This is a genomic window from Geminicoccus roseus DSM 18922 (assembly GCF_000427665.1).
Lineage (GTDB): Bacteria > Pseudomonadota > Alphaproteobacteria > Geminicoccales > Geminicoccaceae > Geminicoccus > Geminicoccus roseus.
Genome location: NZ_KE386572.1, coordinates 558,417 through 614,396 on the forward strand (window position 1 = coordinate 558,417; position 55,980 = coordinate 614,396).

At 66.1% G+C, this 55,980-nt stretch carries 56 protein-coding genes (2 of these 56 running past the window's edge); 36 read left to right on the plus strand and 20 right to left on the minus strand.

Annotated elements, in window-relative coordinates:
• The 3 genes in view from GEMRO_RS0104005 to GEMRO_RS0104015 are tightly spaced (at most 15 nt apart) and all read right to left on the minus strand, a layout consistent with a single transcriptional unit that may run on beyond the window.
• A protein-coding gene (locus GEMRO_RS0104005) for an ABC transporter permease (RefSeq protein ID WP_051328668.1) crosses the window boundary here: on the minus strand, positions 1–173 show its start. Its footprint begins 811 nt before the window's first position; the window shows 173 of its 984 coding nt (coding positions 1–173); the start codon lies at positions 171–173; the stop codon falls past the left edge of the window.
• A 15-nt stretch (positions 174–188) separates the two neighbouring features.
• Positions 189–1,178: an ABC transporter permease gene (locus tag GEMRO_RS0104010; protein ID WP_051329544.1), complete on the minus strand. Its 990-nt coding sequence runs from the start codon at positions 1,176–1,178 to the stop codon at positions 189–191.
• Between the two features lies 1 nt (position 1,179).
• On the minus strand, positions 1,180–2,697 hold the full coding sequence (locus GEMRO_RS0104015) for a sugar ABC transporter ATP-binding protein (RefSeq protein ID WP_027132988.1): 1,518 nt from the start codon (positions 2,695–2,697) through the stop codon (positions 1,180–1,182).
• Positions 2,698–2,951: 254 nt separating this feature from the next.
• Here GEMRO_RS0104015 and GEMRO_RS0104020 point away from each other — a divergent pair, with 254 nt between their 5' ends.
• Complete coding sequence (locus tag GEMRO_RS0104020) at positions 2,952–4,028, plus strand: AI-2E family transporter (RefSeq protein ID WP_051328669.1); 1,077 nt, start codon at positions 2,952–2,954, stop codon at positions 4,026–4,028.
• Between the two features lie 356 nt (positions 4,029–4,384).
• Entirely contained in the window at positions 4,385–5,833 is a 1,449-nt protein-coding gene (locus GEMRO_RS27435) for an MltF family protein (protein ID WP_051328670.1), read from the plus strand.
• A 57-nt stretch (positions 5,834–5,890) separates the two neighbouring features.
• Here GEMRO_RS27435 and GEMRO_RS0104030 read toward each other — a convergent pair whose 3' ends face one another.
• Positions 5,891–8,101 carry an esterase-like activity of phytase family protein gene (locus GEMRO_RS0104030; protein WP_027132990.1) on the minus strand — a complete coding sequence of 737 codons (2,211 nt, stop codon included), beginning with the start codon at positions 8,099–8,101 and terminating at the stop codon, positions 5,891–5,893.
• Between the two features lie 185 nt (positions 8,102–8,286).
• On the opposite strand from GEMRO_RS0104030, the gene GEMRO_RS0104035 reads away from it, so the two are divergent.
• From GEMRO_RS0104035 to GEMRO_RS0104065, 7 genes are all read left to right on the plus strand, one after another.
• Positions 8,287–9,534, plus strand: a complete 1,248-nt coding sequence (locus GEMRO_RS0104035) for a Zn-dependent hydrolase (RefSeq protein ID WP_027132991.1) — start codon at positions 8,287–8,289, stop codon at positions 9,532–9,534.
• Positions 9,535–9,769: 235 nt separating this feature from the next.
• Positions 9,770–10,855 (plus strand): 3-deoxy-7-phosphoheptulonate synthase, encoded by a 1,086-nt coding sequence (locus GEMRO_RS0104040; RefSeq protein WP_027132992.1) that lies wholly within the window; start codon positions 9,770–9,772, stop codon positions 10,853–10,855.
• A 137-nt stretch (positions 10,856–10,992) separates the two neighbouring features.
• Complete coding sequence (locus GEMRO_RS0104045) at positions 10,993–11,763, plus strand: ABC transporter ATP-binding protein (protein WP_027132993.1); 771 nt, start codon at positions 10,993–10,995, stop codon at positions 11,761–11,763.
• A gap of 109 nt (positions 11,764–11,872) precedes the next feature.
• Entirely contained in the window at positions 11,873–12,001 is a 129-nt protein-coding gene (locus tag GEMRO_RS33240; RefSeq protein WP_084506507.1) for a hypothetical protein, read from the plus strand.
• 53 nt (positions 12,002–12,054) lie between these two features.
• Entirely contained in the window at positions 12,055–12,213 is a 159-nt protein-coding gene (locus GEMRO_RS35900; protein ID WP_407645418.1) for a DinB family protein, read from the plus strand.
• A gap of 4 nt (positions 12,214–12,217) precedes the next feature.
• Positions 12,218–12,652 carry a DUF805 domain-containing protein gene (locus tag GEMRO_RS0104060; RefSeq protein ID WP_027132995.1) on the plus strand — a complete coding sequence of 145 codons (435 nt, stop codon included), beginning with the start codon at positions 12,218–12,220 and terminating at the stop codon, positions 12,650–12,652.
• Between the two features lie 27 nt (positions 12,653–12,679).
• The gene (locus tag GEMRO_RS0104065; RefSeq protein ID WP_027132996.1) at positions 12,680–13,450 is read left to right on the plus strand and encodes an enoyl-CoA hydratase/isomerase family protein; all 771 of its coding nucleotides are present in this window, start codon (positions 12,680–12,682) and stop codon (positions 13,448–13,450) included.
• On the opposite strand, the gene GEMRO_RS0104070 is transcribed toward GEMRO_RS0104065, so the two are convergent.
• Both GEMRO_RS0104070 and GEMRO_RS35120 read right to left on the minus strand, forming a co-directional pair.
• Positions 13,447–14,385, minus strand: a complete 939-nt coding sequence (locus tag GEMRO_RS0104070) for a sugar kinase (protein WP_027132997.1) — start codon at positions 14,383–14,385, stop codon at positions 13,447–13,449. The two genes, GEMRO_RS0104065 and GEMRO_RS0104070, sit on opposite strands and share 4 nt — an antisense overlap.
• A 117-nt stretch (positions 14,386–14,502) precedes the next feature.
• Positions 14,503–14,841, minus strand: a complete 339-nt coding sequence (locus tag GEMRO_RS35120) for a DUF1127 domain-containing protein (RefSeq protein ID WP_035484715.1) — start codon at positions 14,839–14,841, stop codon at positions 14,503–14,505.
• A 122-nt stretch (positions 14,842–14,963) separates the two neighbouring features.
• Between GEMRO_RS35120 and GEMRO_RS27450 the strand changes: the two genes are divergently transcribed.
• Together GEMRO_RS27450 and GEMRO_RS0104085 are read left to right on the plus strand one after the other, a co-directional pair.
• Positions 14,964–15,842 (plus strand): LysR substrate-binding domain-containing protein, encoded by an 879-nt coding sequence (locus GEMRO_RS27450; protein ID WP_051328671.1) that lies wholly within the window; start codon positions 14,964–14,966, stop codon positions 15,840–15,842.
• Between the two features lie 166 nt (positions 15,843–16,008).
• A complete protein-coding gene (locus tag GEMRO_RS0104085; RefSeq protein WP_157505449.1) occupies positions 16,009–16,608 on the plus strand; it encodes a hypothetical protein in 600 nt (199 codons plus the stop codon).
• Between the two features lie 45 nt (positions 16,609–16,653).
• Here GEMRO_RS0104085 and GEMRO_RS0104090 read toward each other — a convergent pair whose 3' ends face one another.
• From GEMRO_RS0104090 to GEMRO_RS0104145, 12 genes are all read right to left on the minus strand, one after another.
• Complete coding sequence (locus GEMRO_RS0104090; protein WP_027132999.1) at positions 16,654–17,040, minus strand: carboxymuconolactone decarboxylase family protein; 387 nt, start codon at positions 17,038–17,040, stop codon at positions 16,654–16,656.
• Positions 16,985–17,404 carry a MerR family transcriptional regulator gene (locus tag GEMRO_RS0104095; RefSeq protein WP_027133000.1) on the minus strand — a complete coding sequence of 140 codons (420 nt, stop codon included), beginning with the start codon at positions 17,402–17,404 and terminating at the stop codon, positions 16,985–16,987. Before GEMRO_RS0104095 ends, GEMRO_RS0104090 begins: the two co-directional genes overlap by 56 nt.
• A 103-nt stretch (positions 17,405–17,507) precedes the next feature.
• Positions 17,508–18,137 (minus strand): dihydroxyacetone kinase subunit DhaL, encoded by a 630-nt coding sequence (gene dhaL / locus GEMRO_RS0104100; protein ID WP_027133001.1) that lies wholly within the window; start codon positions 18,135–18,137, stop codon positions 17,508–17,510.
• A gap of 8 nt (positions 18,138–18,145) precedes the next feature.
• Positions 18,146–19,141, minus strand: a complete 996-nt coding sequence (locus tag GEMRO_RS0104105) for a dihydroxyacetone kinase subunit DhaK (RefSeq protein WP_027133002.1) — start codon at positions 19,139–19,141, stop codon at positions 18,146–18,148.
• A gap of 7 nt (positions 19,142–19,148) precedes the next feature.
• Positions 19,149–19,334, minus strand: a complete 186-nt coding sequence (locus GEMRO_RS27455; protein ID WP_035484720.1) for a hypothetical protein — start codon at positions 19,332–19,334, stop codon at positions 19,149–19,151.
• Positions 19,331–20,419, minus strand: a complete 1,089-nt coding sequence (locus tag GEMRO_RS27460; RefSeq protein WP_051328672.1) for an ABC transporter ATP-binding protein — start codon at positions 20,417–20,419, stop codon at positions 19,331–19,333. The genes GEMRO_RS27455 and GEMRO_RS27460 overlap by 4 nt, the downstream gene beginning before the upstream one ends.
• 3 nt (positions 20,420–20,422) lie before the next feature.
• The gene (locus GEMRO_RS0104120; protein WP_027133003.1) at positions 20,423–21,502 is read right to left on the minus strand and encodes an ABC transporter ATP-binding protein; all 1,080 of its coding nucleotides are present in this window, start codon (positions 21,500–21,502) and stop codon (positions 20,423–20,425) included.
• A 1-nt stretch (position 21,503) separates the two neighbouring features.
• Positions 21,504–22,430: a carbohydrate ABC transporter permease gene (locus GEMRO_RS0104125; RefSeq protein WP_084506509.1), complete on the minus strand. Its 927-nt coding sequence runs from the start codon at positions 22,428–22,430 to the stop codon at positions 21,504–21,506.
• Positions 22,427–23,287, minus strand: a complete 861-nt coding sequence (locus GEMRO_RS0104130) for a carbohydrate ABC transporter permease (protein WP_027133005.1) — start codon at positions 23,285–23,287, stop codon at positions 22,427–22,429. The genes GEMRO_RS0104125 and GEMRO_RS0104130 overlap by 4 nt, the downstream gene beginning before the upstream one ends.
• 68 nt (positions 23,288–23,355) lie before the next feature.
• Positions 23,356–24,786: an ABC transporter substrate-binding protein gene (locus GEMRO_RS0104135; RefSeq protein ID WP_169728308.1), complete on the minus strand. Its 1,431-nt coding sequence runs from the start codon at positions 24,784–24,786 to the stop codon at positions 23,356–23,358.
• A 31-nt stretch (positions 24,787–24,817) separates the two neighbouring features.
• Entirely contained in the window at positions 24,818–25,594 is a 777-nt protein-coding gene (locus GEMRO_RS0104140; protein ID WP_027133007.1) for a DeoR/GlpR family DNA-binding transcription regulator, read from the minus strand.
• Positions 25,595–25,685: 91 nt separating this feature from the next.
• Entirely contained in the window at positions 25,686–26,546 is an 861-nt protein-coding gene (locus GEMRO_RS0104145; RefSeq protein WP_240476592.1) for a DeoR/GlpR family DNA-binding transcription regulator, read from the minus strand.
• Between the two features lie 160 nt (positions 26,547–26,706).
• Here GEMRO_RS0104145 and GEMRO_RS32315 point away from each other — a divergent pair, with 160 nt between their 5' ends.
• The 16 genes from GEMRO_RS32315 (at position 26,707) to GEMRO_RS0104225 (ending at position 44,048) form a co-directional block, all read left to right on the plus strand.
• Complete coding sequence (locus tag GEMRO_RS32315) at positions 26,707–27,810, plus strand: substrate-binding domain-containing protein (RefSeq protein WP_027133009.1); 1,104 nt, start codon at positions 26,707–26,709, stop codon at positions 27,808–27,810.
• Positions 27,801–29,312 carry a sugar ABC transporter ATP-binding protein gene (locus tag GEMRO_RS27470; RefSeq protein WP_205624893.1) on the plus strand — a complete coding sequence of 504 codons (1,512 nt, stop codon included), beginning with the start codon at positions 27,801–27,803 and terminating at the stop codon, positions 29,310–29,312. The genes GEMRO_RS32315 and GEMRO_RS27470 overlap by 10 nt, the downstream gene beginning before the upstream one ends.
• Before the next feature lie 28 nt (positions 29,313–29,340).
• A complete protein-coding gene (locus GEMRO_RS0104160; protein ID WP_027133010.1) occupies positions 29,341–30,264 on the plus strand; it encodes an ABC transporter permease in 924 nt (307 codons plus the stop codon).
• 12 nt (positions 30,265–30,276) lie between these two features.
• A complete protein-coding gene (locus GEMRO_RS0104165; RefSeq protein WP_027133011.1) occupies positions 30,277–31,464 on the plus strand; it encodes a hypothetical protein in 1,188 nt (395 codons plus the stop codon).
• Positions 31,461–32,384: a carbohydrate kinase family protein gene (locus GEMRO_RS0104170; protein ID WP_027133012.1), complete on the plus strand. Its 924-nt coding sequence runs from the start codon at positions 31,461–31,463 to the stop codon at positions 32,382–32,384. Before GEMRO_RS0104165 ends, GEMRO_RS0104170 begins: the two co-directional genes overlap by 4 nt.
• Positions 32,385–32,406: 22 nt before the next feature.
• The gene (locus GEMRO_RS0104175; protein WP_027133013.1) at positions 32,407–33,246 is read left to right on the plus strand and encodes a BtpA/SgcQ family protein; all 840 of its coding nucleotides are present in this window, start codon (positions 32,407–32,409) and stop codon (positions 33,244–33,246) included.
• Between the two features lie 89 nt (positions 33,247–33,335).
• Positions 33,336–33,944 (plus strand): HdeD family acid-resistance protein, encoded by a 609-nt coding sequence (locus GEMRO_RS0104180; protein WP_027133014.1) that lies wholly within the window; start codon positions 33,336–33,338, stop codon positions 33,942–33,944.
• A 44-nt stretch (positions 33,945–33,988) separates the two neighbouring features.
• Entirely contained in the window at positions 33,989–34,897 is a 909-nt protein-coding gene (locus GEMRO_RS0104185) for a LysR family transcriptional regulator (RefSeq protein ID WP_027133015.1), read from the plus strand.
• Positions 34,898–35,009: 112 nt separating this feature from the next.
• A complete protein-coding gene (locus tag GEMRO_RS27475; RefSeq protein WP_084506513.1) occupies positions 35,010–36,368 on the plus strand; it encodes an extracellular solute-binding protein in 1,359 nt (452 codons plus the stop codon).
• A 6-nt stretch (positions 36,369–36,374) separates the two neighbouring features.
• Positions 36,375–37,313, plus strand: coding sequence for a carbohydrate ABC transporter permease (locus GEMRO_RS27480; protein ID WP_084506515.1), 939 nt, complete (start codon positions 36,375–36,377; stop codon positions 37,311–37,313).
• A complete protein-coding gene (locus GEMRO_RS0104200) occupies positions 37,310–38,149 on the plus strand; it encodes a carbohydrate ABC transporter permease (RefSeq protein ID WP_205624894.1) in 840 nt (279 codons plus the stop codon). The genes GEMRO_RS27480 and GEMRO_RS0104200 overlap by 4 nt, the downstream gene beginning before the upstream one ends.
• Positions 38,150–38,174: 25 nt before the next feature.
• Positions 38,175–39,707, plus strand: coding sequence for a sulfatase (locus tag GEMRO_RS0104205; protein WP_027133017.1), 1,533 nt, complete (start codon positions 38,175–38,177; stop codon positions 39,705–39,707).
• Between the two features lie 4 nt (positions 39,708–39,711).
• Positions 39,712–40,692, plus strand: a complete 981-nt coding sequence (locus GEMRO_RS32320) for a DUF4432 family protein (protein ID WP_169728309.1) — start codon at positions 39,712–39,714, stop codon at positions 40,690–40,692.
• Positions 40,686–42,236, plus strand: a complete 1,551-nt coding sequence (locus tag GEMRO_RS0104215; RefSeq protein WP_027133018.1) for a hypothetical protein — start codon at positions 40,686–40,688, stop codon at positions 42,234–42,236. The genes GEMRO_RS32320 and GEMRO_RS0104215 overlap by 7 nt, the downstream gene beginning before the upstream one ends.
• A 120-nt stretch (positions 42,237–42,356) precedes the next feature.
• On the plus strand, positions 42,357–43,280 hold the full coding sequence (locus GEMRO_RS0104220; RefSeq protein WP_035484727.1) for a formylglycine-generating enzyme family protein: 924 nt from the start codon (positions 42,357–42,359) through the stop codon (positions 43,278–43,280).
• 39 nt (positions 43,281–43,319) lie between these two features.
• Complete coding sequence (locus tag GEMRO_RS0104225) at positions 43,320–44,048, plus strand: class I SAM-dependent methyltransferase (protein WP_027133020.1); 729 nt, start codon at positions 43,320–43,322, stop codon at positions 44,046–44,048.
• A 36-nt stretch (positions 44,049–44,084) separates the two neighbouring features.
• On the opposite strand, the gene GEMRO_RS0104230 is transcribed toward GEMRO_RS0104225, so the two are convergent.
• Positions 44,085–45,071, minus strand: coding sequence for a LacI family DNA-binding transcriptional regulator (locus GEMRO_RS0104230; protein WP_169728310.1), 987 nt, complete (start codon positions 45,069–45,071; stop codon positions 44,085–44,087).
• A gap of 160 nt (positions 45,072–45,231) precedes the next feature.
• Between GEMRO_RS0104230 and GEMRO_RS0104235 the strand changes: the two genes are divergently transcribed.
• From GEMRO_RS0104235 to GEMRO_RS0104250, 4 genes are read left to right on the plus strand one after another with little or no spacing between them, the layout of a single operon-like run.
• Positions 45,232–46,524, plus strand: a complete 1,293-nt coding sequence (locus GEMRO_RS0104235; protein WP_169728311.1) for an ABC transporter substrate-binding protein — start codon at positions 45,232–45,234, stop codon at positions 46,522–46,524.
• Positions 46,525–46,556: 32 nt separating this feature from the next.
• Positions 46,557–47,459 (plus strand): carbohydrate ABC transporter permease, encoded by a 903-nt coding sequence (locus GEMRO_RS27490; RefSeq protein WP_051328675.1) that lies wholly within the window; start codon positions 46,557–46,559, stop codon positions 47,457–47,459.
• Positions 47,456–48,346 (plus strand): carbohydrate ABC transporter permease, encoded by an 891-nt coding sequence (locus GEMRO_RS0104245; protein WP_051328676.1) that lies wholly within the window; start codon positions 47,456–47,458, stop codon positions 48,344–48,346. The genes GEMRO_RS27490 and GEMRO_RS0104245 overlap by 4 nt, the downstream gene beginning before the upstream one ends.
• A 49-nt stretch (positions 48,347–48,395) precedes the next feature.
• Positions 48,396–49,796, plus strand: coding sequence for a sulfatase-like hydrolase/transferase (locus tag GEMRO_RS0104250; protein WP_027133024.1), 1,401 nt, complete (start codon positions 48,396–48,398; stop codon positions 49,794–49,796).
• Between the two features lie 3 nt (positions 49,797–49,799).
• On the opposite strand, the gene GEMRO_RS27495 is transcribed toward GEMRO_RS0104250, so the two are convergent.
• The gene (locus GEMRO_RS27495; RefSeq protein WP_051328677.1) at positions 49,800–51,296 is read right to left on the minus strand and encodes a sulfatase-like hydrolase/transferase; all 1,497 of its coding nucleotides are present in this window, start codon (positions 51,294–51,296) and stop codon (positions 49,800–49,802) included.
• Between the two features lie 168 nt (positions 51,297–51,464).
• On the opposite strand from GEMRO_RS27495, the gene GEMRO_RS0104260 reads away from it, so the two are divergent.
• The 5 genes from GEMRO_RS0104260 to GEMRO_RS0104280 all read left to right on the plus strand — a co-directional run.
• Positions 51,465–52,241 (plus strand): IclR family transcriptional regulator, encoded by a 777-nt coding sequence (locus GEMRO_RS0104260; protein ID WP_027133025.1) that lies wholly within the window; start codon positions 51,465–51,467, stop codon positions 52,239–52,241.
• Between the two features lie 106 nt (positions 52,242–52,347).
• On the plus strand, positions 52,348–53,757 hold the full coding sequence (locus tag GEMRO_RS0104265; RefSeq protein ID WP_027133026.1) for a hypothetical protein: 1,410 nt from the start codon (positions 52,348–52,350) through the stop codon (positions 53,755–53,757).
• A complete protein-coding gene (locus tag GEMRO_RS0104270; RefSeq protein WP_027133027.1) occupies positions 53,754–54,851 on the plus strand; it encodes a mandelate racemase/muconate lactonizing enzyme family protein in 1,098 nt (365 codons plus the stop codon). The genes GEMRO_RS0104265 and GEMRO_RS0104270 overlap by 4 nt, the downstream gene beginning before the upstream one ends.
• Positions 54,852–54,968: 117 nt before the next feature.
• Complete coding sequence (locus tag GEMRO_RS0104275; RefSeq protein WP_157505450.1) at positions 54,969–55,931, plus strand: Bug family tripartite tricarboxylate transporter substrate binding protein; 963 nt, start codon at positions 54,969–54,971, stop codon at positions 55,929–55,931.
• Positions 55,928–55,980, plus strand: the start of a protein-coding gene (locus GEMRO_RS0104280; protein WP_027133029.1) for a tripartite tricarboxylate transporter TctB family protein. 421 nt of this gene lie beyond the right edge of the window; 53 of the gene's 474 nt are visible here — the first part of the coding sequence; it begins with the start codon at positions 55,928–55,930; its stop codon lies off the right edge, out of view. Before GEMRO_RS0104275 ends, GEMRO_RS0104280 begins: the two co-directional genes overlap by 4 nt.

The window sequence follows — 55,980 nt, forward strand, 5'->3', positions numbered from 1 at the left end:
ACCTCGACCAGCAGACGGCCCTGGTTCAGGAGATTGCCGGTGGTCAGGAACTGCTCGGAGCGGAAGGCCAGGACGGCAACCGCCGCGATCAGGACGAACAGCAGGATCGTCTCGTGGCGCTTCAGTCCGGCATAGCGCTCGTGATTGCCGGTGGCCGCGACGGCGGATGCCATGGGCGTCACCTTTCTCTAGCGATGCCGCGCGCGCTTCTTGCGGCGCGCGAGGTCAGCCAGCACGGTCAGGAGGATCAGCAGACCCTGCACAGCGCGCAGCCAGTAGGGGGAAACATTGATGAACACGAGCGAGGAGCCGATCGCGGCGATCAGGATCGCGGCAAAGGTCGACCCGATGACCGTGCCAGTCCCGCCCAGGATGCTGACCCCGCCCACCACCGAGGCGGTGATGACGGTGAGTTCCAGGTTCGGCGGCACCGTGGACTGGATCACCGAAAGCTGCGTGGCGAACAGGATCGCCGCGATCCCGGCGAAGAAGCCGTGAATGATGAACACGATGAACACCGTGCGCTTGCGGTCGATCCCGGCAAGGCGCGCAGCCTCCGCGTTTCCGCCGACCGCGTAGATCGACCGGCCGAACCCGGAATAGCGCATCCAGAAGGCCGCAAGCGCGGTCAGCACGATCATGAACCAGACCGCCATCGGCACGCCCAGCGGGCGGAGCTGTGCCAGCTGGTAGCCGTCCGGCAGATTGTTGATCCAGGCGCCGGCGGTGACGCTGATCAGGCCGCCTTTCAGGATCGAGAGCATGCCCAGCGTCACGACGATCGACGGCACCCTCATATAGGCGACCAGCCAGCCGTTGACCGCCGAGACAGCCATTCCCACCAGGATCGGCAGGGTCCAGGCCAGCCAGAGCGGCCAGCCGTTGACCGCCAGGGTTCCGGAGATGACCGCGAGGACGCCGATCAGGGAACCCACCGAGACGTCGATGTTGCCGGAGACGATCACCATCGACATCCCGATGGCGGCCACCGCGATGTAGGCGTTGCCCAGGAAGATCGAGGACAAATTGTTCGCCGACAGAAAGCGCTGGTTGTAGGCGCCCACCGTCAGGAACAGGACCACGATCGCGATCAGCAGGATGCCTTCCTGGCTGAACACGAACCGCCGCAGCTTGGTGCTCAAGGTGGGTGATGACGCGAGGGCGACGCTGGCTGCCATCTCAGGCCGCCCGATCGGCATCGTTGATGCGCATCATGGCCCCGGCGATCCTCTCCTGGGTCGCCTCGGCGCGGTCGAAGCCGGCGACGATGCGCCCTTCGCGCATCACCAGCACTCGATCGCTCATCCCAAGCACCTCCGGCAGTTCGCTCGAAATCATCAGGACGGCCAAGCCTTCGGCGGCCAGCTCGCTCATGATCCGGTGGATCTCCGCCTTGGCACCGACGTCGATGCCGCGGGTCGGCTCGTCCAGGATCAGGATGCGTGGATTGGTGGCCAGCCACTTGGACAGCACCACCTTCTGCTGGTTGCCGCCGGACAGCTTGCCGACCACCTGCTCCATGCTGCTTGCCCGGATCTTGAGACGGTCGATGTCCCGGCTGGCCAGCTCCTGCTCGCCCTTGCGGTTCACGAAGAAGAAACGGGCGATGTCGTTCAGGATGGCCAGCGACACGTTCTCGCGGATCCGCATCGGCCGGATCAGCCCCTGGATGCCGCGATCCTCCGGGACATAGGCGATGCCGTGGCGCTTGGCGTCGGCCGGGCTGCGGATGGTCACCGGCTTGCCATCGATCAGGATCTGCCCGGAGGCCGCCGGGGTGACGCCGAACAGGATCTGGGCGAGCTCGCTTCGGCCCGAGCCGACCAGGCCGGCAAGGCCGACGATCTCGCCGGCACGCAGGGTCAGGCTGGCTTCCTCGACCGTTCCGGGGAAGGCGACACTGCGGGCTTCCAACAGAGTGGCGCCGGGGGTCGCCTGCCGATGCGGGTAGAGCTGGTCGATGGTGCGGCCGACCATCAGCGAGATCAGCTGCGGTTCGGTGACATCCTGGACGTCATGGGTGCCGACATACTCGCCGTCGCGAAGCACCGTCACCCGGTCAGCCAGATCGAAGATCTCCACCAGCCGGTGGCTGATATAGATGATCCCCACCCCGCGTTCGCGCAGTCGCCGCACGATTCCGAACAGCCGCTCGACATCGGCCTCGGTCAGGGCGGCCGTCGGCTCGTCCATGATCAGCACGCGGGCGTTCATCGACAATGCCTTGGCGATCTCGACGCGCTGGCGGTTTCCCACCGACAGCGCACCCACCGGGGCATCAGGATCCAGATCGTGGATGTCGAGGGACGTCAGTATCTCGGCGGTACGCTCGCGCATCGAGTCCCAGTCGATGCCGCCCCAGGCCAGGCGCGGGGCGTGCCCCATGAACACGTTCTCGGCGACCGAGAGTTCGGGGAAAAGCAGGAGCTCCTGGTAGATCGCAGCGATGCCGGCAGCCTGAGCCTCCTGGGGGCTGGAGAAGCGCACCGGCCGGCCGTCAACATAGAGGGTGCCCTCATCCGGGGCATGCACACCCGACATCGCCTTGATCAGGGTCGACTTGCCGGCGCCATTCTCCCCAAGCAACGCATGGACCTCGCCCGGACGCACGTCGAAGCTCACCCCGCGCAGGGCACGCACCCCGGGGAAGGACTTGACGATGTTCTCGAGGCGCAGGACAGGGGTGACGGTGGCCATCAGGCGCTTCCCGCGATCGGGCGCCACAGGCATCGTTCTACCGGCCCAAATAGTCGGATCATTCCCCCTCCTGATCTTACACAGACCAATGGGCACCTTGTTCCGTCGGGTCAAGACCGACGATCCTGGGCGCTTTTCGCAGGCACCGCCTCCGCCAGATCCTCCTCCCGGACCGGACAAAATGTGCGATCGGGAACGATTGCGATGCCTCCCGGTTGCCGATCCGAAAACCCGATCGGGTGGAGTGGAATTTGATGATGTCGCAAGAGCCCCGGGTCGGCCGAAGCCCCCTGGACCGGCACAAATCCAGAACGGCCACCGCGATCTGGTCGGCCATCGGGATCGCACTGGCGCTGGGGATCGTGGCGCTGGTCCATGAAGCGCTGCTGCTGTTCTTCGCGGGTGTCCTGCTGGCAGTGTTCCTGCGGGCACTGACCCGTCGGCTGGCCGGCTGGACCAACCTGCCGGAATCGGCCTCGCTCGCGATCGTCCTTCTTTTCCTCACCGCCCTTGGCGTTGGGGGCCTCCTGTTCGCTGCGGGCCCGGTGTCCAGCCAGATCCAGGAACTGCTGGAGCAGGCCCCCCGCAGCTGGGATCGCCTGCAGGATGTCGTCGCCCAGCGACTTCCCGATGAGGGACCGCTGGCCGACGCCCCGCAGAAGCTTGCCGAGGCCGACAGCTCGCGGATCGTCGAGTTGATGGGGACTGGTTTCGGCGCCGTCACCCGCGCCCTGGGGGCAGTGGGAAGCGGATTCGTGATCCTGATCCTCGGCATCTATCTGGCGGCCGACCCGCCTCTCTACCGGCGGGGTGCCGTGCGTCTGCTGCCGTTGCGCTATCGGGGCCGGGCCATCCAGGTCCTGGAGCTGGCCGGAGAGAAGCTGGAGGGCTGGATTCTCGGCACCCTGATCTCGGCCAGCATCGTCGGCACGCTGACCTGGGCGGGGCTGTGGCTGCTGGGGATCCCGATGGCGCTGATCCTGGCACTGATCGCGACCGTGCTCACCTTCGTGCCGAACATCGGCCCGCTGGTGTCGGTCGTCCCTGCGATCCTGGTGGCGCTGGGCGAAGGTTGGGCCATCGCCGCCGCCGTCCTGGCTCTTTATGTCGTGGTGCAGACCATCGAGAGCTACCTGATCACGCCGGTGATCCAGCAACATACCGTAGACCTGCCGCCGGTCGTCATTCTGGTCTCGCAGATCGCCATGGGCATCCTGTTCGGAGTACTGGGCGTGGCGATCGCCATGCCGCTGGCCGCCGTCGCGATGGTTGCGATCCAGGAGCTATGGGTGAAAGACCAGATCGAGCATCGCCCCGTGCACGAGGGCTGACTGGCGACCGCCGTCGCTCAAGCCGTCTGTCGAGGTGGGTGTCAGATCAGGCGGCCTGTCCGGCACGCATCGTTCTGTTGCGTTCCTGCTTTCTTGCGGCCGGGATGACGGAGATTGGAGTCGCGCGAGCCATCCCCGGCTAGAGGCGGAGGTCGTGAAGCTGCAAGCTGCCCAATGGGGCTGTTGCGCCCGCATGAGCACGGGGAAAGGGGCGTACCAAGCATTCCAGTGCGGCTCCTGCCAAAAAAGCACATCGCCGAGTCTCACCGGCTGATCCTCAGCCCTGTCCCCACAAGTGACATTGCGGCTTCCTTCGGATTTAGCTCATAATTTATGAAAGTTGTTCGGAGAGCACGTTGCTGTCCCTGCCGCCACCCCGCCGGCTCCTGTCCCGTCGCCTCCTGCTCACGGCCGCCACCGCGACTGCTCTGCCGTTCCGGCTGAGGGCCAGCGAGGACTTCGGCGCACCAAGTGCCGAGATCGATCCCTTGATGCGGGTGGCGCTCGCCCCCTGGACCGGCGACCTGGACGGGATGATCAAGCGTGGCTTTGTCCGCATAGCCGTGCCGTTCGGGCTGGCGACCTGTTTCTTCGACGGCCCCCATACGATCGGGCCGACCTATGATCTCCTGATGGAGTTCGAGAAGTCGCTGCGTCAGAGCCTGGGCAAGCGAGGGGCCGGCCTGTCCCTGATGATCCTGCCAACAGCGCGCGACGACCTGTTCCCGGCGCTGCTCGAAGGGCGGGCCGACATCGCCGCCGGCAACCTGACCCTGACCTCGGAGCGGGCGGCAGTGGTCGATTTTGCCAAGCCGTTCCGGAGCGACGTGCGCGAACTGCCGGTCACCGGCCCGGCGATGCCGGTCCTGCGCAGCTTCGAGGACCTGCTCGCGACCGAGGTGCATGTGCGCCGCTCGTCGAGCTTCTTCGAGCATCTGAGCGAGTTGAACGCGCAGCGGGCGGCGGCTGGACAGCGACCAATCCCTGTGGTGGCGGCGGACGAAAACCTTCAGGTCGAGGACCTGCTGGAAATGGTCAATGTCGGCCTGATCCCGGCCACGATCGCCGACGATCCGGAGGCGCTGTTCCTGGCCCAGGCACTGCACCAGATCAGGGTGCACGAGGATTTTCCGCTGCGGGACAACCAGCAGATCGGCTGGGCGGTACGCAAGAACAGCCCCAAGCTGCGTCAGCAGATCGATGACTTCATGGAACGCAACGCGAAAGGCACCCTGATCGGCAATGTGATCATCGGCAGATATCTGGGCGATATCGATTGGATCAGGAACTCGTTATCCGAACAGGATCAGCAGCGCTTGCGGGAGATTTCGAGCTTTATCCAGACCTACGCCACTCGCTATGCGTTCGACTGGCTGATGATCACCGCCCAGGCCTATCAGGAATCCGGCCTGGACCAGTCCAAGCTCAGCCCCAGGGGTGCGGTAGGGGTCATGCAGGTTCTGCCGACCACCGCCGCGGATCCGAATGTCGGCATCCCCGAGATCCAGGAACTCGAGCCCAACATCCATGCCGGGGTAAAGTATCTGCGCTTCCTGAAGGACCGCTATTTCAGCGAGCCCGGCATGACCTCGCTGGACCGGTTGTTGTTCTCGTTCGCCGGATACAATGCCGGCCCGAGCAGCATCAGAACGGCCCGGACCGAGGCGGCCCGGATGGGCTATGACCCCGATGTCTGGTTCAACAGCGTCGAGATCGCGGCCGGGCGCACCATCAGCCGCGAGCCGGTGACCTATGTCCGCAACATCTACAAGTACTATGTGGCCTATCGCCTGCTGACCACCTGAGGACGGCAGGAGGAGGAAGCCTGCCCACCATCCTCAATGGTGGGCAGGGCTTTGGCGTCAGTTGCTGGCGGGCAGCGCCCCCAGGTCGAGGAAGCGGCTCTCGCCCAGGGAGTCGTCGACCCCGTCATTGTCGGAGACCATCACGAGGCGACCGTCCGGCAGCATCGCCAGCCCTTCGATCTTCTCGATGGTCCAACCGTTCAGCCCCTGCAGGACCGGCAGGATATTGACGGCGGTGGTCTTGTCGACGACCGGCAGATCCTGGCCAGCGGGCATGGGCGTCACGTCGCTGAGATCGACCAGGGTCACCTTCTTGATCGCCGCTGCCGGGCCGCCCTGATTGTCGCGCTCGATCAGCGCCAGGCGCTGGTCGTCCAGAGCGGTCACCTCCGACAGGCCCACCCAGCCCTTCCCGGCAGGCGCATCCAACGGATACCGCACGAAGGTCCACTCGCCAGTGGCAGGAGCATAAAAGGCGAGCTTGGCGTGGTTCTCGGGATCGTCCTTCCAGCCACGCTGGATGGCGACGACGACACGTTCCTCGTCACCTTCACCGATGAGGGCGACGCCCTCGAAGCCGAATCGGATCGCCTGGTCCGCGATCTCCTTGGGCAGTTCGATTTCCTTTTCGACCGCACCGTCGGCGGACACGGCGAGCAGGATGTTCTGGGTCGGGTTCTTCTCCCGCTCCATGTTGCCTTCAGATGCCAGCCAGAAGCCGCCATCGGCGCGCAGGGCGATGCCTTCCAGATCATAGCCGAAGGGTTGACCGTCCTTGGTCACCTGGATGGACCGCACGATCTCGGCAGGCTTCTTCGAGACGTCGACCTCGAAGATCTTCGAGGTGGCATAATAGCTGTCGGAGACGGCGAACAGCTTGCCGTCCGACCCCGCGACCATGCCGGACAAGGCACCGAACCCGATCGGCGCACCGTCGTGGTCGGTCGAGACAATCGAGGGATAGGAGGGGTTCTCGGTCCCGTACTCGTACACCATCACGTTGGAACGGACAGCGTCCTCGGCCGAATCGACCTCGGCGGCAACCACGAACAGGTTGCGCTCCGGGATCGCGAGCAGCCCTTCGGGGGCGACGCCCGTGGGCAGCACCTGCCGGAACTCGGGAGCGGCATCGGCACCCTTATCGGCGAACACCGACACCATGTTGGCCCGCTCCGAGCCGACGAAGATCAGTTCCTCGCCGCCGAACGTGCCGACCTCGATGCCTTCCGGCTCCCCGCCCTTCTTCGACGCGCGGCTGGCCGGGTAGTGGCCGTGCCGGATCGCCAGATGCTCCAGCAGGTTGCCGCTGTCGTAGAGCACCTCGCCGCTCTGGTCGAAGATGGTGAAGCCGCGCGATCCGCCCTTCCAGTCGCCCTCGTTGGCCGTCACGACCCGGTTCCCGGACAGCCAGCCGATCGCGTCGGGCTCGCGCGCAACGTCCTTCAGGCTGCCGTTCGGCTCGATCACCTTGTCCTTGGAGGTCGGGATCCGGTCGAGATCCACCGAGCCTGCCGGGAAGTTGCCGGTCACCTCGCCGCTGGCCGCGTCGACCAGCACGATGTGGTTGTTCTCCTGCAGCGTCACCGCGACGATGCCGGCCTCGTTGATGTCGACGAATTCCGGCTCCGGATCATCGCCGGCGATCGCAGCCAGCCCTGTCACGTCGACCTTGCGGGCGCTGTCGCAGTTGGCGGGCATGCCATCGCCGTCGAGGTCCAGGATCGACAGATGGCCGGGCGGCATCTGCGGGATGGCACCGTCGTTCAGGTCCTCATCCCGTTCGTTCTCGATCGCGACTGCAAGGTACTTGCCGTCCTTGCTCGCGGCGACCGAATCCGGCTGGCCGCCGACATCACAGCGGGCCGCGACCTTGCGTGAAGCGAGGTCGACCGCCACCACCTCGCCGGAAGGTTTGGTATAGCTCGCCGAGGTGTTGACGCCGACCAGGACCGTGCTGCCGACCACGGTGACCGAGGTCGGCTCGCCATCCATCTCGATCTCGCCCAGGGGCTTGGGCGCCTTGGGATCGGTGATGTCGATGAAGCCGATCCGCTCGTTCGGGCTGTTGCTGTAGACCAGCGTCATGCCGTCCGGGCTGGCCGTGATGATCTCCGCACTGGTCTCCGTGGCCGGATCGGCACCGTCCGGAAGATTGGTGTAGACGGGGAAGGTCGCGACCCGCTCGAAATACGCGGCCGAGGCGGGTGCTGCCGCCATCACCAGGGCACTTGCCGCGCCCACCATCAGATGCTGCCTCAGACGCCTCATGCCTCGTCCCCCGCAATGATGCCGTGTTGTCCATCGACTGTGCCGGGGTTTGGAGCCCGTCCGAGACAGTCTCATGATCGTCTTGCGACAGCTCCATGGCGGGGATGCCTGGCCGGCCTGGACATCGGCGCTGCAGCGGCATAGCCCTTCGAGCTGGCAGTGTGCAGGAAAGCGCGAGAGATCCGATGAGCCCGAAGCCCAGCAATCTCCACATCGACGGCCGCCGCTTCTGGGACTCGCTCATGGAGATGGCGAAGATCGGCGCCACGCCGAAGGGTGGCTGCAACCGGCAGACGCTGACCGACCTGGACAAGCAGGGCCGCGAGTTGTTCCAGTCCTGGGTCGAAGCGATCGGCTGCACCGTCGAGGTCGACGAGATGGGCAACATGTTCGCGCGGCGGGCGGGCAAGCGGGACGACCTGCCCCCGGTGGTGATCGGCAGCCATCTCGATACCCAGCCCACCGGCGGCAAGTTCGACGGGGTCGCCGGGGTGCTGTGCGGGCTGGAGGTGCTCCGCACCCTGCACGATGCCGGATACGAGACCGACCATCCAGTGATGGTGGTGAACTGGACCAACGAGGAGGGCTCGCGCTTCTCGCCGGCGATGCTCTCCTCGGGCGTGTGGGCCCAGGCGTTCACCAAGGAATGGGCCTACGGGATCAAGGATCGCGACGGCAAGAGCTTTGGCGACGAACTGGCGAGGATCGGTTTCAAGGGAGATCGTCCCTGCCAGCCGGCCGACTGGAAGTGCCATTTCGAGTTGCACATCGAGCAGGGCCCGATCCTCGAGGCCGAGGACAAGCAGATCGGGGTGGTGACCGGCGTGCAGGGGATCCGCTGGCTGGACGTGACCATCACCGGCAAGGAAAGCCATGCCGGGTCCACGCCGATGCCCAGGCGCAAGGATGCGCTGGTCGCAGCCTCCAAGGTGATCACCGCCCTGGACGAGATCGCCCGCCGCCATGCGCCGGCTGCGGTTGCGACGGTGGGCGAGATCAAGATCGCCAAGCCCTCGCGCAACGTCATTCCGGGCGAGGTCTGGTTCACCGTCGACCTGCGCCACCCGGACAGCGCCACCGTGGACGCCATGGAGGAGGAACTGCGCCAGGCTGTCGGATCGGCCTGTGAGCGCGACGGGCTTCCCTCGAATGTCGAACGGCTCTGGGACTCGCCACCTGTGCAGTTCCATCCGGATTGCATCGACGCGGTCGAGGCCGCCGCGAAGGAAGCCGGCTATGCCTACCGCAAGCTGGTGAGCGGCCCTGGGCACGACAGCGCCTACACGGCGCGCCACGTCCCGACGTCGATGATCTTCATTCCCTGCAAGGATGGCCTGTCGCACAACGAGGAGGAGTCGGCGAAGCCCGAGGATCTGGCGGCAGGCTGCGAGGTGATGCTGCGGGCGGTGCTCACGATGGCCCAGGCTGGGTAGGTCGGTGGGAACGCAAGTCCCTGCGTGACATCGAACGGCAGGTCGGCTATGGGCGTCTGATGATCGTCATGCGCACCAACCACTACTTTTCGTTTTTTGGCTACCGCAGGCCAAGGGCGGAGGTACGGGTGCGCGCGATCGGATGAAGTAAGCGAAGCAGACCCGGAACAGCCGCCAGCCAACCTGGCGGCTTTTTTGTTGCCGCCGGTATGGCCCGACTTCAGGAGTACATACCGTGTCGACGACCACCGACGATCTACGCATCCGAGAGATCAAGGAACTGAGCAAACCCGCGGACGTGATCCGCGAGCTGCCGCGCAGCGATGCCGCGACCCGCACCGTGGTCGAGGGACGCCAGGCGCTGCAGGGGATCCTGCATGGCACCGACGACCGGCTGGCGGTGGTGATCGGTCCCTGCTCGATCCATGACCCCAAGGCCGCCCTGGATTATGCCGAGCGGCTGGCCACGCAGCGCCGGCGCTTTGCGGGCGAGCTCGAGATCGTCATGCGCGTCTACTTCGAGAAGCCGCGCACCACGGTCGGCTGGAAAGGTCTGATCAACGACCCCGACCTGGATGGCAGCTTCCGGATCGACAAGGGCCTGCGCCTGGCCCGCGGCGTGCTCTGCGATGTCAACGACCTGGGCATTCCGGCGGCCTGCGAATTCCTCGACATGACCACCCCTCAGTACATCGCCGATCTGGTCGCCTGGGCGGCGATCGGCGCACGCACGACGGAAAGCCAGGTCCATCGCGAACTCGCCTCCGGCCTTTCCTGTCCAGTGGGCTTCAAGAACGGCACCGACGGCAATGTGCGGATCGCGGCGGAAGCGGTGATGTCGGCATCCAGCCCGCACCACTTCCTGGCGGTCACCAAGGAGGGGCTTTCGGCCATCGCATCGACCGCCGGCAACGAGGACTGCCATATCATCCTCCGTGGCGGCAAGACGCCCAACTACGATGCGGCCAGCGTGGCGGCAGCCTGCCAGGAGGCGGCCCGCTGCAAGGTCAACCAGCGGCTGATGGTCGATGCCAGCCATGCCAACAGTTCCAAGAAGCCGGAGAACCAGCCCCTGGTGCTCGAGGACGTGGCCCGGCAGGTGGCAGCCGGCGAAACCCGGATCATGGGCGTCATGATCGAAAGCAACCTGGTGGCGGGGCGGCAGGAACTGGCCGCCGGCAGGCCGCTGGTCTACGGGCAGAGCGTCACCGACGGCTGCATCGACTGGGACACCTCGGTGGCCGTGCTGGAAATACTCGCCAAGGGCGTCCAGGCCCGCCGGGCGCGGCAGGCACAGGCGGTGGACCGGCTGGCAAGCTGATCCGGCCCAAGAGACAGGCGCCCGCACCGGCTCTAGGCGGCGCGGGCGCCTGCCCCTAGGCTTGAAGGGGGGCGACAGCGGGATCGGACAAGGTGCAAAGCTCGACCACAACGCGTTCGACGGCGACGGACCATCCGGTGGTCGAGGCGCGCGGCCTCGATCTGGTCTTCCAGACAGCCGATGGGCCGGTCCATGCCCTCTCCGACGTGTCGTTGCCGATCGAGAAGGGCGCATTCGTCTCGCTGATCGGGCCATCCGGCTGCGGCAAGACCACCCTGCTCCGGGTCATTGCCGACCTGGAGCAGCCGACCGGAGGGACGATCTCGGTCAACGGGGTCAGCCCGGAACGAAATCGACAGGAACGTGGCTACGGCTACGTGTTCCAGGCCCCTGCCCTCTATCCCTGGCGGACGGTCGAGAAGAACGTGACCCTGCCGCTCGAGATCATGGGGATCGGCTCGGCCGAGCGTCGGGAGCGGGCGCGGCGCAACCTGCAGCTGGTCAATCTGGAAGGTTTCGAGAAGAAATATCCCTGGCAGCTGTCCGGCGGCATGCAGCAGCGGGTCTCCATCGCCCGCGCCCTGGCCTTCGAGCCGCAACTCCTGCTGATGGACGAGCCGTTCGGGGCGCTCGACGAGATTACCCGCGATCACCTGAACGAGCAGTTGCTTCAACTGTGGCGCAGCACTGGCAAGACCGTCGTGTTCGTGACCCACTCGATTGCCGAGGCGGCCTTCCTGTCGACGCGGATCGTGGTGATGTCGCCGAGGCCCGGCCGGATCCTGGAGGTCATCGACAGCGACTTCCCAAGGGACCGCACGCTCGACATCCGGGAAACCGCCAAGTTCGCCGAGATCTCGAAGCGCATCCGTGATGGCCTGCGTGCCGGCCATTCCTATGACGACTGATAGAGCATGCAGACAACCGGCTCGTCTTGCTCCTTCCACAGATCCGACCATGAGCCTACTGGTTGACCATTTCCGCACCCTTGCCCGTTACAACGAGTAGGCGAACCGGGTGCTGTACAGGGCGGTGGCGGACCTGCCGGATGAGGACTACCGCAGGGAGCTCGGCGGCTATTTCGATGCAATCCACGCCAAGCTCAACCATCTCCTGTCCATGGACCGGCCCGGCGCATCACGGTGATCTGCATGTGCCTGGACGATGATCGCTTGGCCGCTCCTCTCGCCTGGACCTCGATGGATGGAGAACAATCGAGCGCGCCTTTGCGGCACGTGCTGACTCATGCCTTCAACCACCAGACCCATCATCGAGGCCAAGTCCACGCCATGTTCACGAGGCTTAGACGGAGCGAGCCGGTCCTGGACTATTACCACACCATGTTTTCCCAGGGTTGAACGCATGGACGAGGATGCGGCGCCGGCCGAGCGCCCGGAATGGTTCTCGACGGTCGGCCGGCGTGGCCGCCTGTCGTTCCTGATGAACTTCCTGTTCGTGAACATTGGCATCGGAATCATCACCGCGATCGCAGGCTCAATGGAAGGGCTGCTGACCTCCCTCATCGTCGCCGGCTGCTCGATCGGCGGAGGCTGGGTCAACATTTGCCTGACAGCACAGCGCCTGCACGACATGGACCGAAGCGGCTGGCTTCAGGTCATCCCGTTCCTGGCAGCCCTGCTCGGGGTGACGCTGCTGGCTTCCGACGATCCGTTGTGGGACGGGTTGGGCGTGGTATTCCTGCTCGCTGGATGCCTGGGCTTCTCCCTCTGGCTCCTGTTCACGCCGGGAACGGCCGAAAGCAACCGATATGGCCCAAGGCCACCGATAGCCACCTGACCTCAAGACGGAGCGCCTGCCTCTACCATGCCCAACGATGACCATGTCCGCTGGTCCAAGGACGGCGGGATCGGCCGGATCACCTTGCACCGGCCTTCGCGCCGGAACGCGCTGACCGCCGGGATGTGGGAGACCCTCGTGCATCTGGCGACCGAGCGGGTGCTGTCAGAGAATGTCCGCGCGCTCGTGCTCACGGGAGCAGACGGCGCGTTCTGCTCGGGCAACGACATCGAGATGCTGCAGAACTGCCTGGTCGATCAGGCGGCAACCCATCGATTCCACCAGCTGGTGGATACTGCGTTGCAGGCGATCCGCGACCTGCCGATGCCGACGATCGCGGCGGTGGACGGACCCTGCTTCGGCGCCGGCTTGATGCTGGCGACCGCTTGCGATCTGCGGGTCGCTTCGCCTAGCGCCCGGTTCTGCGCGCCTCCGGCCAAGCTCGGCCTCGTCTACGGCATCGGCGAGACGCGCTCCCTGGTGCGGCTGGTGGGCCCGGCACGCGCAAAGGAGATGCTTTTCTCGGCGCGGGTGGTGGGGTGCGACGAGGCCCTGCGGATCGGATTGGCAGAACGCCAAAGCGATGGACCGGCGGTCGACGCGGCCGAAGCGCTGGCCAGGGAGGTCGCCGACCTGTCGCCAATGACCCACCGGGCCAGCAAGCTCCTGGTCGATGCTGCCGCGGCAGAGGTCGCGCAGCAGCCATGGATGGACCAGCTGCGCGATGGTGCGACCGCTACCAGCGACTTCCGGGAAGGCTACGCCGCCTTCGTGGCGAAGCGGCGGCCGCGCTTCTAGTCGACCGCTCCGGTCGCCTGGAACTTTTCGACCTGGGCGCGACGCGGGATCGGCGCAACGGCGCCATGGCCCAGGGTCGACAGTGCTGCTGCCGCATTCGCATAACGGCCCGCAGCGAACGGATCGCGCTCCTTCAGCCAGCTCGCCAGAAACGCGCCGTCGAACACGTCCCCTGCCCCAGTCGCGTCCACCGCCTCCACCTTGCAGACCGGAATGACCTCGACCCGCTCCGGGGTAGCAATCATGGTTCCGTTCTTGCCCATGGTCAGCGCCACCACAGCCGGGCCCAGGGCGAGATAGTAGCGGCAGATGGCTTCCGGATCGTCCAGTCCGGTGAGCTGGCGGGCATCGTCCAGGCCCGGCAGCAGCAGGTCGACCGAACGCGCCGTGGCATCGACAATCGCCCGAGCCCGGTCGAGCGGCCAGAGGCGCAGGCGCAGGTTCGGGTCGTAGGCAACGATGGTGCCCGCCTCGCGGGCCACACGGATCGCATGGAAGACCGCATCGCAGGCGGATGTGGAGATGGCCTGGCTGATCCCGGACACATGCATCGCGGTGGCACGGCGGATCAGGTCCGCCGGCACGTCATCGGCCTTGACCAAGGCCGAGGCTGAGCCTGCGCGCCGGTACGAGAACTCGTGCCCGTCCGGCCCATAGGAGATGAAGTAGATTCCGGTCTGGCTGTCCTTGGGGACCGCCACGAAACTGCGATCGACGGCTTCCCGATCCCAGAGATCCAGGAACGCGCGGCCGAATGGATCGTCGCCGACGGCTCCCATGAAGGCGGTCCTGGCCCCCTGGCGGGCGGCCGCGACGATGACGTTCGACGTGTCGCCTCCCAGCCCCGGCAGGAACAGCCGCTCTCCGGCCCGCTCGACCTCCGCGAACTCCATCAGGGGCTCACCAAATCCAACGAGGTCGAATTCGCGCTGCATCCTCATCTCCTGGGCATGACCGACCCAGGGCTCTTGAGCGGATCGCCGGAAGAAACGCAAGCGTCCACGCCCGGCTCGTCATGCCCGGGCGTGGTACGCTGCACCCTGTGCGGGTCGTCAGTAGTAGCGAGGAGACCGGCTCATCGCCGCCCGCCGCCGCTGGGTCTCCAGGGTATCATAGTCGAGAGGCGTCCAGAACGGCTGGAGCGTCTCACGCTCGACATCGGCCCGGCTGAGGCCGATGTCGCTCAAGACATGGTCGGGCAGGCGCTGCAGATCGCGTCGGGCGCGCCAGTCCGACCAGAGGCGCATGAGGAACGGGATGACGCCGGCCGGTCGGTTGCGGTCGCTGACCCTTGCCTGGCTGACCTTCGGCGCGATCTTCGCAGTCGAAACCAACTGCGCGGTCGATGGCAGGGCATGGGACTTCACCTGCCGGCTGCTCTCGGCATACATCACTCGTCTCCAGGTGTTCGAGGTCGAGACGACCTCACGCTCCGAAGATTGGCTTGTCTGAAGCCATCAATCCAACGCATAATTTTGATCGTTCAGTTCAATGATGTTGATGCGAGATTGTCATGGACCGTGTGCTCGATCCTGACCTGCTTGCCACCCTCGTGGCGATCGCGGAGACCGGCAGCTTCACCGGCGCTGCCGAACGTGTGCTGCGCAGCCAGTCGGCGGTCAGCATGCAGATCAAGCGCCTGGAGGAGATGGTGGGCCGCCCATTGTTCCTCCGGGAAGGACGCACCGTCACCCTGACCGCTGCAGGCGAGGCATTGCTGCTGCACGCCCGCCGCATCCTGCGCGCGCACCGGGAAGCGATCGCGGAATTCTCGGAGCGCGAACTTGCGGGCGAGGTCAATATCGGCACCCCCGATGACTATGCGGCCACCTACCTGCCATCGATCCTGAGCCTGTTCACCGAAGCTCATCCGAAACTCACCCTGAACGTTGTCTGCGAACCTTCCTTGGCGCTTTCGCAGCGGATTCGTGAGGGCAGTGTGGACATCGCCCTGACCACCCGCGGGAATGGCGAGGTCGGCGGCACGATCGTGCATACCGAACCTTTGATGTGGATGGGTTCCAAGCAGCACTGCATCCACGAGCGCGATCCGCTGCCCCTTGCCGTGTTCGGCGAGCACTGCTGCTTTCGCCAGGCGATGATGCGCAGCCTGGCCGAGCAGGGACGGCAGGCGCGCATTGCCCTCGTCTCGGTATCGATCGCGGGAATCTACGCGGCCATGGATGCCGGGCTTGCCGTGTCCTGCCTGGCCGCGAGCAACCTCACGCCCTCTCTGCGCAGCTTCGGCCGTGCCGATGGCTTTCCGGAGCTGCCGGACGTGCAGATCCTGATCCAGCGTGCGGCGGGTCGCCGGTCCTTGGCCCTGGACGAGCTGGAGGAGCGCATCGTCGACCACTTCCGACGATGGCATAGGGTGCCCCAGGCCGCTTGATTCTCCGGAAGCGCCCGGCCTTCCCCAGGATGTCGCCAGCCTCTCCGGCTGAATGCGATCCCCTCGCCCTGTCCGCCCGGATCAGGCAGTCTTCCGGCAGAGCCGGACAAGCGCCAGCACGGCAGGAAGCCGTGGCGATCGGACCGGCCGAACCGAGGAGAGCGTCATGCGTCTTGTTCTTGCCGCCGTCGCGGCGGTCTCGCTGCCCCTCGTTGCAGCCTGTAGTCCGGACATGGGCTCAGGTACACCTGCCGCGACCGCCTCCACCGCTCCGACCACCGTGTCGGAGGTCAGCCAGGAAGTTCTGGCCACGGTGGAAGGCGTCGACATGAGCAGCCGCATCCTGACCCTGCGCCGTCCGGATGGCACCAAGGAAGTCGTCTATGCGCCCGCCGAGGTGAAGAACCTCCCGCAGGTCCAGATCGGCGACCAGGTCGTCGTGACCTACGTGGCCTCGATCAGCGCAGCCAAGATAGGCAGCGACGCTGTGCCCACGGCTGTCCTGGACGAGGGCGTGATGGCAGCCCCCGAGGGAGGGAAGCCGGGTGTCGCTGCCGGCAGCACCGTCACCACGACCGTCACCGTCGAGGACTACGACCCGTCGACCCACATCGTCACCTTCACCGGCCCGAACGGTATGCAGCGTACCGCCGAGATCCAGCGGCCCGAGATGCGAGCCTTGGCTGGCAGCCTGAAGAAGGGCGATCAGGTCGAAGTCATCCTGAGTGAAGCAGCGGCCGTGACCATCCAGCGGCCGGAGTCCTGAAATGAGGCGGCGCAGCCGGGCAGAACCCAGCTGCGCACGCCAAAGTCACTCCCGCGCCGCGAACACCTCCTTGGCGGCGAACAGCCCGTTGAGCGCTGCCGGGAAGCCGGCATAGACTGCCATCTGGATGATGGTCTCGGTGATCTCGTCACGGGTGAGACCAACGTTCAGCCCGGCTTCGATATGCACCTTCAACTGCGGGGTTGCTGTGCCCATCGCGGTCAATGCCGCGATGGTGGCAATCTCGCGGCTGCGCAGGTCGAGGCCCGGCCGCGTGTAGACGTCCCCGAACGGGAACTCGATGAGCATCTTCGCGAAATCGGGCGCAATTTCGGCCAGCGCCTCGATCACCCGCTCGCCGGCCTTCCCGTCGATCTCAGCCAGCGCCCGCGCGCCGCGCGTGTAGCGGTCGTCCACCTGGTTGCTCTGCATCGTCGATCTCCTCCGCATCCAGACCGCCGTAACTGGCGATCTTGCTGTCGAGGACGCGAAGGCAGGCCTGCTGCTCGGCCACGTGGGCACGCACCCGCTCGCGATGCGCCCGCAGGATGGCCTGGCGCTCGCTTGCGGTTCCGGCGCCCGCCATACGCAGACGTGCGTAGTGCAGCATCTCGCGGATCGGCATGCCGGTGGTCTTGAGGCGGCCCAGGAACTCGATCCATACCAGGATGGAGGGGTCATAGTCCCGTTGCTTCGCCTGCGTGCGCACGGCGAACGGCAACAGCCCGATCCGCTCATAGTAGCGGATCGTATGGGCGCTGAGGCCGCTCCTCCGTGCCAGCTCACCGATCCTCATCGCCTGCCTTCGACGTCATGGACGATCAGGCTCATACGAGTTCGAGCGCACTCGAAGTCAACCGCCAATGCAGGCTTCCGGCGGTGGTCCCGTCAGGTCCGACCTATGCCTCGGTGGCGGTCGCGAACGCGTCCAGGATGATGCTGACCGAGATCGCGCCGGGATCGGGATGGCCCAGGGCACGCTCGCCCAGGGTCCGCGCCCGGCCGAACTGGGCCACCATGTCCTTGGTCTTCTCCACTCCTTCCTCGGCGGCCTTGGCAGCTGCCCGGGCGGCTGCGGGAAGGCCGGCTTCGGCATAGGAGCGCGCTGCCTGGGCCGCCGGCGCCAGCGCGTCGAGCATGGTCTTGTGACCGGGCTCGGCCTTGCCGCGCGCCTGGACCGCCTTCTGTCCCTCTTCCAGCGCCGTGGCATAGGCCGGGGCATCCAGCCCGTCCTCCGGCAGCACCTTGCCGGCCCCGGTGAAGAAGGTGCCGAACACCGCGCCGGAGGCGCCGCCGCTGGTGCTGACGATCGCCATGCCGACCGTCTTGAATAGGTCGCCCACCGTAGCGGCAGGCTTCTTGTCGAGCGCCTCCTTGGCCGCCTTGAAGCCCCGCGCCATGCCGAGGCCATGGTCGCCGTCGCCGATCGCCTGGTCGGCCTTGGTCAGGCGCTCGGTGCTGGCGATGATGGCGTCGGCGGCGGCCAGGAGCGCGGCCTTGGTCTGGTCGACGGTGAGGCGGTCGGACATCGGGAACCTCAGTGCTGGGTGAACGGAAGCGACTGGCAGGGCGCCTCGATCAGGCGCTCCAGCTCGTCGTCGAGACGGACCAGGGTAATCGAGAAGCCGGCCATCTCCTGGGACGTGAAGTACGCGCCCATGTCGGTGCGCGCCACCTCGATCCCGTACCCGGCCAGGAGGGCGCGAGCCCTGCGGTTGACGATCAGAAGCTCCATCTGGGTGGTGGCGCCCAGGTTGTTGAGCAGCATGGCGACCCGGTCGCCCTTCTGGAATGGCAGGTCGCGCACCAGCCGGTCGATCATCTTGGTGGTCAGTTCGTCGGCGGGCATCAGGTCCGAGCGCTCCACCCCGGCCTCGCCGTGAACGCCCAGGCCGATCTCGATCTCGCCCTCTCCCAGCTCGAAGGTCGGCTCGCCGGTCTCGGGCAGCGAGCCTGCCCGTACCGCGACCCCGATCGTGCGGACGTTGGCCTGGGCCTTGCGCACCACCGCCTCGGCTTCCTCCAGGGTCTTCGCCTCGGCGCAGGCCGCACCGGCGATCTTGACCATGTAGAAGGCACCGCCGATGCCGCGCCGCCCCTCGAGGTCCGGCGTGGCCACATCGTCGGTGACCAGGACGGTCCGCACCTCGATCCCGTCCTCGGCCGCCATCTCCGCGGCCATGTCGAAGTTCAGCACGTCCCCGGCATAGTTGCCGTAGAGATAGAGGACCCCCTTGCCACGGTCGGCGGCCTTGGTGGCTTCGTGGATGAAGTTCGGTGGCGGCGAGGCGAAGATGTTGCCGGCCACGCTGACATCGGCCAGCCCCTTGCCGACATAGGCGGAGTACATCGGCTCGTGGCCGGACCCGCCACCGACCAGGAGCGCCACCTTGCCCTCCTCGATCTCGGACCGGATCAGGACGGGCACGTCGTCGAGCTTGCGCAGCCTGCCATGCGACGCCAGCACCAGCCCGTCGAGCACCTCGGCAACGATGTTTTCGGGGTCGTTGATGATCTTCTGGATCTTGGACATGGAGGCCTCAGGAATTCGGGTCGGAGGTGGGCTTGGGCGGCGAGAGGTGATCCAGCACGATGAACAGGATCACGCCGGCCAGGATGACCGGAAAGCCGGAGCTGTACAGCAGCTCGGAGAAGGGCTGGCACATCATCACGACGCCCAGCAGGATCGCGGCCGTGGCGACGTGATACCAGGTCTGGCGGGTCATGCGGCTCTCCTGCCTTCGGGCGGGCCGACACGCTTGCCGGTGCCGGCATCGAAATGGAACTCCTTGCCCGGCGGCAGGCGGAACCAGATCGAATCGCCCTGCTGCACCGACAGGTCGAGTTCGACCACCTTGCGGAAGCGATGGCCGCCGGCACGGATCTCGATGGCCTTGTCCCGGCCGCGGAAATCGGTGGCCCAGACCTTGCCCTCGACAAAGCCGTGGGCGGCCTTCACCGACAGTTCCAGGTCCTCCGGCCAGATGCCCACGATCAGTTCCTGCCCTTGCGGGCCAACCGGCGGCAGCACGATCGGCAATCCCTCGATGCCGGTGCCGTCGCGGCCGGTCCGGGCCGGGAACTGCGCCATGGACGGGCTGCCGACGAGCTTGCCCACCGAGGCATGCTGCGGGTCCTCGATGATCTGGCCGATCGTGGCGCACTGCAGGATGCTGCCGTTCTCGATCAGCGCCATGCGGGTCGCAATCGCGGCGGCGCTGGGATAGTCGTGAGAGGCATAGACCACCGTCGCACCGGTCGCCTGGTACATCGCCTTGATCTCGCCCTGCAGGCTTTCCCGCAGCTTCAGGTCGAGGGCCGAGAGCGGCTCGTCCAGCAGATAGACGCGCGGCCGGCGCACCAAGGCACGGGCAATCGCGACCCGCTGCTTCTCCCCGCCGGACAACTGTTCGATCCGCCGGTCCAAGAGGTGGGCGATGCGCAGCGTCCGGGCAGCCTGATCGACCTCGCGCTTCACCTCGTCCTCGGGCCGCCGATAGATCGGCGAGCGCAGCGGGAAGGCGATGTTGTCGAACACCGGCAGAGTCGGCAGCAGGTTGAACCCTTCGAACACCACCGCCACGTCGCGCTCGCGCGGCGAGGTGTGGGTGACGTCCTGGTTGTCCAGATGAACGGAGCCCTTGTCCGGCTTCTCCAGGCCCGAGATGCAGCGCAGGGTCGTGGTCTTGCCGGCGCCGGTCGGGCCAAGAAGAGCCAGGACCTCGCCTTCTTCCAGGTCGAAGCTGATGTCGCGCAGCGCCTGCTTGATGCCGAAGGACTTGGACAGGCCGTTCAGTCGGAGCACCGTCATTGTTCAGGCCACCGGCAGTCGCACGCCATCCGGCGTGAAGTAGAAGATCTTGGCGGGATCGAGATGCATCGTATCAGGCACCTGATCTTCCGGACCGGGCGGCAGCACGCCCTTCCAGACCTGTCCGGACAGCTCGAAGTCGACGAAGCGCTCCCGGCCGATGGCGTAGCTCGTAGGACGATGCACCGGGATGGCGCCATAGTCACCCTGGGATGCGGGGGTGAGCGAATGGGGCCGGATGCCGACCTTGCCGCGCGGCAGCCCGCTCCTGCGCAGGGCAGCCAGGTGCCGGTCCGGCAGGCGAATCGGGACCTGGGCATCGCCGAGCACGACCCCCTCATCGGTGAAGGCCGCATCGATCAGGTTGACGCTGGGCGAGCCGATGAAATGGGCGGCGAACTCGTCGACCGGATCGTCGAACAGCTCGGCGGGCGGACCGGCTTGGACGATCTTGCCGTTGCGCATCAGAACGACCCGGTCGGCCAGCGACATCGCCTCACGCTGGTCGTGGGTGACGTGGATCGTCGTCATGCCCAGCTCCTTCTGAAGGTGGCGGAGCTCCCAGCGCATCTCCTCGCGGAACTGCTCGTCGATCGCCGACAGAGGCTCATCCAGGAGCAGGACGCGCGGCTCGCGGACGACTGCCCGGGCGAGCGCCGCCTTCTGCCTGGCGCCTGGCGGCAGCGTGCCCGGGCGGCGGTCGAGGATCTCGTCCAGGTCGAAGATCTTGTTCATCCACGCGATCTTGCGGGTGATGTCAGCCTTGCTCTCCCCCCTCGCCCGCAACGGGAAGGCGATGTTGTCGCGCACCCTGAGATGCGGGTAGAGCGAGACGAACTGGAAGACCATCGCCACCTGACGGACACGGGGCGGCAGGTGAGAGACCTCGTCCTGGTCGAACAGGATCTTGCCGGAGGTCGGCTGCTCCAGGCCCGCGATGCAGCGCAGGGTGGTGGTCTTGCCGCATCCCGAAGGGCCGAGCAGCACCACGAACTCGCCCTGCTCGAAGGCGATCGAGATGTCGTCGACCGCCGCGACGGCGCCGAAGCGGACCGACAGGTTCTCCAGTGCTACGCGCGCCATGTCAGTCCTGCCTGCCCTGCTGGGTGAGAAGCCGCACGAAGATCAGGGACAGCCCGGTGATGATCACCAGGATGATCACCGCGAACGCCGAAGCCTGGCCGGTATAGAAATGGCTGAACGCGATCTTGCCCAGGCGGAAGGCGACGGTCTCAGTGTCCGAGCCGGGCCCGCCCCCGGTCATCGCGAAGAACAGGTCGGACTGCTTGAAGGCGTCGATCAGGCGCAGGAGGAAGGCGATCAGGAGGATCGGCATCGACATCGGCAAGGTGACGCGGGTGAAGCGGAAGAACGGCGAGGCGCCGTCGATCTCGGCCGCCTCGTTGATGTCGGTGGGGATGCCGCGGAAGGCCGCGGTCGCCAGCAGGATCACGAACGGCGTCCACATCCAGGCATCGGCGATGACCACGGCCCAGAGCGCGTTGGTCGGCACGCCCAGCCAGTCGATCTTCTCGAAGCCCAGGAGGGTGACGAGATAGTTCATCACGCCCCACTCGGAGTTGAACATGTAGCGCCAGAGAAAGCCCACCACGATCGGGCAGAGCATCATCGGCAGCATGGCGACCGTGAACAGCAGGTCGCGGCCCCTGAAATTGCGCTGGAAGGCATAGGCGACCGCGACGCCGAGCAGGAACTGCACCACCACGGTGGCCAGCACGAACTGCCCGGTGAAGATGAAGCGCTCCCAGATCGAATCCCGCGACAGGAGCCGGATGTAATTGTCCAGGCCGATGAACTCCGAACCCTTGGCCGGGTTCAGGATCGAGAAGTTCAGGGTCGAGTAGTAGAGCAGCGAGATGAACGGGTAGGCCACCATCAGGATCAGGATGGCCAGCGCCGGCAGCATGAACAGGCCGCAGATGGTGCGGTCGGAAACCGCCTTGGGGATCTTCTTGCCGGGCGTCGCGGCCATGGGGATAGCCTGCCTCATGTCCGGCTCCTCCCCAGCACGCCGAACGTCATGCCCATCAACAGGTACTTGCGGATCATCCAGAAGAAGATCGCCACCGGGATTACCAGCACCACGCCGGCCGCACAGATCTGCGCCCACTCGATCCCGGTGGCGCCGGTCGCCGAGGAGATCTTGACCGGCAGGGTCTTGGCCTGGGTGGTGGCCAGGATCGTGGAGAAGGCGAACTCGTTCCAGGCGAAGATGAAGCAGAAGCCCGCGGTAGCGGCGATCCCGCCGCGCACCATCGGCAGGACCAGGTGCCAGAACGCGTAGAGACGGGTGTAGCCGTTCACCAGGGCGATGTTCTCGATCTCCTCCGGCACCCCGTCGAAGAAGCCCTTCATGATCCAGGTGGCGAGACCGAGATTGATGAAGATCATCACCAGGATCAGGCCGGTGCGGGTATCCGACAGGCCCAGGCGCGAGAACATCACGTGGTAGAACACCAGGACCGCCACCGGCGGGATCATCCGGGTGGAGAGCGCAAAGAACATGAAGTCGTCGCGACCGCGAAAGGCGAAGCGCGAGCAGGCATAGCCGGCCAAGGTACCGAACGCGACGGCCAGCGCCGTTCCGACCACCGAGATCACCACTGAATTGATCAGCGCGTCGGTCAGTCCCATGGCCGTCGCGGTCTGCGCGGCCTCGCCCAGGCCGAACACCGCGCGATAGCCGGTGAGATCAGGCGAGAAGATCAAGCTGGGCGGCCAGGTGAACAGTTCCTGGCGATCCTTCAGGGACGAGAGCACCAGCCACAGCAGCGGCCCGCAGGCGTAGAGCATGTAGATGCCGATGACGATCGCCGGCAGCACGATCGGTTGGCGATGAAGCGACATGGGCTAGGATCTCGTCCGTGGCTTGGGTCAGGACGACGCCCACCTCGGTGGGCGTCGTCCCCGGTCGGTCACTCGGTCGGAAGTTCCTCGACCTCGTCCTTGCCGACCGGTGCGATCACCGTATCCGGCACTTCCGGCGTCTCGTCCGAGCGGACGATCTCATAGCCGGCATCCTCGAAGACCTCCTCATGGCGCTCGGCCGCCTCGTCGAGCGCTTCCTGGACGGTCTTCTTGCCCGAGATCGCGTTGGAGACCTCCTCCTGCAGGATATCGAGCAGGACGTTGTACTCGGGCAGATGCCAGTAGTCGTTGGTGTACTCCAGCGCCTGGGCGAACTGCTTGTTGTAGCTGTTCAGATCCTGCCACTCGGGACTGTCCAGCACCGATTTCAGGCCGGTCTGGCAGACCGCGGCGTAGCGCTTCTGCTGCTCGGGCTGGAAGTACCACTCCATGAACTTGACCAGCTGCGGGATCTTCTTGGAGTAGGTGTTGATGCCCATCCCCTGCCCGCCGACCGAATACTGCCGGCGGAACTTGCCGTCCCGACCGATGGCGCCCGGCAGGTTGCCGAAACCGGTCACGTCGGCATACTTGTTGATCTTCGGGTCGGAATTGGAGCCGTTGAAGTAGTACCACTGCATCGCCATGGCGAGCTTGCCCTGCTGGAACGCAGCGCTGACCTCGTCATAGCCCCAGTTCTGGCTGCCGGGCGGGCCGTAGTCGAACATGTCGACATAGAACTGCACGCCATCCACGGATGCCGGGGAATTCAGGTAGCCTTCCGCCTCGAACGTCTCCGGGTTGTAGAGCTCGCCGCCGAACGACCACATGAACGAGTTCGAGGCGGTGGTGGCGAAATCGTATTCGCGGCCCCCCATCTGCCCCCAGCCGAACAGGCCCTCGTCCGGACGCGTGAAGAACTCGGCGATCTCCTTGGCATCCTGGTAGGTCTGGGGGACCTTTAGATCCTTGCCGTACTTTTCCTTGAAGGCCGCCTGCTCCTCCGGATCCTCGAACAGGTCCTTGCGCCACATGAAGCCGTAGGCGTCCTGGTTGATCGGCAGCCCCCAGTATTTGCCGGAGCCATCCGGATACTCGCCATAGCGCGAGAGGGACGCCGGATCGAACAGCTCCGGCTTGAGGACCTCAGAATCCTCAAAGACCTTGTTGATCGAATAGGCATGGCCGCCGCCGGCGAACTCGGCGGTGGACTGGCTGTCCCACATGGCAAAGTCGAAGCCGTCGCCCTGGATCGCGAACTCCGACGCGATCTTGTTGTGCCATTCTGGCCCATAGGGGACCAGCGCCGGCACGATGGTGACGTTCTTGTCCGGGTAGTCCTTGGCGATGTCGACCACGGCATCCGCGCAGGTGCCGGCATGCCAGATGAAGGTCAGCGTCTCGGCGGCGGATGCCGGGCTGCTCAGGCCGGCCACCGCCAGCATGACAGCGGCACTGGCGCCGCTCCAATTCCTGCTGATCCGTCGTTTCGTCTTCATTATATTTCCTCCCTCGAACACTCGCTGAAATCTAGGGATCGGCCTGCCACGGAACCGGCTCGAGCCGCACCCCGTCCCTCTGCAGCGCCTGATGCACATCCGGCGCAAGGCCTTCGGTGACCAGCACACTATCGAAGTCGCGCAGCGGGGCGAACAGGTTCAGCGCCGAACGACCGACTTTGGATCGATCGAAGGCAAGCACCGAGCGTTCGGCCACCGCCTTCATCGCCAGCTTGGCCCGGATGATGTCGGGATCGTGCAGATAGGCGCTGGTGCCGCGGACCGCCGAGGTCGAGAAGACGGCAAGATCGGCGCGCAGGCGGCCGACCCCGGCCTCGCAGATCAATCCGAAGAAGGCGTTCCCAACGGGATCATAGGTGCCGCCGAGCGAGATCAGGGTCACCTCGTCGACCCGGCGGAAACTCTCGATCACCTTCAGGCCATTGGTGATCACGGTGAGCGGGCGCTTGCTGTCCAGGAATGGAACGATGCTGGCGGCGGTCGACGAATCGTCCAGGATGATCGCCATGCCGGGCTCGACCTGGTCGGCGATCCGGGCAGCGAGCGCCGCCTTTTCTTCGCGGTTCTGCCGCTCGCGGTAGGCGTAGTCCCCCTCGAACACGATGCTGGTGGTCAGGGTGACGCCGCCACGGACCTTTCGGACCAGACGCTGCTCCACCAGCCGGTCAAGGTCGCGATGCACCGTCATCTTGCTGACGCGCATCTCGGCGACGAGATCCTCCACCGAGGCATTCTCATGGATGCGCAGGTATTGAAGCAGCGCCTCCCGGCGCACCTCGCCACGCATCCCGCCTCCCAGTTCATGATGTTATCTGCGCCTGGATGTAACAGCCGAATCTGGGATCGCAACAGTTTAATCTGATATATTCCGCAATGGATCAGGGTGCGGTCCATTTGCTCGGGTTGCTGATGCCCGCTTCCGTCACGATGGCCGCGAAGGCGGAGAGTTCCGCAAAATAGGCAGGGGTCAGCCGGCCGAATTTGCTGCTGTCGGCCACCAGGTAGGACGTCAGGGCGTTCTCCATCGCCGCCTGCTTGGCAAGCACCTCATGGAAGTTCGTGCAACTCACGCCGCGAGTCGGATGGATGCCTCCCGCCGAGATGAAAGCCTTGTTCAGCCGGACCGAGCACAGGGTCGCCAAGCCGCTGTCGCCCTCGAACGACCCGGAATCCTCATGGTAGAGGCCGCCCATCAGCACCATGCGGATGCCAGGACGACGGGCCACTGCTTCGGCAATGTTCAACGCATAGCAGACGACGGTGAGGCGGCGGTCCTGGGGAAGCTGCCTGGCCAGATGGGCCAAGGTCGTCCCGCAATCCACGAACAGGGTATCCTCGTGCTCGATCAGGCTGCAGGCCCAGTCGCACGCCTTGATCTTTGCGGTCCGGGCGTCCTCCTGCACCGGCTGGATGCCGTTCACCGGCGGGATCGCCCGTTCGGGCATGATGTAGCCGCCCAGGATCGACAGGCGGCCATCCGTGGCCGCGACATCGCGGCGGACCGTCATTTCGGAAACGCCCAGACGGTCCCCCGCCTCCTTGAGGCCGAGCATGCCCTGTCGCGCGACCTGCTCCATGAGAGCGGCGATCCGCTGCTGCTTTCCGATAGCCATCGCCAAGACCGCTCCAGCACCGAGTTGCCGGCAGAGATACAGACCTGTTACCGCCGTGACAATTGTTAGAATAAGCGCACTCGGTCGCAGCAGATGCGGAGCACCTCCTGCTTCAGGAAGCAGCATCCATCCCAATGAAGAGGCAGCCAATTAACCAGATAAGGGTTCTGCCGCTCGAGACTCGATCCTGTGTTGACAGCCTCATGGGTGTTACTACCCTGACACAAATGCCGGTACGGAGCCCTCACCAGTAACATCCTCCGGCCCCTGCGTGGGAGAACGCGCCATGCTGAAACGTCTCTGCCTGCTGACCTCGGCAATCGTGATGCTGCCGCTGGCGGCCGTGTCGGCGCAGGAGCGCCAGCCGATCACCAACGCCACCTGTGACGAACTGGCGGCGCGCTATGACAAGCTGCCGTTCACCGACATCCTGCCCCTGGAGGCAGGTCCGGTGCTGGTGGACGGTGAGGAGAAGTCGATCACGGTGGGCTTCTCGCAGACCGGCTTCAACCACCCCTGGCGTGTCTCCATGCTGGAGTCGCTGCAGGCCGAAGCCTGCCGGCATCCGAACGTCGAACTGATCGTGCTGGACGGCAATGTCGACGTAGCCAAGCAGAACAACGACGTGCGCGACCTGATCGCCCGCGGTGTCGATGCGGTGATCATGAGCCCGGTGGAGTCCGCCGCCCTGGTGCCGGCCAGCCGAGCCGTGATGAGCGAGGGGCTGCCGCTTGTCGTGCTCGACCGCGACGTGCCCACCGACAAGACCCTGTTCATCGGCCAGAGCAACGTCACCATGGCCGAGGGTGTCGCCGAGAAGATGGCCGAGGACCTGGGCGGCAAGGGCAAGATCGTGGTGATCACCGGCCTGCAGGGCTCCTCGCCCGCGGTCGACCGCAACCAGGGCATGCTGAACGTGCTTGCCGATTATCCTGACATCGAGGTCCTGGTGACGGGCGACGGCCAGTGGATCCGCGAGCCGTCCGTGCCGCTGATGGAGGACTGGCTGACCGCGTACCCGGAGATCGACGCGGTGTTCTCCCATGCCGAAGAGTCGTCCTGGGGCGCTCAGCTGGCGATCGCCCGGGCGAACCGCTGCAAGGACGGGATCAAGCACTACACGTTCGACGGCTCCAACGCGGGCTTCAAGGCGGTCAAGGCCGGCACGTTCGGCGCGGACGGCAACTACACACCGTTCATCGGCGACATCGGCCTGCGCGCGGTCCTCTACGAGTTGACCGGCAAGGAGATCCCGGATGCGGAGGATTATGCGCAGCCTGGGAAAAACCTGGCCCTGCCGGACTCGCCGGTGGTGACCGCCGCCAACGCCGACGAGTGGATCGGCCGGGGCTGGGGTGACTTCGAGCCGACGCCGGACCCGTGCCTCTGACCGCTGCCGGCAGGCCGGGAGCGCCGCTCCTGGCCGTCCGCGGGCTGAGTAAATCGTTCTCCGGCAACATCGTCTTGCGGGACCTGGACTTCGCGGTACATGCCGGCGAAGTCCAGGCGCTGATAGGCGAGAACGGTGCGGGCAAGTCGACGCTCATCAAGGTGCTGGGCGGCGTCTACCAGCCGGATCGCGGCGAGGTCCTGGTCGACGGAAAGCCTGTCCGCCTGCGCTCGCCGCGGGACGCCCTGGCGCGCGGCATCGTGGTGATTCAGCAGGAACTGTCGCTGGCGCCGCATCTCTCGGTGGCCGAGAACATCTTTCTCGGCCATTTCCCCACGACGCGGCTGGGCACGGTCGATACGGCCCAGATGCGCCGCCGGTCGGCGGAACTCCTGGACAGCCTCTCGATCGAGATCGATCCGGCCGTGCTGGTCGGCCGTCTCAGCATCGCCCAGCAGCAGATGGTCGAGATCGCCAAGGCGATCTCGCTCCAGGCCAAGGTCCTGATCCTGGACGAGCCCACCGCGGTGCTCGACGAGAAGCGGGTCGCGACCCTGTTCGACCTGGTCGCCCGCCTCAAGGACCAGGGCCTCGGCATCGTGTTCATCTCCCATCACCTGGAAGAGGTCTTCCGGATCTGCGATCGGGTGACGGTGCTCCGCGACGGTCAGAAGACCGGCGAGGCCGCCATTGGCGAGATCGACCAGGAATGGCTGGTCGGCCGGATGATCGGCCGGGAGTTCCCCGCCCATGCCCGCCAGGAGCGCAGTTCCGGCAAGCCTGCGCTGGAACTGCACGGCCTGACCCGGGACGGCGAGTTCGAGGACGTGTCCTTTGCCGTGCACGAAGGCGAGATCGTTGGTCTTGCCGGGCTGGTCGGTGCTGGCCGTACCGAGGTTGCGCGCGCGATCGTGGGCCTGAGCCGCCCAGGCGCCGGATCGATCCGGGTCGCCGGCCAGGAAGTGCGGATCAATGATCCAGGTGCTGCAGCCCGTCTGGGGATCAGCTACCTGACGGAGGATCGCAAGGCGCAGGGCCTCCTGCCGAACCGGCCGGTGCGGGAGAACGCCACCATCTCCAACCTGCGACGCTTCACCAGGATGGGGGTGCTGAACCTCCTCGCCGAGCGGACCTACGTCCAGGAAATGATCGGCCGGCTGGATGTCCGTTCCGCCGGCATGGCCACCGAGATCCGGTTCCTGAGCGGCGGCAACCAGCAGAAGGTGCTGATCGGACGCGCCCTGGCCGTCGATCCCAGGATCCTGATCGTCGACGAGCCGACCAGGGGCGTCGACATCGGCGCCAAGCAGGAAATCTATGCTCTCATCGAGCAGCTTGTCGCCCGGGGCGTGGCGATCGTGCTGATCTCCTCGGAGATGGAAGAGGTCCTGCGCCTGTCCGACCGCATCGTCGTCCTGCGCCGTGGCCGGGTGGCGGCCACCCTTTCCCGTGACGAAGCCAGCGAGGCCACCATCATGAGGTCAGCAGCACTTGCCGCGTGACACCACCCTTCCCGGACTTGGATCGAAGCTGCGGGCGGTAGGCGCCGGCCGGCTCGGCGGCCTGATCGCGCTGATCGTGCTGATCGTCATCGCCTCGTTCCTGTCGGACCGGTTCCTGACCGTCCCCAACCTCCTGAACGTGCTCCGCCAGGTCTCGATCGTCGGGATCCTGGCGCTCGGCATGACCTTCGTGATCCTGACCGCCGGGATCGACCTGTCGATCGGCTCGGTGCTCGGGTTGTCGGTGGTGCTGTATGCGGGCCTGCTTGAGAGCTTCGGGCTTCCGGCAGCGATCACGCTCGGCATGGTGGCCGGCGCGGGAGCCGGCCTCGTGAACGGCATCGGCGTCGCCTATGCCGGAATCCCCGCCTTCATCATGACCCTGGGCATGCTGTCCTTCGCCCGTGGCCTGGCCTTCATCTATACGGGTGGCACCCCCGTCCCGATCCTGGACGAGACCTTCTACAACTTTGGCAACGGCTACGTCCTGGGCGTGCCTATCCCGGCCCTGGTGCTGATCGCCACGCTGCTGGCGAGTGCCTTCGTCCTCGGCATGACCCCGTTCGGCCGCTCGGTCTATGGCATCGGCTCCAATGAGGAAGCAGCCCGGATGTCGGGCGTCCCGGTGCGCCAGTACAAGGCCCTGGTCTACGTGATCTCCGGCACGCTCGCCGCGCTCGCCGGCGTCGTCTACGCCTCGCAGCTTGGCATCGGCACTCCCATTGCCGGCCAGGGCTACGAGCTGGACGCCATCGCCGCGGTGGTGGTCGGCGGCACCTCGCTGTTCGGCGGGCGCGGCTCCGTCTGGGGCACGTTCATCGGTACGCTCATCATCGGCGTGCTCGCCAACACACTGAACCTGAACGGGGTCGATCCGTTCGTACAGCAGCTCGTGAAGGGTGCCCTGATCGTGGTCGCGGTCTTTGGCATGAGCCGGGCCAGCCGGAGCTGAGGAAGCGCATCCATGGACATGGTCAGAGAACGGATCCTGCCGGTGCTGGAGGCGCTGCGGCCGAGCGTGGACGCGCACATCACCCTGGAGCGGGTCCGTCGCTACTGCTTCGCCATCGCCGACACGCCGGCCCCTTCCACGGCCGCCGCCGCCATGCGCACGCCGGTGCTGAAGCGCCTGCTCTCGGGCGACGGAGCGCTGCCCCAGGCCGGGCTGCACCTGAAGGAGAATTTCGAGAACACCGGCAGCACGGTGATCCTCACCGGGGACGACCGGCTGGCAAAGCCGGTCTGGTACTTTGCTCACCTGGATACGATCAGCTACCTGATCCAGCCGCGCCAGGGCGATCGCCATCCGCTGGTGCCGTTCTGCTATCACCTGATCGAGGAAGGCAGCCGCCCGGCCGAAGTCTATCGCTATGACCTGGCGGGCAATGGCTACCGGAGGGTCGGCACCGGTCAGCTCGTGACCAGCGACGGCGAGCCGTTCTTCCATCCCGACGATCCCGGCCAGCCGATCCGGGTCGGCGACCGGGTCGTGATGGTGGCGCCCTGCCGAGACCTCAACGAGCAGGGTGACTTTGTGGGCCATGTCGACAACGCCGGCGCGGTCGCGGCACTTGCCGTGGCGGCGCCGGTCATGGCCGCGGCCGGGATCGAGGCGATGCTCGCCTTCCCCGACGAGGAAGAGGGGCCACGTGGCACCGGCAGCCAGGTGATGGGCCGGGGCGGGACCCGGATCGTCAATCTTCTGCCGGTGCCCGAGATAGCGATCATCGCCGACGTGCAGCAGGCTGGCGGCGATGCGCATGCCGACACCCGGGGCGGGGTGGAGAACAGCACGAGGCTGGGGCAAGGCGCCGTGCTGGCAGAGTTCTCCAGCCTGGCGCGCGGCGCGGTCACACCACCGCATCTCTACGTTCTGGCCCAGGCCTTCATCGAGATCCTGGATGGGCTGGGCGTGCCCGTGCAGGAGTCCAACAACGCCTACACGTCGCGCAGCGACGACGTCAGCGTGCTCCTGAAGACCCCGAACATTCTCCTGCTGGGCTTTGCCGGGTTCAACCGGCACCTGGACAAGGGCGAGCCCCGTGCCAACCTGCACGACCTTGTCAGCCTGTCCAAGGCGCTCGTCTACTACTCGGCGATCGCACCGCTGTACCGGGAGTTGAGCGCCATGCTGCACGGACGAACCGCATGACCGAGCTCGTGACCATCGGCTGGCTGACGATCGACGACATCATCCTGGGCGATGTCGTACGACGTGACGTGCTGGGCGGCGGCGCGCTCTACTCGGCCGTCGGCGCCCATATATGGAATGGCTCGACCGGGATTCACTCCATCACCGGACGGCGTCACCTGGACCTGGTCCGCAGCGACATCGAGAAACGCGGCCTGGACAGCCGGGGAATCGGCACGATCGAGGGCAACGGGCTGCAACTCTGGCTGCTTCACGAGAACGATCGCGACAAGCAGCAGGTCCCCAAATTGTCCTCTTCCACGGCCGCCGAGATGGATGCCGGCCGAGGACCGCTTCCTGCCTGCTACGAAGCTGCGAGTGGCTTCCATATCGCTCCTCAAGGTCCGGAGAGCGCGCTGGCCAACGCCGCGCTGTTGAGCACGCTGCCATCGAGGCCGGTGGTGACCATGGACCTGCTCGCCGACGATTATGTTGACGCCAGCCTCTACCGGGATCTCGGCTTCCTGACGAAGCTGTCGGCGTTCCTGCCGAGCGAGGCCGAGATCCTGCGCATCTGGCGTCCCGATGACGTCGAGGACTGGGCGCGGCAGCAGGCTCTGGCGCATGGCTGCCCGATTGCGGTGAAGCTTGGCGAGCAGGGCTCGCTCCTGTGCGTTCCCGACCGACGGCAGTGCTTCCGCGTCCCGGTGTTCCCCGCCCGGGTCGTCGACACCACCGGCGCTGGGGATTCCTACTGCGGCGGATTCCTCGCCGGCCTGGCCGAAGGCCGCCCCTTCGAGGTTTGCGCCGCGATGGGCACGGTTGCCGCCTCGTATGTGGTGGAGGCCTGCGGCGCGCTGAACACGGCTATCCCGGACAAGGCGGAGCGTGATGCCCGGCTGGCCCGGGTCATGGCGAGCATCACTTCGACCGAATTCTGATCATTCCCTTCTGGATCCGACCATGCACGTGGCTCCCGCCCGCCCCTCGCCGCTCGACGCGATCTTCAAGGTGCGCAAACCGCTGATCGGCAACGTTCACTGCGCGCCGCTGCCCGGAACGCCCCGCTACAAGGGCGAGCCGATGGCGGTGATCGTGAAGCGTGCGGTCGAGGATGCACAAGCCTATGCCAAAGGCGGCATGAACGGTCTTCTGATCGAGAATCACGGGGACATCCCGTTCCTGCCGCCTGGCGAGATCGGACCGGAGATCGTGGCGGCAATGGCCGTGGTGGTGAGGGCGGTGGCCGATGCGGTCGACCTGCCGTTCGGAATCGACCTGCTCGCCAATGGCGCGATTGGGGCGCTGGCAATCGCCAAGGCCACCGATGCGCGGTTCGTCCGGGTGAACCAGTGGGTCAACGCCTATGTCGCCAACGAGGGGCTGGTCCAGGGCGAGAGCGGCCGCGCGCTGCGGTTCCGCCGGATGATCGGCGCAGAGCATGTCGCCATTTTTGCCGACGTCCACGTCAAGCATGGCGCGCATGCGATCACCGGCGACCGCGGGGTGGCGGAGCTTGCCCGGGATACCGAGTTCTATGATGCCGACGTGGCGATCGCGACCGGCAACCGGACCGGTGATTCGGTGCCGGCCGACGAGATTGCCGCCGTGCGAGCGGGCACCAGCCTGCCGGTCATCGCCGGCAGCGGCATTGCCCGTGACAACGCCGCCCGGCTGATGGCCGACCTGGATGGCGCCATCGTCGGCTCGAGCCTCAAGCGGGACGGCGTGTGGTGGAACCAGGTGGACCCGGCCGGGGTCGCCGCCTTCGTCGAAGAGGTGCGCCGTCACCATCCCGCCTGACGCCGCCGTTCACAGGTAGACGGTGGAGAGGTTACAGATGGACGCCCCGGCGCTGCCTCAGGCAGCGTGAATTTCCTGCGAGGACGCCCATGAACCCGCTCGCCCCCTCCATGCACGACCGTCATGAGGCTATGAACGCCATCCTGGCGCAGAACTGGTGGGCGATGGCGCTGCGGGGTGCGTTCGCGGTCCTGTTCGGCATCCTGGCGTTCGTGCTGCCCGGGGCGACCATCCTGTCGCTGGTGCTGATCTTTGCTGCGTTCAGCCTGGTGGACGGCATCTTCACCATCGTCGCGGCGATCCGGGGAGCCCGCGCGGGGGAGCGCTGGGGCCTGCTGCTGGCCCACGGCATCGCGAGCGTGGCGATCGGCGTCATCGCCTTCGTCTGGCCAGGCATCACGGTGGTCGCATTCGTGCTGCTGATCGCCGCCTGGGCCCTGATCTCGGGGATCACCATGCTGGTCTCCGCGTTCAAGCTGAAGACCAGCCATGGACGTGGCTGGCTGCTATTCGGCGGGATCGCCTCGACGCTTTACGGCATCCTGCTGGTGGTAAGCCCGCTGATCGGCGCCCTGGTGCTGGCATGGTGGATCGGGGCCTATGCCGTCGTGATCGGCGTTGTCCTGCTGGTCCTGGCGTTTCGGTTGAAGAGCCATAGCGGCCGCCATCCGTCCCGCTCCGCCCGCTCGGGCATCTGATCCGGCAACAGGGCTGGCGGCGGCCGATGGGGCAGCGAACCTAGATGGACCTTCGCCAGCTCAACTATTTCCTGAAGATCGCCGAGCGGCGGAACATGACGCTCGCCGCGGCGGAACTGCACGTCACCCAGCCCACGCTGACAAAGAGCATCAAGCTCCTGGAGCAGGAACTGGGGGTGCCGCTCTTCCAGCGGCTGCCCCGGGGCATGGAGCTCACCGAGTTCGGCCGCAGGCTGGTGCGCCACGCCGAGGCGATGCAGGTGCAGGTCGGCGACGCGATCGGCGAACTGGAAAGCCTGAAGGGCGGCGCCGGCGCACGGGTCAACATCGGTGCCGGCCCCTCCTGGCAGCGCAGCCATCTTCCGAGCGCCATCGCGCTGGCGCTGGCCCAGAACCCGAGGCTGCGGCTCCGGGTCGTGGGCGGCTTTGACGACGCGCTGATGCGGGGGCTGCGGCGGGGTGATCTCGATTTCGTGGTGGCGGAACTGCCGTTCGCCGACACGTCCAGCGACCTGAAGCTGGAAATGCTGACCTCGGACCAGCTGGTCGTGTTCTGCCGGGCGGACCATCCGCTGACCGCGCTGGAGCGGCCATCCCTGGAACAGACGCTGCACTATCCTTGGGTCCTGCCGGTCGCCCGCGTCACCCGGGCGCGTCGACGTCTGGAAGCCCTGTTCGTGGCACACAACCTGGCGCCGCCGGAAGCAACCATCGAAGCGGATTCGATCACGTTCCTTCTCGCGATCGTCAAGGAAACCGACGCCCTCAGCTACACCAACAAGGAAACGCTGGTAACGCCGCAAGGTCACGGGCTGACCATGCTGGACATCGACATCCTGACCACCGCGCGTGCTGCGGGGCTCTGGACCAGACGGGATGCCTGGCTTTCCTCGGATGCGCTGGCTATCATGGAGGCGCTGCGCGAGGTCTGCCGGGAACGGCCCAGCAACTGACGAAAGAACGATAGCTTTTCGGAATAGCGCGCCTCCTCAAAGTGTTTGGTAGGAATGACTGCGTCGTGACAATCTCCGTCATGGCCGCGATCGGTCCAAAGGGGAGGCATCCATGAACAACCCGGAACGGGTACGCTCGATGTGGGCGCGATGCGGCGCACTTGCGTCCGTCGCGAGCACGGCTCTGTTCGTCGCCGCATCGCCCGCATGGGCGGCGGACGAAGCGCCGATCACCATCGTCATCAACCAGTCGCCCTGGTTCGCGGGCTTCGAGAAGACCGTCGAACTGTATGAGGAAGAGACCGGCAACTCCGTTGATCTCGACGTCAACCCGTTCGCCGGGAGCCTGGAAAAGCAGCGTTCCGCCGTCCGGGCGGCTGAGAGCCCCTTCGACATCCTGGTGATCAATGCCGGGTTCTTCGTCGAGATGTACGCAGGCGGCTTTCTGAAGCCCCTCAAGGAGATTGCGCCTGACTTCAGCCTCGATCCGGCGATCTACACCTTTGACGATTCGGTCTATTGGAACGCCGAGACCAAGCTGCCGGATGCAAAGGACGGCAGGCTGATGACGGTGCCGATCAATCCCTTCATCCCGCTGCTGCATTATCGCAGCGACCTCTATGAGGAAAAGGGCCTGCAGGTTCCGGAGACCTGGGACCAACTCCTAGCCAACGCCAAGGCGCTCAACGAGCCGCCCCAGATGTATGGCATCGTGCAGCGCGGCGCGCGCGGCGCGTTCGACGTCACCTTCGACATGCTGCCCTACATTACCAGTCACGGCGGCGGCATCTTCCGCGACCAGAAGAACGGCGACTTCACCGTCATCATCAACAGCCCGGAGACCCTGGCGGGGCTGGAGACCTATCTGAAGATCGCCAAGGAAGCCGGCCACCCGTCGACTGCCGGCCAGTCGCAGGCGAACGTCATCCAGAACATGGCGACCGGTCATGCCGGCCACATCCTGGCGGTGCTGGCCGCATCGACCTTCGACGATCCCAACCAGTCGATCGTCGTCGACAAGGTCGGCTTCGCGCCGCCGCCTCATGCCGAAGGCTACCCTTCATCGCCACCGCTCGGGCACTGGCTGGGCGGCATCCCGAAGAACATCCCCGAGGACCGACAGAAGGCCGCCCTCGCCTTCCTCGACTGGTTCCAGAGCGAACCGGCGCAGAAGGCCTATGCCGAGGCCGGCTCACCGCCGGTAAGCCGGGCCGTGCTGGAATCCGACATGGCCAAGGAGGAGAAGTATCGCTGGATGGAGGCGCTCGCCAATGCCCTTCCGACGGCGCAACTCACCTTCGTGATTCCGCAGTCCGCCGAGGTGCTGGCGATCACCGAGCTTGGCTTCAACCAGGCGATCTCCGGCGAGATCCCGCCGGCGCAGGCGCTGAACCGGATGGCGGAGGAAATCGCTGCCGTCATGACCAAGGCGGGCTACGAGGCTCCGACCCTCGATCCGCTGCCCGAGTAACAGGCCATGGCCACCGAGACCGGTGCCATCTCCCAGGGTGCCCCCGTCGGCCTTTCCAGGCCGGCAGGGGCCGCCCGCGAGCGCGGATGGCGTTTCCTGACCCTGGCACCGGCTCTCGTGGTGTTCCTGGGCCTGACCTTGCTGCCGATGCTCAACCTGCTGGCGCTGAGCTTCCACGAGGTCACCTGGGCGGATCGAGCCTCGACCTGGCGCTTCGTCGGCCTGGACCACTTCCGTGCGCTGTTGGGCGACAACCTGTTCCGGGCCGGCATCGTCAACACACTGATCTTTGCGGTGGTGGCGGTGGCGCTGCAGATGGTGCTGGGCTTCGGCCTGGCCCTGCTGACCAGTGCCGTCGTCCACGGCAAGGTCGTCTACCGGACGATCTTCCTCCTGCCGATCCTGATCCCGGGCATCGTGATCGGCGCGATCTGGAAGCTAATGTACAGCTTCGATTTCGGGATCATCAACACCATCATCGGGACGTTCGGCCTGAGCCCGCAGGACTGGCTGGGCCAGGGCCATCTGGCGCTGGCATCGGTGATCGTGGTCGATGTCTGGCACTGGACGCCGTTCTGCTTCCTCCTGCTGCTGGCCGGGATCGAATCGCTGCCCCAGGATGTCTACGAGGCGGCCGCCATCGACGGTGCGTCGGCCTGGCAGAGGCTCGTCCACATCACCCTGCCCCTGATGATCCCGACGCTGGTGGTCACCTTCGTCTTCCGGATGATCCTGGCCTTCAAGGTGTTCGACGAGGTCTACCTGCTCACCGGGGGCGGCCCGGGCACGGCCACCGAAGTGATCAGCTTCTCGATCTATCGCCGGTTCTTCACCGAAGACCGTGCCGGGTACGGCTCCGCCATGTCGATCGTGACCTTCTTCGGCATCGCCCTCCTCATCATCCTGGCAACGGCTCTCCTGCGCCGAAGGGAGACCCGGTCATGAACGCGCTGGAAGCAAACGGGCGCAGCGCCGCCATGCTGCGGCACGTCCTGCTGGTCCTGGCTTCGCTGGTCGTGCTGTTTCCCTTCGCCTGGATCGCCGCCGCGGCCTTCAAGACCCAGATCTCGCTCCTGCTCGGACAAGTTTGGTTCCAGCCGGTGCTGCTCAACTTCGACGCGGTCCTGTCCGGACGCAGCTCCGACTATCTCCGCAACTTCACCAACAGCCTGGTTGTCGGGCTGATCAGCACGGCGCTGGTCCTGGTGGTGGCGACGCTCGCTGCCTATTCGCTGAACCGGATGCGCTGGCCGCGTTGGGTCGGCCACAGCATGCTCGGCTGGTCGGTCCTGTTCCACATGGTCCCGCCGATCACCCTGGCCGGAGCCTGGTACTCGATGTTCCGGCCGATCGGGCTGGACAACAGCTATCTGGGCCTGATCCTCGCCCATACGACGCTCAACCTGCCGATGGCGCTGTGGATGATGAGCGTCTTCGTCAACGACGTGCCCGAGGAACTGCTGGAAGCCGCCCGCATCGACGGCGCGCGCACGCCGCGCATCCTCTGGAGCGTGATCGTGCCCCTGGTGGCTCCAGGGCTCGCCGCCGCCGGCGTGCTCTCCTTCATCTTCAGCTGGAACGAGTTCGCGGTCGCCCTGACGCTCACCCAGCGGGAGACAGCCACCGTTCCGGTGGGCATCGGCAAGTACGCCCAGGAAAACACCATCGCCTATACCGAGATGGCCGCGGCATCGATGCTCTCGATCGTGCCGGCCGTCGTCCTCCTCCTCGTCGCCCAGCGCTTCATCGTGCGCGGGCTGACGAACGGCGCGGTCAAATGACCCCCGCAAGCCTGAAGGTCGGAACATGAAGGTCGTCTTCGTCCTGTTCGATTCGCTGAACAGGCACATGCTGGCCCCCTATGGCGGTACCCGCATCCCCACCCCGAACTTCGACCGGCTGGCCAGGCACAGCGCCACCTTCGACCGGCACTATGTCGGCAGCCTGCCCTGCATGCCGGCCAGGCGCGACATGCAGACCGGACGGCTCAGCTTCCTGCATCGCAGCTGGGGGCCGATGGAGCCGTTCGACAACTCCTTCCCGGAACTGCTGGCCAAGGCGGGGGTCTACAGCCACCTGATCACCGACCACTTCCATTACTGGGAAGATGGCGGGGCGACCTACCACAACCGCTACGACAGCTACGACTTCGTGCGGGGCCAGGAAGGCGATCCCTGGAAAGCGATGGTCCAGCCGCACTGGGAGCGGCTACGCGAGAAGTATCACGCCCGCCAGTTCACCACCGAGCGCCGCGAATACTTCTCCCAGAACATCATCAACCGCGAATTCATCCGCGACGAGAAGGATTTCCCGTCGGTCCAGTGCTTCGACGCCGGCTTCGAGTTCCTGGAGCGCAACCGGGACGCCGACAACTGGCTGCTGCAGATCGAGACCTTCGACCCGCACGAGCCGTTCCATGCGCCCGAGCGCTTCAAGGAGGCCTTCAAGACCGGCTGGGACGGGCCGATCCGCGACTGGCCGCGCTATGGCCGGGTCGATGAGCTGCCGGAGGAATGCGAGGAGCTGCGGGCGAACTACTACAGCGTGGTGGCCTTGTGCGACTTCCTGCTGGGCCAGCTCCTGGACGAGTTCGACCGCCACGACATGTGGAAGGATACCGCCCTGGTCGTCACCACCGATCACGGCTTCCTCCTGGGCGAGCATGATTTCTGGGCGAAGAACCGGATGAACATGTACGAGGAGATCGTACACATCCCGCTGTTCATCCACGATCCGCGCCGGCCGGAGGCGGCCGGCCAGCGCCGCGCGGCACTCACCCAGACCATCGACCTCGCTCCGACCTTCCTCGATTTCTTCGGCGTGGCGCCGGCTCCGGAGATGGAGGCGCACTCCCTCCTGCCCGTGCTCGGGCAGGACCAGACGCTGCGCGAAGGAGCCCTGTTCGGCTATTTCGGCGGTGCGGTGAACGTCACCGACGGGCGCTTCACCTATCATCGCTTCCCGTCCGATCTCTCCAAGCAGGAGATCTACCAGTACACCCTGATGCCGACCCACATCTTCGAGCCGTTCAGCCCGGAGGAACTGGCCGGGGCCAGCCTCGCCGAGCCGTTCGGCTTCACCAAGGGTGCGCCGCTGCTGAAGGTGCCGGTGACCGAACGTTCGGTGATGTACAACGTGTACGGGCCTGGCGCCTTCATCGAGAACGACACGCGCCTCTACGATCTCACCACCGATCCCGGACAGGAGCGTCCCATCGCCGATGCCGAGGTCGAGCGCCGGCTGACCAGCCTCATGCTGGACCTGATGCATGCCAATCAGGCGCCGCCGGAAGCGTTCCGGCGCCTCGAGATCGAGCAGGCGGGCCAGGCGGCCGAGTGAGCCGGTGAACCTTCCCATGAAGTCGCGCGAGGAACTGGCGCCGGAACTCGGCGACCTGCGCCAGTTCGCCAGCGTCCGCCGCATCATGCTGGACGACGGGCCGGAACGGGGCGTGCGCGCCCTGGCCTTCTCCACCGGCGGCGGCCTGGACTTCTGGGCACTGGCCGACCGCTCGCTCGACATCGGCCCTTTGTGGTGGCGGGGGGCCCAGATCGCCTGGCAGGGGCCGAACGGCTTCCGGTCGCCGCAGCTGCACGCGCGGGAGGAGGATGGCGGTCGCGGGTTCGAACGGAGCCTGTCGGGTCTCCTGGTGACCTGCGGCCTCACCCATATCCGCCAGCCTTCCGGTCATCACCCTCTGCACGGGCAGCTGCCGCTGACCCCGGCCCGGCTTCTCTCCTATGGCGAGGACTGGAAGCGTCCCGATCCGGTGCTGTTCTGCGAGGGCGAGGTCACCGAGGCCACCTTCCACGGCGCCAACCTGCGCCTGCATCGCCGGATCGAAGCGCCGATCGGCGGGCGCATGCTGCGGATCATCGATACGGTCGAGAATCTCGACCTGACGCCTCAACCGCTGGCCGTCCTGTACCACTTCAACCTGGGCTACCCGCTCGTCCGCCCCGGTACGACCGTCCGTCACGGCGGCGTGGAACTCCTGCGGCTCGGGGAGAAGGGCCTGCCCCCGATCGCCTGCCATGACGTGGCCGAGCAGGCAGAGGCGACCTGCCGCATCGAGCAGCCGAAGGCTGATGGCGAGGAATCCGTATCCCTTTCTCTGAGCTTCGGGACGGCCTGGCTGAGCCATCTGCAGACCTGGCAGGACATGCGCCCCCACCGGCGCATCCTCGGGATCGAGCCGGCAACCAGCCGCCGCCTGCCGGACGGGAGCAGCGGCCCGGCACCGGTTCTCGCGGGCCGTGCAAGTGCCGATATCCGGCTGAGCCTGACCCTCGCCACCTCCCGCACCGGAGAAGGATCTTGCTGAAGGCCCGCCTGCCTCCTCGCCTCACGCCGCTGGCGGCTTCGCTTGGCCTCCGCCCGTTCTACGGCGACCTGCACAACCATTGCGGCCTGTCCTATGGCCATGGCCGCCTGGAGGATGCCCTGGAACGGGCCAGGCGCCAGCTGGACTTCGTCTCCGTCACCGGCCACGCCCACTGGCCGGACATGCCGGTGGACGATCCGGAAGCCGCGCATATCGTAAGCTTTCATGTCGAAGGATTTGCCCGGCTGGCGCGGCTGTGGCCGGGACATTTCGAGACGCTGCGCCGCTTCCACCAGCACGGCAGCTTCACCGTGTTTCCGGGCTACGAGATCCATTCCGGCGCCCATGGCGACTACACGATCCTCTACAAGGACCTCACCCAGCGGGAGATGGTCCTGCAGGACTGTCCCTCTGCGCTCCGGGCGGAACTGGAGCGGCGGTATCCCGGAGCCGCTATGGGCTTTCCGCATCATATCGGCTATCGCCTGGGCGCCCGTGGCGTGAACTGGGCATCGCTGGATCCCAGGTTCGCGCCGGTGCTCGAGATGCTCTCGATGCATGGCTGCTCGGAGACCTCGCTTGGGGAGCGGCCGTTCCTTCATTCGATGGGACCGTCCGACGGCCACGGCACGGTCCGCCACGGCCTGGCGCTGGGCCATGTCTTCGGCGTGCTCGGCAACACCGATCACCATAGCGGCTATCCTGGCTCCTATGGCCATGGGCGCAGCTGCATCTATGCCGCTGCCAACACCTCCCAGGAGATCTGGGACGCCTTGTGGCAGCGTCGCAGCAACGCGTTGACCGGGGACTGCAGCCATCTGTTCCTCCGGTCGGGAGACGTCATCCAGGGGGGCATCCTGCCGCCGGGCGACCGGAAGCTCAGCATCGAGGCGGTGGGCGGCAGCTTCATCGACACCATCGACGTCATTCGCAGCGGCCGGCTGGCCGCCCGGATCTCGCCCGAGCTCCAGCCATCGCCCGTCGCCGGCTCCGACGACCCCTTCGAGACGATCCTGGTCCTGGAGCTCGGCTGGGGGGCACGCGGGAGCGCGCATTGCTGGGAAGGCTCGCTTGAGGTGACGGGTGGCGAGATCCTGGCGGTCGAGCCGCGCCTGCGCGGCAGCGAGGTGGTGTCGCCACTGGAAGGCGAGGAGCAGATCAGCGAGCCGGACCGGATCGACGCCAGCCGGGACCGGCTCCTCTTTGCGGTCACCGCCCAGGCCAACCCGAACAACATGACCCCGGCGACCCAGGCGATCGCCGTCCGGCTCAGGATGACGCCCGGGGCGGTGTTCCAGGCGAGCTTCCACGATCGCACCATCCGCATGGAGGCAAGCCGGCTTCTCGAATCGGCCCTGTCCGGCAATCTGCGCGGCATCGACAGCCCTGCCTTCCGCTTCCATCCGCTGCCGCGGCCAGACCAGTGGCAATGGCAGGGCTCCCTGACGCTGGACGATTTTCGTGATGGCGAGAACGTCTATCTCCGGATGCGACAGGCGAACGGCCAGTCGAGCTGGACCAGCCCGATCTTCTGCCGCGCCTGACCGCTCCGGCTGGACAAGACGGGCCGTCGCGCCAGACTCGGTCCAGAGCAGTTTGAGGATATCGTGGCAGCGACCGTATCGATCGAAGAGGCCCCTCCCCCTGTTTCCGCTCCGCCGGGCATGCGATGGATCCCGGGCGGCAGGTTCAGGATGGGGTCGGAACGGCATTATCCCGAGGAGGGGCCCGTCCGCGAGGTGACCGTCGGCGGGTTCTGGATCGACGCCTGCGCGGTAACCAACGCGGAGTTCTCGCGCTTCGTGGCAGAGACGGGCTACCAGACCGTCGCTGAACGCCCACTGGATCCCGTGCGCTATCCTGGCGTCCAGGCGGAGATGCTCATCCCGGGATCGCTGGTGTTCCGGAAGGCCGCCGGCCCGGTCGACCGCAAGGACCTGCGCAACTGGTGGAGCTATGTCCCCGGCGCATCCTGGCGGCATCCGGAGGGTCCGGGCACGTCGACCGAGGGCCTGGAGGAGCACCCGGTCGTCCATGTCGCCTATGCCGATGCCAAGGCCTATGCCCGCTGGGCGGGCAAGGACCTGCCGACCGAGGCGGAGTGGGAGTTCGCGGCCCGGGGCGGGCTGGACCAGGCCGCCTATTGCTGGGGCGAGGCGTTCATGCCGGACGGCCGGCACATGGCCAATACCTGGCAGGGGAACTTTCCCTACGAGAACCTGGCCGAGGACGGGTTCGAGCGGACCGCACCGGTCGGTTCCTATCCCGCCAACAGCCACGGCCTCTACGACATGGCCGGCAATGTCTGGGAGTGGACCAGCGACTGGTTCGCGACGCGGCATCCGCTCAAGAAGGCGGGAACCTGCTGCACGCTGGACAACCCGCGAGGCCCCGGCAAGGAAGGCAGCTTCGATCCGGCCCAGCCGGAGATCGAGATCCCCCGCAAGGTGGTCAAGGGCGGCTCGTTTCTTTGCGCTCCCAGCTACTGTCTGCGCTATCGTCCAGCTGCCCGCCAGCCGCAGATGATCGACAGCGCGATGTCCCATGTCGGGTTCCGCTGCATCCGGCGTGACTCCAGCCAGATCTGATCCGATTCATGCCGGCAACGTGTGGAAGCGTTCTTGAGTATGGCCCAGAACATCTATGATCAGCCCGAATTCTTCATGGGCTACAGCAAGCTCCCCCGTTCAATCCATGGTCTGGGCGGCGCACCGGAGTGGCCGGCGATCCAGGAACTGCTTCCACCCCTTGCCGGCAGGCGCGTCGTCGATCTCGGCTGCGGCTTTGGCTGGTTCGCGCGGTGGGCGACGGAGCAGGGTGCGGCATCCGTCCTGGGCCTGGATCTTTCCCAGCGCATGATTGAACGGGCGAAGGCCGAGACCGGCCATCCAGCCATCGAGTACCGGATTGCCGATCTGGAGCATCTCGAACTGCCCAAGGCGTCCTTCGATCTCGCCTACAGCTCCCTGGTCTTCCACTACATCGAAGACTTCGACAGGCTGGCAAAGACGGTCCACCACGCGATCGTCCGCAACGGGCATTTCGTCTTTTCAATCGAGCACCCGATCTACATGGCCGCAGAACAGCCTGGCTGGCTGGACGACGGCAGCGGCCGCATGACATGGCCGGTCCGTCGCTATGCCGCCGAAGGTCCACGCCGGACCGACTGGCTCGCGAGGGATGTCCTGAAATACCACCGGACGATCGGCACGACGCTGAATGCGCTGATCGGGGCTGGCTTCACGATCCGTCATGTCCAGGAATGGGCGCCGACCGCCGGACAGGTTGCGGCCAGTCCGGCCCTGGCCGAGGAACTGGAGCGACCGATGATCCTGCTGGTAGCTTGTCAGCGCTGAGAGAATTCGGCGCGATTGCAACGAGAGTGACAGCTTCTAGCTGCTCTGCCGCTCGACCAGCTCGAAGCCGACGTCGATCGCCCGGCTCTCCAGGGGCAGGCCTCGCAGGATCCGGCGCAGCATCCTGCCGGCCTGCTGGCCCATGTCGTGGCGCCGCACGCGGATCGTGCTGAGGGTGGGAACGCACTGCGAGGCCATCTCATGGTCGTCGAACCCCGCGATCGCCAGCCTGCCCGGGACGTCGATGTCGCGCCGCTGCGCTTCATAGAGAGCACCCAGCGCCAGGATGTCGTTGGAGCAGCAGACGCCGTCGATCTCGGGATCCTGCCGCAACAGGTCGGCCAGCCCGGCTGCGCCGCCGCGGACGTTCAAGTCGACCTCGACATAGCGGACAGGAAAGTCCGGCAGGCCTGCCGCGAGCCTTGCCATGCGATGCCCCTCGCGCCGGTCGCGGGTACGGTCGTTGCCAGCCGAGCTGCCATGCATGATGTAGCCGATCCGCCGTCGTCCCTTCGCGATCATCGCCTGGGTGATGGTCCGGGCAGCCTCCACGTTCGAGTACCCGACCACCATGTCGATCGGCCGGTCGGTCAGGTTGCCGAGTTCGATGACCGGGATGCCGGCGATCTCCAGCATCCGCCGGGTCGCGTCGGTATGGGTGATACCCATGAGCAGCATGGCGTCGGGACGCCGCGCCAGGAAGGCCGCGACCAGGTCCTCCTCCTCTTCCGGCGAGAACCCGCTCTCGGCCATCAGCAGGTGGAGCCCTTCCGCGCGCAGATGCTCGCCCAGGCCGCGCACGATCTCGGCGACCATGGAATGCTCGACGCTTGGAATGACGTAGGCGACGATGTCGGTACGGGCTGATTTCAGGCTGCCGGCGACCAGGTTCGGCACGTAGCCGGTCTGCAGGATCGCCGCCTGGACCCGCTCGCGCGTCAACTGGGCAACCCGTTGCGGCTCCCGCAGGACGCGCGACACCGTGATCAGCGAGACCCCGGCCAGATGCGCGACATCCTGCATGCGGGCTCCGGCCCGTCTTTCCCGTATCGGTCTCATCGGCGTGTTCATTGACCGGTTCTTATCGTGCGCCCAGCGTTGACGCATCTGAGTGTTAACGTTAGCATCCATGAAAATCAAACATGGCCATCCATGGCGGACGGGCCATCCGGGGAGGTCGACCATGAGATCATCGACACGCGTGTTGCTGGCGTTTGGCACCGGCTTGATGCTGGCGGGCGCAGTTGCCCCGGCTTGGGCCCAGGAAGCGACCCTGACGTTCCGGTTCAATGATCCGGACCAGGAGCAGATGCGCGCTGCGCTCGACCAGTTCGAGAAAGCGAACCCGGACATCAAGGTCGAGTTGGAGCGGATGGCGTGGAAGGACGCGCGCGACCAGTTCCTGCGTGAAGCTGCGGTGAGCACCGGGCCGGACGTCGTTCACATCGCGTTCGTGTGGGCCAAGGAGTTCGGGGAGGCCGGCGCAGTCCTGCCGCTTGCCGATTCGCTGGAGCAGAGCCCGCCGCCCAACGGCCTCGACGACTTCATCGCCATGGATCTCGCCACCGGGAACGATGGCAGCATCTATGCCCTGCCCTGGACGACCGACACCTGGGCGATGGTCTATCGGACCGACCTCCTCGAAGAGGCCGGGATCGACAAGCTTCCGGAGACCTGGGAGGAACTGAAGGACACGAGCGCCAAGATCCACGAGGCCACCGGCAAATCCGGGTTCATGTTCCCGGCCGGCAGCTCGGCGAGCGGCACGCTCTGGTTCCTCGCCAACTACTACTGGTGGTCGAACGGCGAAGCCCTGGTCGAGCGCAAGGAGGATGGCTCCTTCGGCATGGACCTGACAGCCGCCGACGTCACCGAAGCGATGGATTACTTCAAGAGCTATCTCGACGATGGTGAGATGCCGACCTCGATGCTGGGGGTGAGCGACTGGGCGGATCCGGCGATCATCCGCGGACTGGTCGAGGGGCAGAATGCCATCGGGATCATGCCGCCCAACACGTTCCAGGCAGTGCTCGACGCCTATGCGGCCGCTCATCCGGGGGAGAAGCTGCCGTTCGTCTCCGGCCCGGTGCCGAAGGGCAGCGAGACCCGCGCCACCCATCTGGGCGGGCGGATGCTCGCCATCAACGCCAACACCGAGAATCCCGAGGCAGCCTGGAAGCTGGTGCGGTTCCTGGCGGAAGAGGAGATCTTCACCGACTACTACACCACGCAGTTCCCGGCGCAGCGCAGCCTGCTGGAGGAGATCGAGTTCGCTCCTGAGATGGAGGGCTATGCCGAGCAGCTGATGCATGCCCGCTCCTGGGGCGCCTATGCGGATGGCCCGGCTCCGATCGGTGCCATGTGGAACGCCGTCGGCCGCGGTTTCGGCGCCGCCCTGTCTGGACAGCGCACCACTGCGGAAGCCGGCGAGGAAGTCGTCGAAACGGTCGGCAAGATGCTGGCGGACGGCCAGTAGGCCCCTTTTCTTCAAAGCGAAAGCGGCCGCACATGCGCAACGACCGACTGTTCATCGGGCTGATGCTCGCCCCGGCGCTCCTGATCCTGGCAGCCTTCTACGGCTACCCGATGGTCGAGAACGTCCGGATCAGCTTCACCGACCTGACCCTGCTCAAGCTGAAGAAGGGGGGCGACTGGGTCGGGCTCGAGAACTTTCGCGAGTTCCTGGGCGGCCGCGAGTTCGGGCACCTGCTGTTCAACACCTTCGTCTGGCTGACCGCGCTGTCGGTCGTCCTCCGCCTGGTGATCGGCATCGGCATCGCCGTGCTGCTGAACTCGCCGGTGCTCAAGCGCTTCAACATCGCCACCCTCGCCAAGCTCGCGATCCTGGTGCCGTGGGCGACGCCGCCCATCGTGGCGGTGATCGTCTGGCGCTGGATGCTCGACCCGCAGAACGGGATCATCAACCAGCTGCTTCTGTCGCTGGGCGTGATCGACGACCCGGTGGCGTTCCTGTCCGACCTGCGCACGGTATGGCCGGCGGTTGTCACCATAATTGTCTGGAACACCGTGCCGCTGGTGACGCTGGCGATCCTGGCCTCGCTGCAGTCGATCCCGGCGGAACTCCACGAAGCCGCCGGCCTGGACGGCGCCACGCGCCGTCAGCAGTTCCGCTACATCACCCTGCCGCTGCTCAGGCCCACCATCATCGTGCTGGGGCTGACCTCGGTGTTCTGGACCTTCAACAACTTCGTCTATGTCTGGCTGGCCACCGGCGCCGGCCCCGGCACCTACACCAACGTCCTGGCGACCGAGACCTACATCCGCAGCTTCGTCGACTTCCAGCTGGGCTACGGCGCTGCCATCGGCGTGGTGATGGCCTTGATGATGGCGCTGTTCGGGGTCGTCTACTTCTGGATCGTCGGCAACAAGATGGCGGGAGAAGAAGCATGAGCGGTCTGACTTCCGCCCGCGACGCTGCGCTGCCAGCTGACAATGCGCCCGGCATGGGGAGACGTCGCCGGTTCTGGCGCGATCCGTCTGCCACCGAGATCACGGTCGTGCTGCTGCTGACCATCCTGGTGCTGTTCGGGATGGTCTATCCCGCGATCTACATCTTCTACGGCTCGGTGAAGGTGGCTGGCGGCGTGCTCGCCGACACGGCAGGCTTCACCTTCGAGAACTATGTCCGGATCTTCCAGAGCGGCTTTGGCCAGTTTGTCGTCAACAGCCTGTTCATCTGCATCACCGCTACGCTGATCTCGACGGCGGTGTCGGTCTCGGCCGCCTATGCGTTCTCGCGCTTCGTGTTCCGCGGCAAGCGGCTCCTGTTCGGCGCCATCCTGTTCGGCCAGATGTTCCCCTGGATCGTCCTGGTGAACCCTTTGTTCGTCCTGTTCGCGCGCGGCGGCCTCACCAACAGCTATGCCGGGATGATCTTCTGCTACGTGGCGATCAGCATCCCGTTCTCGGTCTACATGCTGACCGGCTACCTCGCCACCGTGCCCAAGGACCTGGACGAGGCCGCGATCATCGACGGCGCGTCCCGGTTGCAGATCGTCTGGCGGATCATCTTTCCGGTGATGATGCCCGGCATCGTCGCCACCGCCACCTATGCCTTTCTGCTCTGCTGGACCGAGTATCTGTTCGCGCTGGCCTTCCTGACCAAGCCCGACATGAAGACGCTGCCCCTGGGGCTCTACCAGTTCTTCGGCGACGACAGCGTCGACTGGGGAGCGGTCATGGCCGCCTCGGCGGTGACCACGCTGCCGACGCTGATCCTGTTCCTGCCCCTGCAGTCGAAGCTCAGCGCCGGGCTCACCGCAGGCGCGGTCAAGTAGCGCCGCCTCGGCTCCCTCCTGCCAATCTTTCCAAGGAAACCGACCGACCATGAGCCAGCGGCCGAACATCGTCGTGCTGATCGCGGACGACCACCGTCATCAATCCATCGGCGCCAACGGCAACGACGAGGTTCGCAGCCCGAACCTGGATGCCCTGGCCAGGCGCGGGACCGTGTTCGATGGCGCTCACTGCCAGGGCGGGATGCATCCGGCGATCTGCGTGCCGAGCCGTGCCTCGCTGATGACCGGACGCAATGTCTTCACCTCGTCGGTCGATCCGGCCGGAGCCGACTACGAGGGCACCGCCTTCGCGATCCCCGCCGATCTGCAGACCTTTCCGGAACGGCTGCGCGCCCATGGCTACCACACCCATGGCATCGGCAAGTGGCACAACGACATTCCCTCCTTCGCGCGCTCGTTCGCGAGCGGCGAGCGGCTGATGTTCGGCGGCATGAGCGACCATGACCGGGTGCCGATGCGGCACTACGACGAGACTGGCCAATTTCCTGCCGAGGACATTCATTTCGAGGAAGGCTTCTCGACCGATCTGTTCGCCGAATCGGCGATCCGGTTCCTGCGCGAGTACCAGGCCGACGATCCGTTCTGCCTCTACGTGGCGTTCACCGCGCCGCACGACCCGCGCACTCCTCCGGCAGCCTTCGCGGTCGATCCAGAAGCGGTCACCCTGCCCCCCAACCTCCTGCCAATGCATCCGTTCGACAATGGCGAGATGCTGGTGCGCGACGAGATGCTGGAGGCGTTCCCACGCACATCGGATGCGATCCGCCGCCATCTGGCAGACTATTACGGGATGATCGCCCATCTGGACGATGCGATCGGCAACATCCTGGCGACACTTGCCGAGACCGGCCGGGCGGAGAACACGCTGGTCGTCTATACCGCCGACCACGGCATCGCGATCGGCCAGCACGGGCTGATGGGCAAGCAGAACCTCTACGAGCACAGCATCCATGTGCCCCTGATGCTGGCGGGCCCGGGGATCCCGTCCGGCCGGCGCCTGCCGCATCTGGTCTGGCATGCCGATACCCATGCGACCCTGCTGGATGCGGCCGGCATCGCACCCGATCCCGCCAGCGAGGGTGAGAGCCTTCTGCCCGTCATCGACGGCCAGGCCGATGCGCCCAGATCGACGTTCGCCGCAGCCTACCGCTTCGGCCAGCGCATGATCCGCGACGAGCGCTACAAGCTGATCCGGTATGTGCGGAACCCCGAGGCCGACCTCGAGCCCTCCGGCAACACCCCGCCGGTGACTGCCGGATCGGAAACCGAGCAGCTGTTCGACCTGGCAGTTGATCCGTGGGAGATGGCGAACCTCGCCTGCCTTCCGGAAATGCAGCCGATCCGGGCCCGTCTGGGCGAAGCTCTCGACGCCTGGCAGCGCGAGGTCGGCGATCCGATGCTGGAACGGGCGCCTGCCGGCGCCCGCTAGGAGCTACTCCTCCTCGTCGCCGGCAAGCCCCAGATAGTTGTCCTCCGGCCGCATCTCCCAGAGGTGCTCGCTCCGGGGGCCGACCGAACGAGCCCAGCCGGCGAGCAGTTCCTTGTCCTGCACCCGCCTGGTCATGATCCGGTCGATCTCGACCGGATCCCAGTCCGCAAGCAGCCGGCCAAGGAGAGCGTGGCGCACGGAAGTGTGCGCCGGCGAGGCAGCCAAGTCGTTCTGCTCCAGCGGATCCTCGTCGAGATCGAAGAGCTGCGGCGCCATCCCGTCATAGTAGTTGAGCTTGTAGTGACCGCTTCGGATCATGCGGTGGCGGGTGGCCTGTCCGCCGGTCCAGGCAGGCGCCGCATCGGTGCAGTATTCGGCGAAGGTCTCGTCAATCCACGGTGCACCGGCGTCTCGGGCGACCGCCAGGAAGCTGCGCCCGTCGGCATTCGGCAGGGCGGGTGCGCCCAACGCTTCCAGGACGGTGGGCGCCAGGTCGATCAGGTTGACCACCGCCGAACGCCGTTCGTTCTGCGGCAGTCGCCCGGGCCAGGAGAGCACCAGCGGGACCTTGACGCTCTCGTCATAGAGCGTGTGCTTCCACCATAGCCCCCGGTCGCCGACATGATCGCCATGGTCTGAGGTATAGACGATGAGGGTGTCGTCGCGGAGGCCGAGTTCGTCCAGCCGCGCCAGGATCTCGCCAACCATCCCGTCCAGGCGCGAGGTCAGCGCATAATAGGCGGTGCGGGCGCGCAAGGCGTCTTCCGGCGATACCTCGCGGATGTCCCGGTTGTCCCGCCACCAGGCGATCCAGGGATGCTCGACCTCGGGGGACGGCGCCGGGATCGCGGGCAGCGGCACCCGCCCCTCATAGCGCCGGTAGTCCTGCGCGCGCGCGACATAGGGAGGATGGGGCAGCATGTAGCCGACCGTGAGCGCGAAGGGCTCGGCATCGCCTTTCGCGCGCCTGGCTGCGACCTCTTCCAGGGCAGCGATTGCCGCCGCGGTCACGTCGACATCCTTGCGCTCATAGGCGCTCTGGCCTTCGCCGGAGCGCTCCAGGCTCACCCGGTAGGGATCATTGGTGTTCGCGAGCGGTCCCATGTCGTGCCGCGGGATCCCGGCCCAGTTCGGGCTATGGTCACCGACCTCGCGGCGGACATAACCATGGAGCTGGTCCGGCCCGAGCGCATGCATGCGGCCGACCAGCACCGGCCGGTAGCCTCCGGCTCCAAGAGCATGCGCCATCGTGGGGATGTCGGAAGCCAGGTAGTCGGTGTTGGTCCAGCAGTTCTGGCGGACCGGGTAGCGCGCGGAGAGCGCCGACATCCGTGCCGGCAGGCAGATGGGCGAGGGGCAGTAGGCATTGTCGAACACGACACCCGACTTCGCCAACCGGTCGATGTTGGGCGTCTCGACCACGCTGTCCCCGTAGCATCCGGCAATGCGCTGCGCGTGCTGGTCCGACATGATGAACAGGAGATTGGGACGGCGGGTCATGGGCAGGCTCGCTGCGCCTGACGCGCGGCTACTCGCCAGCCGGCATCAAGCGTGTTTCATTGACAAAACGATGTTCCACACAAGAACGTTGACGGGAGAGTGTGTCAAGCTGGAGTTGGGCCGCCCCGCCCCTGGAACGGCCGTTTTCCCCATGGCATCAGGATCCACATGGACAAGACCCCGCGCTACACCGCACCTGCACTCGAGAAAGGGCTCGACATCATCGAGCTCCTGGCGCGTACCCGTGTGCCGATGACCATGACCGAGATCGGCGCGCGGCTCGGCCGCTCCAAGAACGAGATCTTCCGCAACCTGCGGATCCTGGAGGAGCGGGGCTATCTGGAGCGCAGGGATGGAGGGGACCGGTTTCGCCTGACCAACAGGCTGTTCGAGATGGGGATGAGCAACCCGCCGGTAGCCAACCTCATCGAGGCTGCCTACCCGGTCATGGCCGAAACTGCGCGGACGATCAGCCAGTCGATCCACTTGGCCGTGGCCAGCCGGGACCAGATGGTCGTGGTCGCTCGGGCGGAAAGCCCTGGCGAGGTTGGTTTCACGGTCCCGATCGGCCATCGCCGGATCCTGTCGGAGGCCTCCTCAGGACGGGTTCTGCTGGCATTCCAGCATCCGCCCATTCAGGACCAGTGGATCGAGCTGGTCCGGGCCGCACTCGGAGAAGCGGAACTGGACGAGGCGGCTCTTCGCGCCCGTCTGGCGGAGATCAGGGACCAGGGCTGCGAGGTCGCCGACAGCGCCACCGTGCTGGGCGTCAAGGATATCGGCTTTCCGATCTTCGCTCCGGGTGGCGAAGCCATGGCGGCGATCACCGCTCCATTCGTGCATCGCCGCAGCGGGCGCGACGATCTCCAGGTGGGAATTGCGGCCCTGCGCCTGGCAGCGCATCGCATCAATATGGCCCTTGCTGCCCCTCGACGCAGCATCTGACCGGGGGCCTCACCTCGATCCCAACGTCCTGCTGGGGCGATTCGCCCTTGCATTCAGTTTTTTTGGTGAAATGATGGCTCCTACCTGAAACGCAGTGGAACCAACCATGCGCGACGTCGGCATCACGATCCTGCCCGAGTTCTTCCAGAACGAAGGAGTCGAGGCGGTGCTCGACAACGTGGTTGCGCGTGCCGGGGCCACCGCGATCGCGACATCACCCTACGTCATGGAGCCTTCGCCGGAAGGCCAGGGGAGCCGCGAGCCGCCGGCGGATGCTGGCGCAGGAAAGGTACGGCTTCTCGATCGGCCGCTCTGGGGCCGTCGCGAACTCTGGGTGCGTACGGCGCCGAGTTATGCGCCGGACGACCGGCTCTATGCGGGGCTGCGCTATCAACCAGCCGCTCCCACTGCCCTGACGGAGCGTGAGGGCGGCGTCGTCGCCGCAGCCATCCGGGCCGCCCGGCAGCGCGGCCTGCAGACCCAGCTTCAGGTCCAGGCGGCGATCCCTCCCGGCTATCGCGTCCAGTTCGGCGGGCCCGTCGAGGAGGACCGGCCAGCCCTGCCCGATGGTCAGAGCCCAGGTGGCCGGGTCGACAACAATGGCTCGCTCGCAAGTCCGCACGTGCTGGCTTACACCCAGGCGCTCCTGCGCGATCTGGCGCGCGCCTATCCCGAGGTGGATGCGATCCGGATCGACTGGCCGGAATACCCGCCCTACTCGTTCGACTCGGTCTTCTTCGATTTTTCCGGCCATGCCGCCACGGCGATGACGGCGATGGGCTTTGACGTGGAACGGATGCGCAGGGACGTTGCTGCGCTGCGCATCCGCTTGGCCCGCCATGCCGCCGAAGGCAGGCTTGGCGGCGGCGACGCCTGGTCGCTCCTGGTGCGCGACATGGCGGACCTGCCCGGCAGCCTCGACTGGCTGAATGCCAAGGCGCGGATCGTCACCCAGTTCATCGCGTCCTGCCAGGAGGCGCTGCGGGAGGAGAGCGGTGGCCGGATCGCGCTGATGCCGCAGGCATTCCCCCATCCGTTCGCGCTCCTGTCCGGCTTCGACTATGCGGCAGTTGCGCGTCTGGGGGTCCCGGCGATCGGCTCGAAGCTCTACACGATGCACTGGCCGATGATGGTGCGGGTCCATGGCGAAGAGATCGCCGCGCTGGCCCAGGATGCCGACCGGAACCGGCTCGGCGCGGACATCGGCAGCTTCTTCGACCTGTCAGAGCGGCCGGGCGACTACGGCGCCCTTGACGGGGTGAACTATCCCGAGCCGGACGAGCGCCATCCCGCCGGCGCAAAGAGCCAGGCCCGCAAGATCCGAACCGCCCAGGCTCAGGCCGGCGACGTGCCGGTCTATGCTTTTGCACACGGCTACGGCCCGCTCGACGACATGCGGGAGCGCTGCGCCATCGCCTTCGAAGCGGCTCGCGGCCGGATCTGGATGAACCGCTACGCCTACCTCTCCGACGCCAAGCTCGATGCGATCGGCAGCGTCACGGGGGCCGGCCGATGAAGATCAAGGACATTCATGTCCGCGCCTTCGAGAAGCCACTGGACGGTACCGCCCGCAACCCGCGCTACCGCTGGACCGTGAAGCGTACCCTTCTGGTTCTGGTCGAAACCGAGAACGGGATCGTCGGCTCCGGGGAAACCTGGGTGGATGGCGGCAGCCCTGGTTCGCTCACCGCCTTCATCGAGGAGGATCTGAAGCCCGTCCTGCTCGGCGAGGACGCGCTGATGCCCGAGCGCCATTTCAAGAAGGCGCTGGACCTGACCGCCGTTTCCACCCGGCGCAGCCAGACCTTCGCCGCGATGAGCGCCATCGACATCGCCTTGTGGGACATCAAGGGCCAGGCGGCCAGGGAACCTCTCTGGCGCATGCTGGGCGGCCACGACCCGCAGGTGCTGCCCTACGCAAGCGGCGGCCTCTACAAGAACGGCCAGAGCGCCGACGCCTTCGCCGAGGAGTACGCTGCTTATGCAAAGCAGGGCTTCCAGGCGGTGAAGATCAAGGTCGGCGGCGCCTCGCTGGCGGTCGACCTGGAACGGGTCGCCAAGCTCCGCGCAGCCCTCGGACCTGGGCCGCGCCTGATGGTCGATGCCGTCTCCAATTACGACGTGCCGACTGCGGTAAAGTTCGCCAAGGCCGCCGCACCGCATGACATCTACTGGTTCGAGCAGCCGCTTCCGGTCGAGGACATCGACGGGCTGGTCCGTATCCAGGTGCAGGGCGGGATCCCCCTCTGCGGCCTGGAGAACGAGTACGGCCTGGCGACCTTCCGCCGGTTGATGGAGACCGACGCCGTCCACTTCGTCCAGTTCGATCCGGTGATCTCCGGCGGCATCACGCATGGACGGAAGATCGCCGCGATGGCGGAAGCGTTCTTCAAGCCCGTGACGCTGCACCATTCCAATTCGATCGTGTCCATGATGGCGAACATCCATCTGGCCGCCGCGGTGCCGAATGCCGACAGCATCGAGTACCACGTGTTTCACCAGCCTCTCTTCGACCAGGCGCCACCGCATACCTTTGATCTGACCAACGGCCGCCTCACGGCGCCGGAGAAGTCGGGACTGGGGATCGACCTGTCGCACCTGATCAGATAGGCCGAAGGATGCTCCAGAAACCCGACAAGAGGATTTCTGCGGGACAGGAAAACCAGTTCTGACTAGTGAACAAAGGAAGCCGGCAGGCACAGACCGGCAGTCTTCAGGGAGTTGACCATGCATCGTCGTCTACTTGGCGCCCTCCTCTGCACGGGTGCGTTGTTCGGACTGTCGCCAGCCACGGCCGATGCAGCGTGGCCGGAGAAGCCGGTCGAGGTCATCGTGCCCTTCGGACCGGGCGGCAGTTCGGATCTTCTGGCGCGGCTCGTCCAGCAGTCGGCCCTGGAGAACGAACTCATCCCGCAGCCGATTACCGTGATCAACCAGAAGGGCCATTTCTCCGTCGGCGCCACACAGGTGAAGAATGCCGAGCCCGACGGCTACACCTTCCTGGTCCTGCACATCGCGCTGCTGGCCGGCGAGGTCATCGATCCGGGCAAGGGCCTGAGCTATCGCGACTTCGAGCCGGTGGCGCTCACCGGCGGGTTCTGCCTGTATCCGGTCGTTCCGGACAACTCGAAGTACCAGTCCCTCGATGAACTGATGGCGGATGCCCAGGAGAACCCGAACTCGATCCTTCTGGGCGTGAACATCGGCGCCATCAACCACATGGCCGGCGTCATGCTCGAGCAGACCCGCCCGGGCGCCAAATTCCGCTTCGTCCAGATCGGCGGCGGTGCGGAGAACTATGCGGCGCTGAAGGGCGAGCAGACCCAGGTCGCGGTGCTTTCCGATTCCGAATATCAGAATTTCAAGAGCGGCGGCGTGCGGGCCCTGGGCTACACCGGCCCGGAGCGGTCCACCGGCTCCCCCGACGTGCCGACCGTGCGCGAGCTCGGCTATGAATTCGACTTCTGCGTCGACAGCTACTGGTTCGCCCCCAAGGGCACGCCGGCCGAAGCGGTCGAGGGCATGGCCGACATGCTCGAGAAGGCCATGGCCACCGATACGGTCAAGCAGGGCATGGAGCGGCTCAACCTCTCGACCAACTACATGCGCGGCGAAGAGTTCGAGGCCCGGCTCAACGAAACCTTCGAGCGGATCGAGCCGGTCGCCGAAGCGGCCCGGCCGCAGCAGTGAGCCCGAGGGAAAGACTGGCGGCCGCCTCACCCGAGCTGGTCGCGGGCCT

Bases quoted from the DNA above. Each gene is read 5' to 3' on its own strand.
- GEMRO_RS0104270 (WP_027133027.1), top strand. From the start codon at position 53,754: ATGAAGATCAAGGACATTCATGTCCGCGCCTTCGAGAAGCCACTGGAC.
- GEMRO_RS0104275 (WP_157505450.1), top strand. From the start codon at position 54,969: ATGCATCGTCGTCTACTTGGCGCCCTCCTCTGCACGGGTGCGTTGTTC.
- GEMRO_RS0104230 (WP_169728310.1), bottom strand. From the start codon at position 45,071: ATGCAGGATGTCGCGCATCTGGCCGGGGTCTCGCTGATCACGGTGTCG.
- GEMRO_RS27450 (WP_051328671.1), top strand. From the start codon at position 14,964: ATGGACCGTGTGCTCGATCCTGACCTGCTTGCCACCCTCGTGGCGATC.
- GEMRO_RS0104220 (WP_035484727.1), top strand. From the start codon at position 42,357: ATGCGATGGATCCCGGGCGGCAGGTTCAGGATGGGGTCGGAACGGCAT.
- GEMRO_RS0104200 (WP_205624894.1), top strand. From the start codon at position 37,310: ATGAACGCGCTGGAAGCAAACGGGCGCAGCGCCGCCATGCTGCGGCAC.
- GEMRO_RS0104130 (WP_027133005.1), bottom strand. From the start codon at position 23,287: ATGTCGCTTCATCGCCAACCGATCGTGCTGCCGGCGATCGTCATCGGC.
- GEMRO_RS0104065 (WP_027132996.1), top strand. From the start codon at position 12,680: ATGCCCAACGATGACCATGTCCGCTGGTCCAAGGACGGCGGGATCGGC.
- GEMRO_RS0104175 (WP_027133013.1), top strand. From the start codon at position 32,407: ATGCACGTGGCTCCCGCCCGCCCCTCGCCGCTCGACGCGATCTTCAAG.
- GEMRO_RS0104260 (WP_027133025.1), top strand. From the start codon at position 51,465: ATGGACAAGACCCCGCGCTACACCGCACCTGCACTCGAGAAAGGGCTC.
- GEMRO_RS0104070 (WP_027132997.1), bottom strand. From the start codon at position 14,385: ATGCAGCGCGAATTCGACCTCGTTGGATTTGGTGAGCCCCTGATGGAG.
- GEMRO_RS0104250 (WP_027133024.1), top strand. From the start codon at position 48,396: ATGAGCCAGCGGCCGAACATCGTCGTGCTGATCGCGGACGACCACCGT.
- GEMRO_RS0104125 (WP_084506509.1), bottom strand. From the start codon at position 22,430: ATGAGGCAGGCTATCCCCATGGCCGCGACGCCCGGCAAGAAGATCCCC.
- GEMRO_RS27480 (WP_084506515.1), top strand. From the start codon at position 36,375: ATGGCCACCGAGACCGGTGCCATCTCCCAGGGTGCCCCCGTCGGCCTT.
- GEMRO_RS0104135 (WP_169728308.1), bottom strand. From the start codon at position 24,786: ATGAAGACGAAACGACGGATCAGCAGGAATTGGAGCGGCGCCAGTGCC.
- GEMRO_RS0104120 (WP_027133003.1), bottom strand. From the start codon at position 21,502: ATGGCGCGCGTAGCACTGGAGAACCTGTCGGTCCGCTTCGGCGCCGTC.
- GEMRO_RS0104090 (WP_027132999.1), bottom strand. From the start codon at position 17,040: ATGCAGAGCAACCAGGTGGACGACCGCTACACGCGCGGCGCGCGGGCG.
- GEMRO_RS0104060 (WP_027132995.1), top strand. From the start codon at position 12,218: ATGGACGAGGATGCGGCGCCGGCCGAGCGCCCGGAATGGTTCTCGACG.
- GEMRO_RS0104205 (WP_027133017.1), top strand. From the start codon at position 38,175: ATGAAGGTCGTCTTCGTCCTGTTCGATTCGCTGAACAGGCACATGCTG.
- GEMRO_RS0104245 (WP_051328676.1), top strand. From the start codon at position 47,456: ATGAGCGGTCTGACTTCCGCCCGCGACGCTGCGCTGCCAGCTGACAAT.
- GEMRO_RS27455 (WP_035484720.1), bottom strand. From the start codon at position 19,334: ATGACCCGCCAGACCTGGTATCACGTCGCCACGGCCGCGATCCTGCTG.
- GEMRO_RS0104010 (WP_051329544.1), bottom strand. From the start codon at position 1,178: ATGGCAGCCAGCGTCGCCCTCGCGTCATCACCCACCTTGAGCACCAAG.
- GEMRO_RS0104185 (WP_027133015.1), top strand. From the start codon at position 33,989: ATGGACCTTCGCCAGCTCAACTATTTCCTGAAGATCGCCGAGCGGCGG.
- GEMRO_RS0104035 (WP_027132991.1), top strand. From the start codon at position 8,287: ATGAGCCCGAAGCCCAGCAATCTCCACATCGACGGCCGCCGCTTCTGG.
- GEMRO_RS27495 (WP_051328677.1), bottom strand. From the start codon at position 51,296: ATGACCCGCCGTCCCAATCTCCTGTTCATCATGTCGGACCAGCACGCG.
- GEMRO_RS35900 (WP_407645418.1), top strand. From the start codon at position 12,055: ATGGATGGAGAACAATCGAGCGCGCCTTTGCGGCACGTGCTGACTCAT.
- GEMRO_RS0104105 (WP_027133002.1), bottom strand. From the start codon at position 19,141: ATGTCCAAGATCCAGAAGATCATCAACGACCCCGAAAACATCGTTGCC.
- GEMRO_RS0104265 (WP_027133026.1), top strand. From the start codon at position 52,348: ATGCGCGACGTCGGCATCACGATCCTGCCCGAGTTCTTCCAGAACGAA.
- GEMRO_RS0104170 (WP_027133012.1), top strand. From the start codon at position 31,461: ATGACCGAGCTCGTGACCATCGGCTGGCTGACGATCGACGACATCATC.
- dhaL (WP_027133001.1), bottom strand. From the start codon at position 18,137: ATGTCCGACCGCCTCACCGTCGACCAGACCAAGGCCGCGCTCCTGGCC.
- GEMRO_RS0104030 (WP_027132990.1), bottom strand. From the start codon at position 8,101: ATGAGGCGTCTGAGGCAGCATCTGATGGTGGGCGCGGCAAGTGCCCTG.
- GEMRO_RS0104140 (WP_027133007.1), bottom strand. From the start codon at position 25,594: ATGCGTGGCGAGGTGCGCCGGGAGGCGCTGCTTCAATACCTGCGCATC.
- GEMRO_RS0104165 (WP_027133011.1), top strand. From the start codon at position 30,277: ATGGACATGGTCAGAGAACGGATCCTGCCGGTGCTGGAGGCGCTGCGG.
- GEMRO_RS27460 (WP_051328672.1), bottom strand. From the start codon at position 20,419: ATGACGGTGCTCCGACTGAACGGCCTGTCCAAGTCCTTCGGCATCAAG.
- GEMRO_RS0104085 (WP_157505449.1), top strand. From the start codon at position 16,009: ATGCGTCTTGTTCTTGCCGCCGTCGCGGCGGTCTCGCTGCCCCTCGTT.
- GEMRO_RS0104180 (WP_027133014.1), top strand. From the start codon at position 33,336: ATGAACCCGCTCGCCCCCTCCATGCACGACCGTCATGAGGCTATGAAC.
- GEMRO_RS0104235 (WP_169728311.1), top strand. From the start codon at position 45,232: ATGAGATCATCGACACGCGTGTTGCTGGCGTTTGGCACCGGCTTGATG.
- GEMRO_RS0104095 (WP_027133000.1), bottom strand. From the start codon at position 17,404: ATGAGGATCGGTGAGCTGGCACGGAGGAGCGGCCTCAGCGCCCATACG.
- GEMRO_RS0104015 (WP_027132988.1), bottom strand. From the start codon at position 2,697: ATGGCCACCGTCACCCCTGTCCTGCGCCTCGAGAACATCGTCAAGTCC.
- GEMRO_RS0104020 (WP_051328669.1), top strand. From the start codon at position 2,952: ATGATGTCGCAAGAGCCCCGGGTCGGCCGAAGCCCCCTGGACCGGCAC.
- GEMRO_RS27490 (WP_051328675.1), top strand. From the start codon at position 46,557: ATGCGCAACGACCGACTGTTCATCGGGCTGATGCTCGCCCCGGCGCTC.
- GEMRO_RS35120 (WP_035484715.1), bottom strand. From the start codon at position 14,841: ATGTATGCCGAGAGCAGCCGGCAGGTGAAGTCCCATGCCCTGCCATCG.
- GEMRO_RS32315 (WP_027133009.1), top strand. From the start codon at position 26,707: ATGCTGAAACGTCTCTGCCTGCTGACCTCGGCAATCGTGATGCTGCCG.
- GEMRO_RS27475 (WP_084506513.1), top strand. From the start codon at position 35,010: ATGAACAACCCGGAACGGGTACGCTCGATGTGGGCGCGATGCGGCGCA.
- GEMRO_RS0104225 (WP_027133020.1), top strand. From the start codon at position 43,320: ATGGCCCAGAACATCTATGATCAGCCCGAATTCTTCATGGGCTACAGC.
- GEMRO_RS0104145 (WP_240476592.1), bottom strand. From the start codon at position 26,546: ATGCTGCTTCCTGAAGCAGGAGGTGCTCCGCATCTGCTGCGACCGAGT.